General features: G+C 62.2%; 48 protein-coding genes and 2 pseudogenes (1 of these 50 running past the window's edge). 16 read left to right on the forward strand and 34 right to left on the reverse strand.

Annotation, left to right across the window (positions count from 1 at the left end; all coding sequences use genetic code 11):
• A protein-coding gene (locus NDJ82_RS01355; protein ID WP_250924805.1) for an ABC transporter permease crosses the window boundary here: on the reverse strand, window positions 1-448 show its 5' end (the start). The gene continues 2,015 nt to the left of window position 1, outside the view; only the first 448 of its 2,463 coding nucleotides appear in the window; it begins with the start codon at window positions 446-448; its stop codon lies off the left edge, out of view.
• Window position 449: 1 nt separating this feature from the next.
• A complete protein-coding gene (locus tag NDJ82_RS01360) occupies window positions 450-1,118 on the reverse strand; it encodes an ABC transporter ATP-binding protein (protein ID WP_099586589.1) in 669 nt (222 codons plus the stop codon).
• Window positions 1,119-1,387: 269 nt separating this feature from the next.
• On the opposite strand from NDJ82_RS01360, the gene pmrG reads away from it, so the two are divergent.
• Window positions 1,388-2,068: a lipopolysaccharide core heptose(II)-phosphate phosphatase PmrG gene (gene pmrG / locus NDJ82_RS01365; protein WP_158878906.1), complete on the forward strand. Its 681-nt coding sequence runs from the start codon at window positions 1,388-1,390 to the stop codon at window positions 2,066-2,068.
• A gap of 172 nt (window positions 2,069-2,240) precedes the next feature.
• Window positions 2,241-3,923 (forward strand): lipid IV(A) 4-amino-4-deoxy-L-arabinosyltransferase, encoded by a 1,683-nt coding sequence (gene arnT, locus NDJ82_RS01370; protein WP_250924806.1) that lies wholly within the window; start codon window positions 2,241-2,243, stop codon window positions 3,921-3,923.
• Here the strand turns inward: arnT and NDJ82_RS01375 are convergent.
• The 3 genes from NDJ82_RS01375 to NDJ82_RS01385 all read right to left on the reverse strand — a co-directional run bounded on the left by NDJ82_RS01375 (window position 3,895) and on the right by NDJ82_RS01385 (window position 12,220).
• Window positions 3,895-4,605, reverse strand: coding sequence for an AAA family ATPase (locus NDJ82_RS01375; RefSeq protein ID WP_250924807.1), 711 nt, complete (start codon window positions 4,603-4,605; stop codon window positions 3,895-3,897). The two genes, arnT and NDJ82_RS01375, sit on opposite strands and share 29 nt — an antisense overlap.
• Window positions 4,605-5,348: an ABC transporter permease gene (locus NDJ82_RS01380; RefSeq protein WP_250924808.1), complete on the reverse strand. Its 744-nt coding sequence runs from the start codon at window positions 5,346-5,348 to the stop codon at window positions 4,605-4,607. The genes NDJ82_RS01375 and NDJ82_RS01380 overlap by 1 nt, the downstream gene beginning before the upstream one ends.
• 608 nt (window positions 5,349-5,956) lie before the next feature.
• Window positions 5,957-12,220, reverse strand: a complete 6,264-nt coding sequence (locus tag NDJ82_RS01385) for a non-ribosomal peptide synthetase (protein ID WP_250924809.1) — start codon at window positions 12,218-12,220, stop codon at window positions 5,957-5,959.
• A 488-nt stretch (window positions 12,221-12,708) separates the two neighbouring features.
• On the opposite strand from NDJ82_RS01385, the gene NDJ82_RS01390 reads away from it, so the two are divergent.
• Window positions 12,709-13,503, forward strand: a complete 795-nt coding sequence (locus NDJ82_RS01390; RefSeq protein WP_099586583.1) for a helix-turn-helix transcriptional regulator — start codon at window positions 12,709-12,711, stop codon at window positions 13,501-13,503.
• Entirely contained in the window at window positions 13,503-14,921 is a 1,419-nt protein-coding gene (locus NDJ82_RS01395; protein ID WP_250924810.1) for an efflux transporter outer membrane subunit, read from the forward strand. The genes NDJ82_RS01390 and NDJ82_RS01395 overlap by 1 nt, the downstream gene beginning before the upstream one ends.
• 421 nt (window positions 14,922-15,342) lie before the next feature.
• On the opposite strand, the gene NDJ82_RS01400 is transcribed toward NDJ82_RS01395, so the two are convergent.
• From NDJ82_RS01400 to NDJ82_RS01425, 6 genes are all read right to left on the reverse strand, one after another.
• Window positions 15,343-16,275 carry a pyridoxamine 5'-phosphate oxidase family protein gene (locus NDJ82_RS01400; protein ID WP_250924811.1) on the reverse strand — a complete coding sequence of 311 codons (933 nt, stop codon included), beginning with the start codon at window positions 16,273-16,275 and terminating at the stop codon, window positions 15,343-15,345.
• Window positions 16,276-16,354: 79 nt separating this feature from the next.
• Window positions 16,355-17,239: a LysR substrate-binding domain-containing protein gene (locus tag NDJ82_RS01405; RefSeq protein ID WP_250924812.1), complete on the reverse strand. Its 885-nt coding sequence runs from the start codon at window positions 17,237-17,239 to the stop codon at window positions 16,355-16,357.
• The gene (locus NDJ82_RS01410) at window positions 17,239-18,150 is read right to left on the reverse strand and encodes a LysR family transcriptional regulator (RefSeq protein WP_191946424.1); all 912 of its coding nucleotides are present in this window, start codon (window positions 18,148-18,150) and stop codon (window positions 17,239-17,241) included. The genes NDJ82_RS01405 and NDJ82_RS01410 overlap by 1 nt, the downstream gene beginning before the upstream one ends.
• A gap of 159 nt (window positions 18,151-18,309) precedes the next feature.
• On the reverse strand, window positions 18,310-18,942 hold the full coding sequence (locus NDJ82_RS01415; RefSeq protein ID WP_112196053.1) for a glutathione S-transferase family protein: 633 nt from the start codon (window positions 18,940-18,942) through the stop codon (window positions 18,310-18,312).
• 105 nt (window positions 18,943-19,047) lie between these two features.
• The gene (locus tag NDJ82_RS01420) at window positions 19,048-19,842 is read right to left on the reverse strand and encodes an ABC transporter permease (RefSeq protein WP_099586577.1); all 795 of its coding nucleotides are present in this window, start codon (window positions 19,840-19,842) and stop codon (window positions 19,048-19,050) included.
• Entirely contained in the window at window positions 19,839-20,522 is a 684-nt protein-coding gene (locus NDJ82_RS01425) for an ABC transporter ATP-binding protein (RefSeq protein WP_158878915.1), read from the reverse strand. The genes NDJ82_RS01420 and NDJ82_RS01425 overlap by 4 nt, the downstream gene beginning before the upstream one ends.
• Window positions 20,523-20,697: 175 nt before the next feature.
• On the opposite strand from NDJ82_RS01425, the gene NDJ82_RS01430 reads away from it, so the two are divergent.
• Window positions 20,698-21,909, forward strand: a complete 1,212-nt coding sequence (locus NDJ82_RS01430) for a DUF1835 domain-containing protein (RefSeq protein WP_250924813.1) — start codon at window positions 20,698-20,700, stop codon at window positions 21,907-21,909.
• A gap of 118 nt (window positions 21,910-22,027) precedes the next feature.
• Here NDJ82_RS01430 and NDJ82_RS01435 read toward each other — a convergent pair whose 3' ends face one another.
• The 3 genes from NDJ82_RS01435 to gabT are packed head-to-tail and all read right to left on the reverse strand — an operon-like array spanning window position 22,028 to window position 24,546.
• Window positions 22,028-22,516: an Lrp/AsnC family transcriptional regulator gene (locus tag NDJ82_RS01435; RefSeq protein WP_010449292.1), complete on the reverse strand. Its 489-nt coding sequence runs from the start codon at window positions 22,514-22,516 to the stop codon at window positions 22,028-22,030.
• A 44-nt stretch (window positions 22,517-22,560) separates the two neighbouring features.
• On the reverse strand, window positions 22,561-23,205 hold the full coding sequence (locus NDJ82_RS01440; RefSeq protein WP_250924814.1) for an HAD family hydrolase: 645 nt from the start codon (window positions 23,203-23,205) through the stop codon (window positions 22,561-22,563).
• Window positions 23,206-23,253: 48 nt separating this feature from the next.
• Window positions 23,254-24,546 carry a 4-aminobutyrate--2-oxoglutarate transaminase gene (gene gabT, locus NDJ82_RS01445; protein ID WP_112196055.1) on the reverse strand — a complete coding sequence of 431 codons (1,293 nt, stop codon included), beginning with the start codon at window positions 24,544-24,546 and terminating at the stop codon, window positions 23,254-23,256.
• Window positions 24,547-24,740: 194 nt separating this feature from the next.
• On the opposite strand from gabT, the gene NDJ82_RS01450 reads away from it, so the two are divergent.
• The gene (locus tag NDJ82_RS01450) at window positions 24,741-25,667 is read left to right on the forward strand and encodes a 2-hydroxyacid dehydrogenase (protein ID WP_112196056.1); all 927 of its coding nucleotides are present in this window, start codon (window positions 24,741-24,743) and stop codon (window positions 25,665-25,667) included.
• Window positions 25,668-25,725: 58 nt separating this feature from the next.
• Here the strand turns inward: NDJ82_RS01450 and NDJ82_RS01455 are convergent, their stop codons facing one another.
• The 12 genes from NDJ82_RS01455 to NDJ82_RS01510 all read right to left on the reverse strand — a co-directional run bounded on the left by NDJ82_RS01455 (window position 25,726) and on the right by NDJ82_RS01510 (window position 39,756).
• Entirely contained in the window at window positions 25,726-26,811 is a 1,086-nt protein-coding gene (locus tag NDJ82_RS01455) for a tartrate dehydrogenase (RefSeq protein WP_099586571.1), read from the reverse strand.
• Window positions 26,812-26,825: 14 nt separating this feature from the next.
• The gene (locus NDJ82_RS01460; RefSeq protein WP_250924815.1) at window positions 26,826-28,286 is read right to left on the reverse strand and encodes an NAD-dependent succinate-semialdehyde dehydrogenase; all 1,461 of its coding nucleotides are present in this window, start codon (window positions 28,284-28,286) and stop codon (window positions 26,826-26,828) included.
• Between the two features lie 118 nt (window positions 28,287-28,404).
• Window positions 28,405-29,562 carry an acetylornithine deacetylase gene (gene argE, locus NDJ82_RS01465; RefSeq protein ID WP_158878086.1) on the reverse strand — a complete coding sequence of 386 codons (1,158 nt, stop codon included), beginning with the start codon at window positions 29,560-29,562 and terminating at the stop codon, window positions 28,405-28,407.
• Entirely contained in the window at window positions 29,559-30,713 is a 1,155-nt protein-coding gene (locus NDJ82_RS01470; RefSeq protein WP_112196059.1) for an NAD(P)/FAD-dependent oxidoreductase, read from the reverse strand. Before NDJ82_RS01470 ends, argE begins: the two co-directional genes overlap by 4 nt.
• Window positions 30,710-32,089, reverse strand: coding sequence for an FAD/NAD(P)-dependent oxidoreductase (locus NDJ82_RS01475; RefSeq protein ID WP_250924816.1), 1,380 nt, complete (start codon window positions 32,087-32,089; stop codon window positions 30,710-30,712). The genes NDJ82_RS01470 and NDJ82_RS01475 overlap by 4 nt, the downstream gene beginning before the upstream one ends.
• Window positions 32,071-32,379 (reverse strand): (2Fe-2S)-binding protein, encoded by a 309-nt coding sequence (locus NDJ82_RS01480; RefSeq protein WP_158878088.1) that lies wholly within the window; start codon window positions 32,377-32,379, stop codon window positions 32,071-32,073. The genes NDJ82_RS01475 and NDJ82_RS01480 overlap by 19 nt, the downstream gene beginning before the upstream one ends.
• Complete coding sequence (locus tag NDJ82_RS01485; protein WP_099586565.1) at window positions 32,376-34,217, reverse strand: ABC transporter ATP-binding protein; 1,842 nt, start codon at window positions 34,215-34,217, stop codon at window positions 32,376-32,378. The genes NDJ82_RS01480 and NDJ82_RS01485 overlap by 4 nt, the downstream gene beginning before the upstream one ends.
• Window position 34,218: 1 nt before the next feature.
• Window positions 34,219-35,094, reverse strand: a complete 876-nt coding sequence (locus NDJ82_RS01490; protein WP_191960302.1) for an ABC transporter permease — start codon at window positions 35,092-35,094, stop codon at window positions 34,219-34,221.
• Window positions 35,091-36,047 carry an ABC transporter permease gene (locus NDJ82_RS01495; RefSeq protein ID WP_099586563.1) on the reverse strand — a complete coding sequence of 319 codons (957 nt, stop codon included), beginning with the start codon at window positions 36,045-36,047 and terminating at the stop codon, window positions 35,091-35,093. The genes NDJ82_RS01490 and NDJ82_RS01495 overlap by 4 nt, the downstream gene beginning before the upstream one ends.
• A gap of 13 nt (window positions 36,048-36,060) precedes the next feature.
• Window positions 36,061-37,698, reverse strand: a complete 1,638-nt coding sequence (locus NDJ82_RS01500; RefSeq protein WP_191960303.1) for an ABC transporter substrate-binding protein — start codon at window positions 37,696-37,698, stop codon at window positions 36,061-36,063.
• 95 nt (window positions 37,699-37,793) lie between these two features.
• Entirely contained in the window at window positions 37,794-39,068 is a 1,275-nt protein-coding gene (locus tag NDJ82_RS01505) for an NAD(P)/FAD-dependent oxidoreductase (protein ID WP_112196063.1), read from the reverse strand.
• 19 nt (window positions 39,069-39,087) lie between these two features.
• Window positions 39,088-39,756 (reverse strand): haloacid dehalogenase type II, encoded by a 669-nt coding sequence (locus NDJ82_RS01510; protein ID WP_099586560.1) that lies wholly within the window; start codon window positions 39,754-39,756, stop codon window positions 39,088-39,090.
• Between the two features lie 966 nt (window positions 39,757-40,722).
• On the opposite strand from NDJ82_RS01510, the gene NDJ82_RS01515 reads away from it, so the two are divergent.
• Window positions 40,723-41,574 carry a GNAT family N-acetyltransferase gene (locus tag NDJ82_RS01515; RefSeq protein ID WP_250924817.1) on the forward strand — a complete coding sequence of 284 codons (852 nt, stop codon included), beginning with the start codon at window positions 40,723-40,725 and terminating at the stop codon, window positions 41,572-41,574.
• Window positions 41,575-41,596: 22 nt separating this feature from the next.
• Window positions 41,597-42,310: a cupin domain-containing protein gene (locus NDJ82_RS01520; RefSeq protein ID WP_250924818.1), complete on the forward strand. Its 714-nt coding sequence runs from the start codon at window positions 41,597-41,599 to the stop codon at window positions 42,308-42,310.
• 8 nt (window positions 42,311-42,318) lie between these two features.
• Here NDJ82_RS01520 and NDJ82_RS01525 read toward each other — a convergent pair.
• Window positions 42,319-42,552: pseudogene (locus tag NDJ82_RS01525) on the reverse strand (LysR substrate-binding domain-containing protein); the annotation flags it as partial.
• On the opposite strand from NDJ82_RS01525, the pseudogene NDJ82_RS01530 reads away from it, so the two are divergent.
• The 4 genes and pseudogenes from NDJ82_RS01530 to NDJ82_RS01545 all read left to right on the forward strand — a co-directional run.
• Window positions 42,532-42,702 (forward strand): annotated as a pseudogene (locus NDJ82_RS01530) (sarcosine oxidase subunit beta); the annotation flags it as partial. The pseudogenes NDJ82_RS01525 and NDJ82_RS01530 sit on opposite strands and share 21 nt — an antisense overlap.
• A gap of 188 nt (window positions 42,703-42,890) precedes the next feature.
• Window positions 42,891-44,354 (forward strand): aldehyde dehydrogenase family protein, encoded by a 1,464-nt coding sequence (locus tag NDJ82_RS01535; RefSeq protein ID WP_250924819.1) that lies wholly within the window; start codon window positions 42,891-42,893, stop codon window positions 44,352-44,354.
• 157 nt (window positions 44,355-44,511) lie between these two features.
• The gene (gene ssp4 / locus NDJ82_RS01540) at window positions 44,512-45,426 is read left to right on the forward strand and encodes an Ssp4 family T6SS effector (protein WP_250924820.1); all 915 of its coding nucleotides are present in this window, start codon (window positions 44,512-44,514) and stop codon (window positions 45,424-45,426) included.
• On the forward strand, window positions 45,423-45,929 hold the full coding sequence (locus NDJ82_RS01545; protein WP_250924821.1) for a hypothetical protein: 507 nt from the start codon (window positions 45,423-45,425) through the stop codon (window positions 45,927-45,929). Before ssp4 (NDJ82_RS01540) ends, NDJ82_RS01545 begins: the two co-directional genes overlap by 4 nt.
• Window positions 45,930-45,996: 67 nt before the next feature.
• Here NDJ82_RS01545 and NDJ82_RS01550 read toward each other — a convergent pair whose 3' ends face one another.
• Entirely contained in the window at window positions 45,997-46,485 is a 489-nt protein-coding gene (locus NDJ82_RS01550) for an Hcp family type VI secretion system effector (protein WP_250924822.1), read from the reverse strand.
• Window positions 46,486-46,668: 183 nt separating this feature from the next.
• Between NDJ82_RS01550 and ssp4 (NDJ82_RS01555) the strand changes: the two genes are divergently transcribed.
• Together ssp4 (NDJ82_RS01555) and NDJ82_RS01560 are read left to right on the forward strand one after the other, a co-directional pair.
• Window positions 46,669-47,583: an Ssp4 family T6SS effector gene (gene ssp4 / locus NDJ82_RS01555; RefSeq protein WP_250924823.1), complete on the forward strand. Its 915-nt coding sequence runs from the start codon at window positions 46,669-46,671 to the stop codon at window positions 47,581-47,583.
• A complete protein-coding gene (locus NDJ82_RS01560) occupies window positions 47,580-48,152 on the forward strand; it encodes a hypothetical protein (protein WP_250924824.1) in 573 nt (190 codons plus the stop codon). The genes ssp4 (NDJ82_RS01555) and NDJ82_RS01560 overlap by 4 nt, the downstream gene beginning before the upstream one ends.
• A 128-nt stretch (window positions 48,153-48,280) precedes the next feature.
• Here the strand turns inward: NDJ82_RS01560 and NDJ82_RS01565 are convergent, their stop codons facing one another.
• From NDJ82_RS01565 to NDJ82_RS01590, 6 genes are read right to left on the reverse strand one after another with little or no spacing between them, the layout of a single operon-like run.
• Window positions 48,281-48,706, reverse strand: coding sequence for a RidA family protein (locus NDJ82_RS01565; RefSeq protein ID WP_112196072.1), 426 nt, complete (start codon window positions 48,704-48,706; stop codon window positions 48,281-48,283).
• Window positions 48,707-48,717: 11 nt separating this feature from the next.
• Complete coding sequence (locus NDJ82_RS01570) at window positions 48,718-50,301, reverse strand: flavin monoamine oxidase family protein (protein WP_250924825.1); 1,584 nt, start codon at window positions 50,299-50,301, stop codon at window positions 48,718-48,720.
• A 12-nt stretch (window positions 50,302-50,313) separates the two neighbouring features.
• Window positions 50,314-51,237 carry an ABC transporter substrate-binding protein gene (locus tag NDJ82_RS01575; protein WP_191946444.1) on the reverse strand — a complete coding sequence of 308 codons (924 nt, stop codon included), beginning with the start codon at window positions 51,235-51,237 and terminating at the stop codon, window positions 50,314-50,316.
• 18 nt (window positions 51,238-51,255) lie between these two features.
• Window positions 51,256-52,029, reverse strand: coding sequence for an amino acid ABC transporter ATP-binding protein (locus NDJ82_RS01580; RefSeq protein ID WP_191946445.1), 774 nt, complete (start codon window positions 52,027-52,029; stop codon window positions 51,256-51,258).
• Window positions 52,022-52,987, reverse strand: a complete 966-nt coding sequence (locus NDJ82_RS01585) for an amino acid ABC transporter permease (RefSeq protein ID WP_250924826.1) — start codon at window positions 52,985-52,987, stop codon at window positions 52,022-52,024. Before NDJ82_RS01585 ends, NDJ82_RS01580 begins: the two co-directional genes overlap by 8 nt.
• A gap of 16 nt (window positions 52,988-53,003) precedes the next feature.
• Window positions 53,004-55,397, reverse strand: a complete 2,394-nt coding sequence (locus NDJ82_RS01590; protein WP_191946447.1) for a TonB-dependent receptor plug domain-containing protein — start codon at window positions 55,395-55,397, stop codon at window positions 53,004-53,006.
• A 582-nt stretch (window positions 55,398-55,979) separates the two neighbouring features.
• Between NDJ82_RS01590 and NDJ82_RS01595 the strand changes: the two genes are divergently transcribed.
• Together NDJ82_RS01595 and NDJ82_RS01600 are read left to right on the forward strand one after the other, a co-directional pair.
• On the forward strand, window positions 55,980-56,264 hold the full coding sequence (locus NDJ82_RS01595; RefSeq protein ID WP_099586545.1) for a type II toxin-antitoxin system TacA family antitoxin: 285 nt from the start codon (window positions 55,980-55,982) through the stop codon (window positions 56,262-56,264).
• Entirely contained in the window at window positions 56,222-56,743 is a 522-nt protein-coding gene (locus tag NDJ82_RS01600; protein WP_250924827.1) for a GNAT family N-acetyltransferase, read from the forward strand. The genes NDJ82_RS01595 and NDJ82_RS01600 overlap by 43 nt, the downstream gene beginning before the upstream one ends.
• Window positions 56,744-56,880: the final 137 nt, after the last annotated feature.

Raw genomic sequence — 56,880 nt, forward strand, 5'->3', positions numbered from 1 at the left:
GCAAGGTTTGCGGCGCGATCCAGGTCCGCCCCGGCGGTTCAAAGAAGGCAAGCATCTGCGCCTGGCTCAAGCGCTGCCCCGCTACCGCACCGCTGCCGGGCAACGACAGCGGATCAATGCCCATCAATTGCAGGCGCATGTCCTCATGCCCCTTGAGCTGCAAACGCCCCTGCACCACCGGCGACACCGGCCAACCGGCGCGGCGCAATTGGGCGAACAGCGCTTGCGGAAAACTGGCCGCGTCCGGCGCACTGAGGCTGGCCTGGGGTTCGCCGCCGATCAACTGGCTGGCGCGGGCATAACTGTCGCGCGCCTGAGTATTGAGAGCCTGCACGCCGGTCAGGAGTGCAGTGGCCAGCCACAAGCCGGTAAGCACGCTGAAGAACTGCACCGGATGGCGCCGCCAATGGCTGAGCAACGCGCGCAGTGTCCAATAAAACACCGCCATGTCAGCGCGCATCCGCCGGCAGGACGCGGCCGTGATGCAACACCACCTGCTGGTCCAGCCGCGCCGCAATGCGTGGGCTGTGCGTGACCATCAACAGGCTGGTGGGGCTGTCACGCAACAGGTCCAGCAGCAGTTGCAGCACCTCGTCGCTGGTGGCTTCGTCGAGGTTGCCGGTGGGTTCGTCAGCCAGCAGCAAACCCGGCCGTGACGCCAAGGCCCGACCTACCGCGACCCGCTGTTGCTGGCCGCCCGAGAGCTGTTCCGGATAGCGCTTGAGCAAGTCGCCCAGGCCCAGGCGTTCGACCAACTGCGCCTGCCAGCGCGGATCAAAGCGCCCCGCCAGGCGGGCCTGGAACGCCAGGTTGTCGTCAACGCGCAAACTGCCGATGAGGTTGAACTGCTGGAACACCAGGCCGATTTCAGTGCGCCGCCAGTGGGCCAGTTGCGGCTCGCTCATCTGGTCGAGACGCTGCTCACCCACCTGGATACTGCCGCGATCCAACCGATCAAGCCCCGCCACCAGGTGCAACAAGGTGCTCTTGCCGCTGCCCGACTCGCCCATCAACGCCAGGCTGCTGCGTGGGGCCAGGTGCAAATCCACACCGGCCAGCACCGCCAATGGGCCTTGAGGGGTCGTGTAGCTTTTGAAGACACCTTGCACCTGCAACATGGGAGCACTCGATTGATGGGCGGCCATCGAGAATAACGGCTGCGCCATTGGGCCACGCAAATTTTTCACATGGATTTCACCGGTTGCCCACTCGCAGCCCTCTAAATTGCCGGTTATGCGTCACGCGTCGGCCACTTGATCAGTGGCCACGCCTGACAGTTTTTAACCGCCGCATGTTCAGCGAAAAGACAGCAGCCCTGTGACAGCCTCCTGCTTCACTGCGGCTATTCGCCAACAAGTTGCGCCTAATTAATACAACATTGCCAACAGTGTCCAAGGTGAATGAAGTGGTAGACATTACCCTGACCAAACCGCGCTCGCCCCGGGCTTTTTTCAAGCGCCTGCAACGTCTGTGGCTTGGCATTGCCGTGATCACTGCGCTGCTCGCTTGCAGCCTGCTCTGGCCGGCTTCGCCACGGGATCTCGGCGTGGGCAACCGCCTGCTGACCTCCCAGGTCATGCCGCTGTGGCGCGACGGCGACGTGATCGTGCTGGTGCGTCATGAAGAGCGCTGCGACCGCTCGACCAACCCGTGCCTGGGGCCGGTCGAAGGCCTGACAATCAACGGCAGCCAACAGGCGGAAAAACTCGGCAGCGCCTTTAAATGGTTGGGCATGGACGGCAGTGACGTGCTCGCCAGCCCGGCCATTCGTACCGCCCAGACCTTGCGCTTCATGTTCGGTAAAAACGAGCTGACCTCCGGACAGCAAGCCGTCTGCGGCGCAGCCATGGGTGAGGAATTGCTCAGCCACAAGCAGCCGGGGCGCAACCTGGTATTTGTGACGCACAGCGGCTGCATCGCCGACTTCGAAAAATCCCAGGGCTTCCCCCGTGCGGCATTTCCCGAGTACGGCAGCGCTCTGTTCGTGCAAGTGTTGCCGAACGGTAAATTCAAGACCTTGGGCCTCATGAACAATCCGGACTGGCCGGCTGCGCTCAACCATCTCTGAAGTGATTGCCTGTGTTCAGCAACAAGACAGCCCTGTTCTGGCATGTTTAGTTGCGCCTTTGAATTAAGCCCCCCATGACTCTCTCCTGTTACTTAGTGACCGCTGTGACCGTTTGCACCATGACCTCATTACTCAAAACCCCTGGCTTTAAACGTCAAGGAGCGACGTTTTCATGACCCGTTCAAATCCCCTGTATCTGCTGTTGCTTGCCTTCGCCGCGTTCTATCTGTTGCCCTTGGGCCTGCACGGCCTGTGGACCCCGGATGAAACCCGCTACGCCCAGATCAGCCAGGAAATGCTGCAGTCCGGTAACTGGGTGGCGCCGCACTTCATGGGCGTGCGCTATTTCGAAAAACCCGCCGCCGGGTATTGGCTGATTGCCCTTGGTCAAGCGGTGTTCGGCCAGAATCTGTTCGGCGTACGCATCGCCTCAGCCCTGGCCAGCGGCTTGAGCGTGATGCTGGCCTACCTGATCGCTCGCCGCCTGTGGAACGACCCGCGTAAAAGCGTCGCCTGTGCCCTGCTTTACCTGAGTTTTGGCTTGGTGGCGGGGCAAGCGGGATATTCCAATCTGGATCCGCAATTCACCCTCTGGGTCAACCTGAGCCTGGTTGCGCTGTGGTTTGCCCTCGACAGCAGCAACCTGCGTGGACGCCTGACGGCCTGGGCGGTGTTGGGATTTGCCTGTGCCATGGGCTTCATGACCAAGGGTTTCCTGGCGTGGGCGCTGCCCGTATTGATTGCCGTGCCCTATATGCTCTGGCAACGGCGCCTTGGTGAGCTGCTGCGTTATGGCCCGCTGGCGGTGGGCGTGGCGGTGCTGGTGTGCCTACCCTGGGTCCTGGCAATCCATAGCCAGGAACCGGACTTCTGGCGCTTCTTTTTCTGGAATGAACACATTCGCCGCTTCAGCGCCGACAACGCGCAACACGTGCGGCCCTGGTGGTTCTTCCTGCCGATCATCGCCGTGTCGTGCCTGCCCTGGGCCGGGCTGCTTCCCAATACCCTGCGCCAGGCGTGGCAGCAAATACGCCAGCCGGCTATCGGTTTCCTGGCCTTGTGGCTGCTGCTGCCCCTGGGCTTTTTCAGCCTGAGCAACGGCAAGCTGCCGACCTACATCATGCCGTGCCTGTTGCCCCTGGCATTGCTGATGGGACACACCTTGAGCGACCTGCTGCGCAACGGCCACCCACGCGCGCTCAGGCTCAATGGTCTGCTCAACCTGGTGATCGGCATGGCGGCCATGCTCGGCCTGCTCTACCTGCAAATCGCCCGGCCGCTGTACGGCAACAGCCTCGCCGAGATGTTCAGCCTGTCCCTGGCCTTCATCGTGTTACTGGTGTGGATCCTCACCAACCTGCTGCAAGCCGTGCGCCCGCTCACGCTATGGGCGCTGCCGGCCGTGGGCATCGGCGTGCTGGTGATCCTGCTGCCAGCGAGCATGCCGGCGCAGATCGCCGATAACGAAATGCCCGACCAGTTCGTGCTGGAACACCTGGACGCGTTGCAACACACCCACGCCCTGCTGAGCAACGAACTGGGCAGCGCCAGCGCCCTGGCCTGGCGCCTGCAACGCACCGACGTGGCGCTGTATGGCACCGAAGGCGAACTGCGCTACGGCTTGCAGTTCGCCGATGCAGGCCAACGTAAAGTCGATCTGGATCAAGTACAGGCCTGGCTCGCCGAGGCGCGCCAGCACGGCTCGGTGGGCGTGCTGATGCGGGTCGACAGCACCAGCGAAATGCGCGAGGCCGGGCAGTTGCCGCTTGGGGGTAAGCGTTATTCCAAGGGGTATTTGCAGCTGATTCTGTATCCGCAGTTGCCTGCTACAGACGTAGACTCGCTGCATAAATAAAAGCCTCGTCCAGACTATTAGCGCCGTACGCCCGCATAAAACCTTGGGCATCAGTGAAACGATTGAACCGCCGCTGACTGACCATGTAGAAATCATCGCAGTGAGCAACGATCTCATCGACATTATGCGACGAGACCAGTACGGCGACTCCTTCCTCGGCGGCGCCCTCCAGACACTTCCAAATATGATGACGAAACTCAGGATCAACACCCGCGGTAGGCTCATCCAAGATAACCAGATCAGCGTTGGCGCTAAGAAGAGACAACGTAAAAAACCAGCGTTTTTCCCCATAACTGCACAGAGATGATTTTTTTGTCCATATTTCGCAATACCGATCTGCTATCCCAGGACTCCACTTCTCAATTTTCTCCAGCGCATGTTGTTTATCAAGCTTACTGTCAGAGCAAAAAAGCATTGTCATCCTGAAAACATCAAACATACGAAACACAGGTGGCGTACTAATCACTTGTGACAAGTAAAGTAACTTCGAAAAAGACCGAACGATTTCACCCGCTTCGATTCTTTTCAAGCCACACACCACATCAAAGAACGTTGTCTTACCAGACCCGTTAGCACCTAACAACCCGCATATTGACCCAGCCTCAACGGTCAGCGTGGCATCTTCAAACAAAGTTTTCCGCGCACACCTGACCTCAAGCGAATTCACAACAAGCCGCTTCATCAATAACGACTCCATACAGGGTTAATAGTTAAAAACCGAAACACAATCCAAAGCGTAACAAAAAACGAAACACCAATAACCAACGCTATGAACCAGCACTCAGCGACACCTACCAACATAATATGGTTAGCCCACCACATAGGATTAATAAAGCTTACTCTTTCGAGAACAGGGCTGGACGTCCCAATGCTGACGATTCCAAGCGCTAACATTGTAAGCGACGCCATGGAAAAAACAGTGCTTGAATTTTGAAAACCCAAGGGAACAAGAGTCAATAAGAGAGCCGGTATCGAAAACAATAAAAAACAAATATAGAACCGCCCAAGGATGCCAAGAAGCTCTTCTACCTCGACCGCACCATTATAGCTGCGGGTCAGCAAATAAAAAACACAACAATATACGAGCGATATTATAGAATAGGCTAAATAATGCCCAAAAAGAAAAATAACTTTATTATCATCCGTATAGACAAAAGACCTCAAAAACCCACTTTCCCTGCGACCAACGATATAAAACGCCAATCCAAACAAGGCAACACTTGAAGCGACGAAGGAATAGAACCACGAGGCACTGGACAAATAGTCATTGGGCGCGTCGTTATTCGCCCCTCTCGAATAAGTTATTAAATAGTAAGTAACCACCGGAGACAACACCGACCAAAACAGCGCAACGGGCTCTTTTAATTGTTCTTTAACGAATAGTGACGCCAGCAACACAGGCTTAACGAATGAGTAGCGATTCATTACACACCTCAGGGAAACGGGACCATTCTATCCATCCGGGAGACCAGCATCGACAATCACACATATACCAATGCGACGTAGACTCCTCAAAATTTTGCCATCACTTCATCTCTCCTTTCACACAAGTTGTTCTCAGCCACTTCCCGAAAAGTGACAAAAACAATCTAGTACACGCATGGAGAAAAGCCCAAAAGATAAAAATTCCTCGTAGGAAAATTAACTACCGAATTTAGGAAGTTTCCCTCACTAATTTCAGAAGTTAAATACTTGCGAGCAACGTCGGCCTCCAACCAACCAAGGATGGGAAGATGTGAACACTTATAGAATTAACAACTTACGAACCGCAGATTCGCACTAAAAATCTTTCCTACCCCCGAGGGGGGTTTAAAGATTCAGAGCTGTACCGAGGGAACCAACAAAAATATCCGACAAACGGCCTATATATTCTTATCAGTCGTCCATACCAGTCCCTAACGCCTGGCTCGCTCGTGCTTTATCGTCGAAAAAGGTACTCGAAGGATGATTTACAACCCCGTAGCGAATAAATCAGGAGTGGATTAGAAGCGGGCGATCATTGCGGGAGTTTGCAAACCCACATTGATTGCCTTTCATATCCGCCGCCGCCGATCAAGCTGCGGAATCGCCGTCTGCGCCACCTCCACCCGCTGCACCTGCGCCACGGTCCTGGCGGCCAGTTGCGCCAGCGTCGGCTGACTGAACAGGCTGCGCGCATCCACCTCCAGCCCGGCCTTGCGCAGGCGCGCGACCAGGTTCACCGCCAGCAGCGAGTGCCCGCCCAGTTCGAAGAAGTGGTCGTGGCGCCCTACCCGTTCCAGCTTGAGCACCTGCGCCCAGATGCCGGCCATCAGGGTTTCCACTTCGCCCTGGGGCGCTTCATAGGCGCGGCTGAGCACCGCTTCCAAACCCGGTTCTGGCAACGCCTTGCGGTCGAGTTTGCCGGCGGGGTTGAGGGGGAGTTCTTCAAGCGCCACGAAGGCCGCCGGTACCATGTATTCCGGTAACTGCTGCAGTACATGAACGCGCAAGTCTTCCAGGCTCGGCGCCGGTCCGCGCAGGGTGAAGTAAGCGACCAGTCGCTCATCGCGAATCAGCACCGCCACCTCACGCAACGCTGGATGCGCCAGCAGGCACGATTCGATTTCGCCCAGTTCCAGACGCACGCCGCGCAGCTTGACCTGAAAGTCGTTACGCCCAAGGAATTCCAGGTTGCCGTCCGGCTGGTAACGCACGAGGTCGCCGGTGCGGTACAGCCGATCCCCCGGCACAAACGGGCTGTCGATAAAGCGTTCGGCCGTCATCTGCTCCAACCCCAGATACCCACGGGCCACGCCGACGCCGCCGATATGCAACTGGCCGCTGAGGCCCATGGGCACCGGCGCGTCGTGTTCGTCCAGCACATACAGGCGCGTATTGTTGATCGCCCGGCCGATGGGCAATTGCAGCGCCGGGACCGGTGCGCCGGGGTCCAGGGTCCAGGCGCTGCTGTCCACCGTGGCTTCGGTGGGGCCGTAGACGTTATGCAGGCGCACCTTGGGCAAACGCGCCTGCACGCCACGGGCCAGGGCTTCGGTGAGTTCGCCGCCGCCGCACAGCACATCGGTGAGGCTGGTGCACAGCGCGGACTCTTCCAGTTCAAGGAACTGCTGCAACATTGCCGGTACGAATTTGATCACGGTGATCTGTTGCTCACGAATCACCTGCGCCAGGTAAGCCGGCTCGCGATGACCATCGGGCCGCGCCAGAAACAGGCGCATGCCATTGGCCAGCGGCCAGAACAACTCCCAGACCGAGCCGTCAAAGCTGAACGGCGCCCGTTGCAACAGCGCGCCGCCCTCGGCATTGGGGCACAACTGCGAGCCCCAGTGCATCAGGTTGCCCAGGCCACGATGTTCGATCATCACGCCCTTGGGCGTGCCGGTGGAGCCGGAGGTGTACATCACGTAGGCCAGGTTCGCGACGCTCAGCCCTGGCACCGAGGGGTTGCCGTCCGGCGCGTGGCTCCAGGCGCAGTGGTCAAAATCGATCACCGGGATGGCGACTTCACCGGGCAAGTCGCGGGTGGCCGCGTGCACCAGCAGCGCCACCGGTTGACTGTCCTGAAGCATGTAGGCCAGGCGTTCGCGGGGGTAGCCGGGGTCCAGCGGCACATAGGCGCCGCCAGCCTTGAGGATCGCGAGCAACCCCACCACCAGGTCCAGGCCACGCTCGACGCACAGCGCCACGCGCGAATCTGGCTGCACGCCACGCTCGCGCAGGTGGAAGGCCAGGCGGTTGGCGCGCTCGTTGAGTTCGCGATAAGTCAGTTGCAGCTCACCGGCCTGCACCGCCACCGCGTGGGGAATGTGCCGCGCGTGGGCTTCGAACAGCGCCTGGACGGTGAGGGTTTCAGGGTAGTCGGTGGCGGTGGCGTTGAAGTCCAGCAGCAGTGTCTGCACTTCGCGGGCGGGCAGCACCTGCACGTCACGTAAAGGCGCTTGCGGCGTGCGCTCCAGTGCCTCGGCCAGGTTGATCAGCGTGGTTTCCAGGTAGTCCAGGGTACGTTCGGCGCCCACCGTGCGCGGGGCCTTGGCCTTGAGGTTAAAACCGCCGGCGGTATCGTCCACGCTGAGCATCAGCGGGTAGCTGAGAATGTCTTCGGCACTGACCAGAGCAATGCCCGGCACCAGCACGAGGTCGCGCTCGGTATCGGTATGACGGTAATTGAGCAGGCTGTTGAACAGCGGCGCCGCGCCGCTGCAACGCTGGGCCAAGGCCAGCGACGCTTGCTCGTGGGCGAGCAAGGCGCTGAGTTGGTGATGGGTGTCACGCAACGCATCCGCGACGTTTTGCCCGGCCAGGTGCAGGCGTAACGGCAAGGTATTGATGAACATACCCAAGGCGCGATCGGCGCCCTCGCCCGCCTGCAAACGGCCGAGCAACACGGTGCCGAACACCCCGTCATCACGGCCCGCCACGCGGCTGAGCACCTGGGCCCAGGCCAAGTGGAACAGGCTGGCGGCGCTGACGCCCACACCACGGGCCTGGGCACGCAAGCGCCGGTTGAGGTCGTCACTCAGTGCACGCTGCGCTTCTTCGGTATCCGCCCGATTGGCCTGGCGCTCCTGCACGCCGAAGGCAAACGTGGGCTCATCCACATCGCCCAGTTGCGCACGAAAAAACGCCTCATGGGCCGCCTGGCGCACCGGTGAACGGGACTGCGCCACCACATTGCGATACGGCACCGGCGCCGGCAATTGCGCCTGTTGGCCGAGCAGGTGGGCGCGGATTTCCTGCATCAGAATCGTGGTGGACGTCGCATCGTTGACCAGGTGATGAAAGCGCAGCCGGGCCACCCAACCCGTGGGCGCTTCGGCATAGTCCAGCGCCATCAACGGTGCCTGGCGCAAGTCCAACGGGCTGTCACCGTCACGCCAAGGTTCCACACGCAGGCGGGCCGCACGCCACACCACTTGCATCGGCTGCTCCAGGGCATCCCAGGCCAGGCTGGTGCGCAGGATGTCGTGGCGGTCGATTACCTGTTGCAGGGCCAGGGCAAAGGCGTCCAGTTGGTCGCGCCGCGCAAAGCTGAACTGTGCCTGTTGCTGGTACGGGTCATGCTCGTCGGTGAGGTGGTGGTAGAGCAAACCTTCCTGTAACGGCGCCAGGGGGTAGATTTCCTGGACGTTGGCCGCACCGCCGGGAATACCGGCATTGATACGATCAATGCTGGCTTGATCGAGCTCGGCCAGCGCCAGCAACTCCGGGGTGATATGGCGACAGTCAGCGGGGACGCGATTGGCCGGCACCTCCACGTCGCTGCCTTCACTCACCGCCGCCAGCGCCGCCAACGTCGGCTGGCCGAACAGCACCTGCACATCGGCGCGCAACCCGGCCTGGCGCATGCGCTGCACCAATTGCACGGCAAGCAACGAGTGCCCGCCCAGTTCAAAGAAATGGTCGTGACGGCCCACTTGCTGCACCTGCAACAGCTCGGCCCAGAGTTGGGCGAGGACGGTTTCCACACCGGCTCGCGGCGCTTCGAACCGGCGAGTGACGAACGCCACCTGGGTCGGCGCCGGCAATACCTTGCGGTCGAGTTTGCCGTTGGCGGTCAGGGGCCACGCCTCCAGCGGCATGTAGGCCGCCGGCAGCATGTAGTCCGGCAATGAGGCGTGCAGGTGGGCGCGCAGGGTTTCGATGTCCACGGGCTGGCGTGGGATAAACCAGGCGAGCAATTGCCCGTCGCGAGATTGCACCACGGCTTCCTGGACATCCGCATGGGTGGCCAGGGCCGATTCGATTTCCCCCAGCTCGATGCGCATGCCACGGATTTTCACCTGGTCGTCATTGCGGCCCAGGTATTCAAGGTTGCCGTCAGGCAACCAGCGCGCGAGGTCGCCGGTGCGGTACATCCGGCCCGGCGCAAACGGGTTGTCGAGAAAACGTTCGGCGCTCAGTTCCGGGCGACTCAGGTAGCCGCGCGCCACGCCTTTACCGCCGACGTACACCTCCCCCGCCACGCCGATGGGAACAGCGCGCTGCCGCTCATCCAGCAGATAGATCGCCGCGTTGGCGACGGGCGCACCGATATGCAACGGCTGGCCTGCCTCGACGCGGCCGAAGGTGGCAACCACGGTGGCCTCGGTGGGACCGTAGTTGTTGATCACATCGAAAGTCTGCGCACGCGAGAAGCTGCGCAGACGGTCACCGCCGATCAGCAAGGTGCGCAAGGTCGGGTGCTCCAGCCGCTGGCTGAAGGCGTATTCAGCCACCGGTGTCGGCAGGAAGCACACATCCAGCGGCTGCGCACGCCACCAACCGAGCAGCGCGTCGATGTCCTCCGCGCCGTCATGGGCCGGTGGCAGGTGCAAGGTGGCGCCCACGCACAACGCCGGCCAGACTTCCCAGGCCATCGCGTCAAAACCAAAGCCTGCAACGCTGGCGGTGTGGCTGCCCGCGTGCAGGTTGAAGGCCTGGCAGTGCCAGTCCACCAGGTTGCAGACGCTGTGGTGTTCGACCATCACGCCTTTGGGCAAACCGGTGGAGCCCGAGGTGTAGATCACATAGGCGAGGTTCGACGGCTTGACCGCCACGTGCGGGTTGGCACCGAACTGGCACGTGAGTCGGTCCAGCTCGATCACCGGCGCCGCCTGGGCAGGCAAGCGCTGCAGCAAATCATGCTGGGTCAGCACCACCACCGGCGCGCTGTCTTGCAGCAGATAGCTCAAGCGTTCGGCGGGATGGGCCGGGTCGACCGGCACGTAGCAGGCGCCAGCTTTGAGAATCCCCAGCAGGCCCACCAGCGTGTCCAGACCGCGCCGCGCCAGGACGGCCACACGGTCATCGGGTTGCACACCCAGCTCGATCAGTTGATGGGCCAAGCCATTGGCTTTTTGATTGAGTTGGGCGTAGGTCAACGGGTGGCCCTGGTAAATCGCGGCCACAGCGTCCGGCGTGCGCACGGCCTGGGCTTCGATGCGGGCGTGCAGGGTGTGTGGCTGCGCGTGCGCTTGTTCAGTGGCGTTCCACTGCCGCAGTCGGGCCTGTTCGGCGGGCGTGACCATGCAGAACGCGCCGACTGGCAACTCGGTGTTATCCAGCCCCTGCTCCAGCAACCAGGTAAAGCGCTGGGTCAGGGCGAACACCTCGTCGTGCTGGAAGTACGCTTCGTTGTAGACGCAATGCAGACTTGCGGTGTCCTGGTGGCGGTTGCTGCGCAGGTGGAAGGCGATCGGCAGCGCTTCATGGTGGTTGGACACCTTGATCGCCCGGGCCTGGGTGGCGCCGTAGCGCAGTTCATGGGCGTCCTGCTCGAAGGACACCGACAGGTCGAACAGTTGGGCGCGATCGGCACGGTGCAGGCCCAGCTCGCGGTTCATCTCGCTCAACGGGAAACGCTGGTGACGGAAATCCTGCTTGAGCTGGTCGCGCACGCCGCGCACCAAGGCACCGAACGGCAGGTGTTCATCGAACTGCAAACGCACTGCGCTGACCTGGGCAAACAAGCCCACGGTGGCGCGAAAACGCGCGTTGGAACGGTTCAGGATCGGCAGCCCCACCACCCAATCGGGGCGCTGGGCGGTGCGGGTGAAATACACATACATCGCCGCCAGCAGCACATGGAACGCCGAGGCCTGGTAACGGCTGGCCAGCTGTTCCATGCGCTTGAGCAGGGCGATGGGAAAGGGTTGCGCCAGGGTGTTGCTGGGGGTGTTGGCGACGTACTTCGACGGGAACAAAGGCTCCGGCAGTACCTGGTATTTATCCAGCCAGTAGGCGCGATCGCGGGCGAAGCGTGTTGAGTCGCGGTAGCGCTGGTCGGCGTCGATAAAGTCGATATAGGACGGCGCCGGTGGCTCGGGCGGGTAGCCCTGTTCAAGAGCGGTATACAGGTGCGCCAACGATTGCAGCATCTGTCCAAAACCCCAGCCGTCGAGGATCACATGATGGGCCTGGGTGCCGAGCCGGTAGTGGTTGTCGGCAAGCTTGACCAGGAAAAAATGGAACAGCGGCGCGCCCTCCCGCGGATACGGCCGTGCCATGTGCGCCTGCATCAAGGCCTGGCTCGCTGCATGCGGGTCGCGCAGTGCGCAGAAATCGTGCTGTGCCACTTCGGTCACCAACGCAGGGGCGAAGGTTTGTCGAGGCAGGCCGTGGTCATCACTGTGCAGTTGAGTGCGTAGCGCGTCGTGCCGGGCCACCAACTGCTCGACGGCGCGCTGGATCAATTCAGGCGCTACCGCACCTTCGAAGTCGACATAACCGCCGATGTTGTAGAGCGGTGAGTCGCCCATCCGCAGTTGATCGAGCCAGATGTCCTGTTGGGCCGAGGTGAGGGGGAAGCTGGCCGGCAGGTTGGGAAATTGCTGCATAAGATCCTTCTCATGGGTGTCAGGCGCTGGCCGCGCAGGGAGCCCCATGACGGCGAAATTGCCGGATTTGAGCATGGGGGTCGGGGGCTGTCTGTCACCCGAAACCCGGACATTCAAATGGATGGATCCGGGTTGGCTGAAGGTTCACTGCTGAAACGATTAAAGAGTTGTAGGACATCGACTACATCTGGTCGCTGCTGGTTTTTTACAACGGCCCTTTAAAATAACTATTTTCTATACAAATCATAAAGTTATGAAATTATCAGATTTGCGCTGCGTTTTTCTTGGCAGGAAACAGCTTTCAGAAACGTCGAATTAATGACGTGGTTTTTATGGCAGCTTGTGTCCCTCGTTTCCGCTACATACGTAGGACAAATCCCCTGGCTAAATAAAATCTCGAGTGCCGACTCTCGTTCATGAGGAACGGATCGCCCCCCAGAGGCCCAGGGAGTTCGTTGACGGTTTTCGACATCAAGGATGAGATGGCTATGAGTTTGAAGCGCAGCATGGGTAACACACAGAGCCCGAATTTCTACGCTGAAATGGGTGAATTGATTGCACACAGCGGCCATGAGGCGTTTGCCGACCATATGCTGCATCTGGTCAGCAAATGGATACCGATCCACTTGGTGGACCTCAGTGAATGGACCCTCGACGAGCTGCGCGACCGCGTGCTCGATATCAAGCTCCTTGGCAGCGCTGGCCAGAAGCAGGACTTGCCTGCGCCTCTGGCCGTACGCCCGTTGGACGACCACCCGCTGCTGCAGCAAATGCTCAGCATGCAGGACCCATTGCTGATCCAGATGAGCGCCAAACCCAACAGTGCCCACCCTCGCGGCACCTCGCACCAGTGCAACCTGGTGTCGCGCCAGGGCAACCGGCGCTGTGTGATTTCGTTCTACCGGCCGCCGAGCGAGCGCGGGTTTTCCTTGGCCCAATTGTCGTTTCTCAAGTGCCTGTCCGACACCCTGCTGCCACTGATCGAACGCCACGCCAACGTGCTCCGCCAGGCGCCGCAGGCCCAGGCGGAGCCGAGCTATACGCTGCTTGAGCAATCGCAATTGCAACGCGAGTTCTACAAGCGTCTGTCCCTTGGAGACATCACCCTGTCGGCCCGTGAGCAGGAAGTGTGCCTCGGCCTGTTGACCGGCGGCACCGTGCCGCAGATGGCGGAAAAGCTCAGCGTGAAAAACAGCTCCATCGAGACCTACCTCAAGCGCGCCGCCGCCAAGCTGGGTGTGAGTGGCCGACATGGGTTGGCGAAGTGGATGGTGGGCGCTTGATGAAAACACTCTCTCTCGCCGGCATGGTCTTCGTGCTCGCTGGCTGCTCGCTGATCCCTGAGTACCAGCGGCCCGTGGCGCCGACGCCTGAACAGTATCCGCAGGCCGGCGTGTATGCGCTGGCGCAGGCCGGCACGCTGGCGCCCTCCTCGGACTGGCAGCAACTGTTCCATGACCCGGCGCTGCAACAGCTGGTCCGCGAAGCATTGGTCAACAACCGTGATCTGCGGGTGGCCGCGTTGAACGTCGAGGCCTTCCAGGCGCAGTACCGTATCCAGCGTGCCGACCTGTTCCCGGCGGTGTCCGCCACCGGTGCCGGCACCCGCCAGCGTGTGCCTGGGGAGGTGAATGGCACCGGTAAGTCGGCGATCACCTCCACCTATTCCGCCACCCTTGGCATCAGCGCCTATGAGCTGGATTTTTTCGGCCGCGTGCGCAGCCTCAGCGAGCAGGCAATGCTCACGTACCTGGGCACCGAAGAGGCGCGGCGCAGCGCGCAATTGAGCCTGGTGGCCAACGTCGCCAATGCCTACCTGACCTGGCGCGCCGACCAGGAACTGCTGGCCCTGGCCCGGCAAACCCTGACGGCCAACGACCACAGCCTGCACCTGACCAGCCGGAGTAAAACCGCGGGTAAAGCGTCAGCCCTGGACGTGGTGCAAGCGCGCACCAGCGTCGAAAGCACCCGCGCCAGCGTGGCCCGGTATGAGCGCCAGGTGGCGCAAGACCTCAACAACCTGGCGCTGTTGGTGGGTGGCCCGGTGGATCAAGCGTTGCCATCCCGTCCACTGGCGGATGACCTGGTGGCCAGCGTGCCCGCCGGGTTGCCCTCGGATCTGCTGCAACGCCGCCCGGACATCCTCCAGGCCGAGTACCAACTGCGCGCCGCCAATGCCAATATCGGCGCCGCCCGCGCCGCGTTCTTCCCGTCGGTGAGCCTTACCGCCAACGCCGGCAGCACCAGCACCGAACTGTCGGGGCTGTTCAAGGGCGGCTCTGGCAGCTGGACGTTCCAGCCGCAAATCAACCTGCCGATCTTCAACGCCGGCAGCCTGCGCGCCAGCCTCGACTACGCCAAACTGCAAAAGGACATCACGGTGGCGCAGTACGAAAAATCCATCCAGACCGCCTTCCAGGAAGTCGCCGACGGCCTGGCGGCCCGGCAGACCTATACCGACCAGCTCAATGCACAACGGGATTTCGTCGCCGCCAACCAGGCGTATTACGATTTGGCCCAACACCGCTATCGCAGCGGCGTGGACAGCAACCTGACCTTCCTCGACGCCCAGCGCTCGCTGTTCAGCGCGCAACAGGCACTGATCGTGGATCGGCTGGCACAGTTGGTGGCGCAGGTGAACCTGTATACCGCGCTGGGTGGGGCGTGGGGGGATGGGGCAGTGCTGACGACGCAGCGCTAGAGCAATGCCCATGAGCAACATCCTTGTAGTGAGCAGGCTTGCCCTGCGCCGGGCTGCGCAGCGGCCCCATTACTCAACAATCCCGCGCACCCGAGACTTTGTGGCGAATGATGTTGGGGCCGCTGCGCAGCCCAGCGCGGGGCAAGCCCGCTCACCACATAGAGCAAGCTCACTATGACTTCCCAGACGCGAGCAACTTCCTTGTAGTGAGCAGGCTTGCCCTGCGTCGGGCTGCGCAGCGGCCCCATTACTCAACAAACCCGCGCACCCGAAGCCTTGTGGCGAATGGTGTTGGGGCTGCTGCGCAGCCCAGCGCGGGGCAAGCCCGCTCACCACATAGAGCAAGCTCGCTATGCGCAGAGCAAGATCATTGAAATGACCAACCAGCTGTTCCCTGAAGTGGCCTACGGCACCACCCGGCCTACTCTTTCCCCACAGCCAGACTGAATGGCGAAAATCCGGCAAATTCCCAACGCAACGCCAATGCTGCCGGCCGCCGTACCACGTGCTCCACGGTCACCGTCCACAACCGCTGCGCACCTTCAAACGCCGCCACTTCGGGGCCATCGAGTATCAGCGTGGTATGCCCGGCAACCTGCAGTACATCACCCGACTCAAAGTCGATGAACAGCAGCCCTGCCACCGGGTTGGCTGCCAGATTGCCCAGGGTGTTGAAGAACAGGTTGCCGGCAAAGTCCGGGATGGTCAGGACATTGCCATCGACGTGCACAAAGCCGGTGTTGCCGCCGCGATGGGACACGTCCACCGAGCGTTCGCCATCCGCGTCCACATAGCTGGCGACGAAGAAGGTGTCGGCTTGGCGAATCATCGTTTGTGCGTCAAGGTCCAGGATGGCAGTGCGTTCGGCCACGGTACCGGGTTTGCGTGCGACGCCCTCCACAGGCCGCAATTGGATGTACTTGGGGCAGTTGCCGAAGGTGTGCACCACGTCTACCGAAAACCCCGCGTGATCCAGGGCGCCGATGCGGCCGTTCATGCGGTTGCGGCGGCGGGTGTTGAGGTCGATGCCCAGCACACCCACCGCAGCGCCGAGGCGCAAGGCCGTGCGGGCGGGATCACTGGCAGACGGCAGGCTGTCGATCTGCAAGTTGTGCGGGTCGGGCGAGTGGGCGAACCCCGGCGCGCCTTCCACCAGCGTCGCCCAAGGAAGGCCCTGCTCATCCACTACGCCGAGCAGCAGGTACGGCAACCAGGGATAAAAGTCCCGATGCTGCTCCGGCAAATGATCGCGAATCACTTTGGGGCCAACCACGGCCATGCGTTCGGCCACGCCGGCGCTTTCCTGCATCTGCCGTTCACCGGCATGCCAGGGGGACTGTTCGATAGGGTTCATGGCGAGCACCTCCAATGGGATGTGTCGATGCTGCGCGCTGCACGGCGGCGAGAGAATACCCACGCCAGGCAATCCACTGTTACGCCAGCTGAAATGCCGGATGACCGCGCAACGCCGCCACACAATGGTCGACAAAACTGCGCACGCGCATCGGCGCATTGCGGCCCTCGCGATACACCACGTTGACCGGCAGCGGCGGCCCTTCAAAGGCCGGCAGGATCCGGCGCAATTGCCCGCTGTGCAGCGGCTCGTGCAGCGGATAGCTCTGGCAACGCACCACACCGGCACCCTGCACGGCTGCGTTGATCGCGCCTTGCACCGTGGAGCAACCCAACCGCGCACGGGCCTTGAGCAAATAGCCGGGAAACTCCCACCGCACCTGATCGGCACTGGCGATCAACTGATGCTGCTTGAGCTCGCTCGGGTGCCGGGGTTCGCCGTGGGCGGAGAGGTAATCGGGGCTGGCGCAGAGGATTTGCCGCACGTGCCCGAGCGGCCGCGCAATCAGCGCAGAACTGGGCAGCGCGCCCACCAGGATCGCCACGTCCAGGCCATCTTCGTGCAGGTTGGGGTCGTAGTCGTGATAACGCGCCACTATGCGCACGCTGGGGTAACGCTCCAGGTAGTCGGCCAATACCGGTGCCATCAGGTAACGGCTGAACAATAACGGCAAAAACACCCGCAGAGTGCCCTGGGCCTGCACGTGCACCCCCTTGGCCGAGGCTTCGGCGGCGTCCACACTGGCCAGCAGGCGCTGGCAGTCGGCCAGGTAGGCGCTGCCGGCGTCGGTCAGGCTCACGCCTTGGGTGCTGCGTTGCAGCAACGTCACGTGCAGTCGCGTTTCCAAGCGGGCGATTGCGCGCACCAGGGTCGGGCCGGAGACACACGCACGGCGCGCCGCCGAGGCCAGGCTCGGTTGACCGGCCAAGGCCGCGAACAGCTGCATATCGCGATAACGCTCCATCAGCCGCGCCGCTGGAGCGCCGCGTCCTGGCCCAGGCGCTGGCTGAGAAAATCCACAAAGGTGCTGACCTTGGCCGGGACACGGCCGCTGTTCTGGAACACCAACTGGATCGGCAGCGGTGCCGGTTCATAGGCCTCCAGCACAATCTCCAATTCACCGGCCGCCACTGCCGCCGCGACTTGGTACGACAGCACACGAGTCATGCCCCAACCCAGGCGCGCCAGGCTGATCGCCGCGTTGTTCGCCGAGACGACCAGGCGCGGTTCGATGGGCACCGTCAGCGTCTGGTCGCCCTGGACAAACGCCCACTCGCTTACCGATTGGCCGCCAGAGGATAAGGAAATGATCCTGGCCCCACGCAATTGGTCGGGGTGTTCGGGCCGACCGTACTCGTCGAGATAGCCGGGCGACGCGCACACCACACGGCGCACCTCGCCCACCCGGATCGCCTGCTGCGCCGGCTCATGCAGATGGCCGATGCGCACGGCCACGTCGACGCCCTCGTCCGTCATGTTCACCACGCGGTCCACCAATAAGGCATTGATGTTCACATGGGGAAAGCGGTCGAGATAGTCACCCAGCGCCGGCGCCACATACAGCTCGCCAAACAGCACCGGTGCGGTCACTGTCAGCTGACCGCAGGGAATGGAATAACTGCCCGCCGCCGCTTCCTCGGCTTCGTCCAGCTCGGCGAGGATGCGCCGACAGTCTTCCAGGTAGCGCTGGCCGGCTTCGGTCAGGTGCAGGCTGCGCGTGGTGCGCGCCAGCAATTGGGTGCCGATGCGTTGCTCCATGGCCGCGATCGCACGGGTTACGCTGGGTGGCGAGGTATTGAGGCGGCGAGCGGCGGCGGCGAAGCCCTCCTCCTCGGCCACGGCCAGGAACACCTGCATTTCGTGAAATCGGTCCATCGGGGGCTCCTGTAGTTTTTTGTGGCGGGGGCTTGCTCTCGTTGTTGGGTTGCGCAGCGGAACTGAAAAGCCGGGAGCGCTTCGCACTCCAGCGCGAGCAAGCTCGCTCACCACAGTAGCTCGCTCACCACAGAAGCTCGCTCGCCACAGGGGTTCATATCATGCCGCTTGCAACCCCACCGCCGTACGCGGCATGCCGACAAAACCCGCAAGTGCCTCAATGCGCGCGAGCCAGCCACGCACTTCAGGGTAGTCGGCCAGCGACACATTACCTTCCGGCGCGTGGGCGACGTAGGTATAGAACGCAATATCGGCAATGCTCGGTTGCTCGCCGGCCAGGAAGCGCGTTTCGCTCAGTTGCTGTTCCAGCAATACCAACAAGGCATGGGCACGGCTGATGGCCGCCGCCGCATCCACATCAGCGCCAAACACCGTGGCCAACCGCGCTGTCGCGGGCCCGGCATGCAGTTGCCCGGCAGCTGCCGACAGCCAACGCTGGACCCGCGCCTGCCCCACCGGATCACTCGGCAGCCATTGACCGTTGCCGTATTTCGTGGCGAGGTAGACCAGAATCGCATTGGAATCGGCGAGCACGGTGCCGTTGTCGTCAATCGCCGGCACCTGGCCGAAGCGGTTGATCGTCGTAGTGAACTCGGCGGATTTGTGCGCGCCTTGCTTGAGGTCAACCAGGATAAATTCCGTAGGCAGGCCCAACAGGGAGAGCATCAGCTCAGCCCGGTGGGAGTGGCCGGACAGCGGGAAACCATAGAGTTTGATCGCGGACGGGGACATGAACGGCTCCAAAAGTGAGGGTATTGACGCCAGGCATGGTCCATCGCGGCGCCGATTGTTGGAATCACCAGGATTTACAATCCAGCATTTCACCTGTCGAAACAATCACGCACGCTCTTCAAGCCGATCGCGCAAAAACCGATGACTCACCGAAAACAACCGTCGATAGGTGAGCAACACGGCACCTACCGTGCCCAACGCCGAGGACGCGGCGATCAAAAACATGATCACGATCTGATACCGCACCGCGTCCACCGGACTTTCCCCCGCCAGTACCTGGCCGGTCATCATGCCGGGCAGGCTGACGATGCCGACCACGGTCATCTGGTTCAGCGTCGGGATCATGCCGGCGCGCACAGCTTGGCGGATGGCTTCCTGGGCGGCTTCCCAGCGTGAGCCGCCGAGGGCCAGAATCATTTCGATGGTGTTGCGGCCCGAGGTGAGTTCCTGGGTCATGCGTTCGATGCCCAGGGACACGCCTGTCAGGGTGTTGCCGAGGATCATGCCCAGGATCGGGATCGCGTATTGCGGCTCGTACCAGGGGTGAATGCGGATCACCGCAAACAGGCCCACCGCCGTCACCAGCCACGAACTGCCCCACACCGACAGGATGCTGTCGACCTTTTGCCCACGGTAAGTCCTGCGCCCACGCCCCGCCGCCGACAACCCCGCGATCAAGGTCATCGCACACATCAAGGGCAGCACCACGTACCAATAGGCGAACTCGAACACCCAGCCCAGCAGATAACCGATGGCCAGCAATTGCACCACGGTGCGCACGGCCGCCCACAACAGTTGGCGCCCAAGGCCCAGGCGCAGCAGCAACGACAACGCGCCGTTGATCAGGATCAGCGACGCGGCGATGCCCATGTCCAGCGCGGTAAGGTTTTGATAGTTCATGGCTGGGCCGCTCCGCTGAGGACACCGGCACTCATGTGCAGGTGGATGTCGCTCATGCGCCGGGCCTGTTCCAGATCGTGGGACACCCAGATATAGGCACGGGCCTTGTCGCCGGCGAACCAGGCATCGATCAACGCTTCCACATCGCGCGATGACGCAGGGTCGAGGGCGGCGGTGGGTTCGTCGAGCAACAGCACTTCAGGATTGAGTTGCAGGGTGCGGATCAGCGAGACCACTTGGGACTCACCGCCCGACAGGTCCAACGCGTTCTTGCTCAAAAAATCCGCCGCCTTGCCGGCATGCCCCAGCAAGGTCGTCACCGCATTCCGGTCGAACTGGCGTTGGCGCAGGGTCTTAAGGCTGAACGGGAAACGCAGGTTGTCCTCCACCGTGCCTTCAAGCAGCGCAGGGCGCTGGGACAGATAGCTGATATGGCTGCGGTAATGGGGGATCTGCGCGTTGGCGATCGGCTGGTTGTTCCACAGCACTTGCCCGGAACTCGGCGTATCGAGCAAGGCCAGCGCACGCAGGAACACGCTTTTTCCAGAACCGGATGAACCGGTGATAGACACGCGGTCGGCGCGCTTGAGGATGAAATCCGTGGGCTGCAGCAACGCCACCTGGCGGCGCTCGTCCATGCGCGTCAGGGCGCGGGTCTGTATCAAAGGGGTGTCAGTCATGCACTCTTTACTCGGTTGAACGGCTTGCAATCCACTGCCTCGCTGCCTATATTCCGTGCCTGGCGCTGTCTACGCCACCTTCCGCGGAAAGGGCTGCGCCCAGGATCCTTGACTGAATATCACACTTCTACGACTCCCAGCCTGAAAGCGGAAAAGGTTTGTGCAAGGAGATCGTATGCCGCAACGCCCCTTATCTTCCAACACCGATGGCCGTCTCAACCTTGAGCAGCAGCGCAAGCGCGCCAAGGAGCTGTTGGCGCGCCTCAAAGCCCAGGACCCGACTGCGACTTTGTCCAAGGCTCAATGGCAGATCGCCAAACAGCTCGGCTTCAGCAGTTGGCCCAAGCTCAAGGCCCATATCGACGCCCTCGACTTCGCCGCCCGTCACCCTGGTTTCGACGCCAGCGATGAAGCCCGCACCACCCACTGGCGCTGCGGCAATGACATCGCTCATAGCCTGCAAGTGGCGGGGTTCAAGGGCCGGTTCCAGATGCTCAGCGACCCACTGTGCATGGGCCCGGTGCGTGACCTGCCGAGCCACGCATTCCGTGCCATGCGCAGTACGTTTATCAGCGAGTCGTTCAGCATCGACCCCGCCGATGCAGCGCGCCGCGTCGACGATGAGTACAACCACCTCGACACCCTGGCCAGCGCCGAACACAGCGTGTTGTGGTGCGAGGCGGATGCGTATGACCAACTGTTCCTGATCCGCGCACTGGCCGGCCTTGAGCGGGCGCCGCGCAAGCTGGAGTTGATCGAGGTGGACCGCATCCCCGGCGTCGAGCGCTTTATCGGCATCGGCCAACTGGCGCCTGATGTGCTCGCCTGGCTTTGGCCACAGCGCAAGCCAATCGCAGACGATGCAGTGCACTTGGCCAAACAGGCCTGGTCGGCCTATTGCGACAGCTCGCCAATAGCATGGGCCGAGTTGGCCCACGGCAAGCACACCGCCCTGCCCTTGCTGGCCCCGGCGCTGTTGCGCCAGCTGCAGGAATTGCCGGGAACACACGACGGTCTATCACTGACCGAGCGCCTGGCCCTCACCTACCTCGCCGAAGCCGGACCCACGCCGTTTGGCCGGGTGTTCGCCGAGTTGATGGCCAAGCGCGAGCCGCTGCCGTTCCTGGGGGACATGATGTTTCATGCGTTGATGCGGCCGCTGATTGATACAGAGCACCCGTTGCTGACCGAGACCGACCCACAAAAACCCTGGCCGCAGCGCCTGTTGGCGCTGACCGCATTGGGCCAGGACGTGCTCCATGGCCAAGCGTATTGGCCCGACCACGCCACGCAGGAGCGCTGGGTCGGCGGCGTGCGTATCACCCCCGGCCAGCCGCACTGGATGATTGATGAACATGCGCATCCGCACTGGCGCAGCGCTACCTGATTCCTGCTGCACCCAACCCAACCCAACCCAACCCAACCTACGGGATGATGAACAGTTGCCCTTCGAACGCAAACGCCAGCTCAAGCAACAGGCGTTGGATTTGCAGGAGTAACCGGACTCAGTGCCGCAGCAACTTGCGCAGCGGCACGCCATCCTTGAGCACCGGCGACTTGATCACGATGTAGCTGAAGTACTTGGAGATGCCGATGTTCTTGTCCAACAGGCTTTCCACCACTTCCTGATAGTGCTGGATGCTGCGGGTCATAAAGCGCACCAGGTAGTCGTAGCCGCCGCTGATCAAATGGCATTCGAGCACTTCGTCCACCAGGCGGATATTGGATTCGAACTTGGCGAAGTCTTCGCGTTTGTGGTCGCTGAGGGTGATCTCGGTGAACACCGTGACCGAGTCGGTGATTTTGGCCAGGTTCAAGTGCGCCTTGTAGCTGGAAATATACCCCGCCGACTCCAGCCGCTTGACCCGTTGCAGGCACGGGCTGGCCGACAGGCCCACGGCGTCGGCGAGGCTGACGTTGGTCATCCGGCCGTCCTTTTGCAGTTCGACCAAAATACTGATGTCGATACGGTCCAGCTTGACTTGCCCTTCCATTGCCTACCTCTTGACTGCCGTTTGTAAGCAATCTTCTAGCAAAATCAGCGCCGTAAAGACAGCTGATGCTGCGCCACCAGATCCGCCATGCTGTTGATGCAATACTCCGTCGCGCACGGCGAAGGCTGCCGGGCCCGCTGGCGGCCGATCAAACAGCGGTCCAGCGCACCCTCTGCGCCGACCGACGGGCCCGTCACATGCAGCACCGGTTGCATCTCTGCTGCCTGTTCGTTGAGCCATTGCGGGTCATCAGCCAGGGAAATGAAATCTTCCGGTGCAATGCCCAGCCGCTCGCACAACACGCCACGATCCTCGGCATCGCGGTCGCCACGCACCCGCAAGCGGTAGAACTTGCGCAAGTAGAGCATAGCCCCTGGCGCGTCCTCGAACAGTGACCAATTGCCCGCCGAACGGGCGAAGGTCATGCCCTCCTCCCAACTGGCGTGCACACCCCAGCGTTCGGCGAGTTGACGGTGGGCAAAACACAGCACGCCACTGAAGCCCAACTCCGCGAAGCGCGGGTACAAGGCTGCGACCACCGCGCCATACTCGGTCAGCACCTGCTCCCTGGACGACTGCCCGCCACGGCTGTCGAGCAGCGGTTGCAGCGCCGCCCACACCCCCGAATCGCGGTCCACCAGCACTTCATCGCAATCGATCAGCAACGCTCGATAATCTGTCAGTCCCATGTGGGGTCAAGCCTCCAATGATGCAGTTCACCCTGAACAGGCACAGGCTCAGTTCAAGACCCGTGCCAACGCGCCGTCGAGGATTTCCAGGGCTTCGTCGACCTGGGCCTCGGTGGCCACCAACGGCGCGAGGAAGCGCAGTACGTTGCGGTACACACCGCATTTGATCACCAGCAAACCACCGGCGCGGGCTTCATCGATCACGCGCTGGTTGAGGTCGGCATCCGGGGTGCGCGCCGGGTCATCCTTGATCAACTCCATTGCCAGCATAAAACCGGTGCCGCGTACGTCGCCGATGCGCGGGTAGCGCGCCTGCAAACCAAGCAGGCCCTGGCGCAGGCGTTCACCCAACACTTGGCTGCGGGCCAGTAATTGCTCGTGCTCGAAGGCATCGATCACCGCCAATGCCGCCGCACAGGCCAGGGCGTTGCCGCCGTATGTGCCGCCCAGCCCGCCGGGCAGCGGTGCGTCCATGATCTGCGCCTTGCCGACCACGCCGGACAACGGCAAGCCACCGGCCAGGCTCTTGGCCACGGTGACCAGGTCCGGCTGGATACCGGCGTGCTGGAAACCGAACCAACTGCCGGTGCGGCCGAAACCGGTCTGGATCTCATCCAGGATCAGCACAATGCCGTGCTTGTCGGCCAGTGCGCGCAAGGCCTGGAGAAACTCGGGCGGCGCGGTGAGGAAGCCGCCATCGCCCTGCACCGGTTCGATAATGATCGCCGCGACGCGCTCCGGCGCCACCTGGGTCGCGAGCAACTCGTGCAGGGCGTTGAGCGCCAGCTCGCTGGTCACGCCGCGATAGGCATTCGGGTACGGCGTGTGGAACACCTCCGGCGCGAACGGCCCGAAGTTCTGCTTGTAAGGTTGGCTCATGCCGGTGAGCGTAGTGCCCAGCAACGTGCGGCCGTGGAAACCACCCCGAAAGGCAATCACCGCCGAGCGGTTGGTATGGGCGCGGGCGATCTTCACCGCGTTTTCCACCGCTTCGGCGCCGGAGGTGAAAAACGCCGCCTTATAGGCCTCCTGCCCACCGATCATTTCGCACAGGCGCTGGGCCAGGTCGAGATAAGGCTTGTACGCCACCACCTGAAAACAGGCGTGGGAGACTTTCTGCAACTGCGCCTGCACCGCCTCCACTACCTTGGGGTGGTTATGCCCGATGTTGAGCACACCGATGCCACCGACGAAATCCAGATAGCGCTTGCCATCCACGTCCCACAACTCGGCGCCCTGGGCGCGGTCGATCACCAGCGGGTGCGCGGTAACCAGCCCACGGGGCACGAATTGCTCGCGCTGACGGAGCAAATGAGGGGTTTCGTCGACTTTGCTGTTCATGGTTTTTCCCATCGTGAGTGCGGCAACCGGAAGGTGATTGCGATGCTGTTCAGAGTACGGCGTGCGGGCAACCAACTACGCCGAACTTGACCCGTGAGAAATGCGGATCCACTGTTTTGCCCTGGCCTTTCAACAGATCCTGCGCCGGGCTTTGGGCGATCATGAGCGCCTCCTTTATCCAGCAGGAACTCCCCATGGCCTTGCTCTACAAAGCCGACCCGGTGCGCGGCAAACACTGGCAGGCACTGTTCGCCGAACACGCCCCCGACATCGAGTGGCGCGCCTGGCCCGACATCGGCAACCCCGCAGACATCGAATACCTCGCCGCCTGGCAAGCGCCGGACGATGTGGCGCAATTGCTGCCCAACCTGAAGGTGTTGTTTGCGTTGTCGGCCGGGGTCGATCAACTGGACCTGTCCCGCCTGCCGCCGGAACTCCCGGTGGTGCGCCTGCTGGATCCAGGCATCACCCGTGGCATGTGCGAATACGCCAGCTGGGCGGTGCTCAGTGTGCACCGGGACATGCTGCGTTACCGTCAGCAGCAGGTTGCGCGTTGCTGGCAGGGGCACCTGTTGCAGCCGGCGGCGAACCGGCGCGTGGGGGTGATGGGGCTGGGGGCGCAGGCGCAGCAGATTCTGGCGACGTTGGCGCCACTGGGATTTGCGCTGTCGGGGTGGGCGCGCAGCGTTCATCAACTGGCGGGTGTGGAATGTTACGCGGGCGAGGCGCAGTTGCCGGCGTTTCTGGGCCAGTGCGATATTTTGTTGTGTGTGCTGCCATTGACGGAGCAGACCCGAGGGATTCTGGATCGCCGCCTGTTTGAGCAACTCCCCCGAGGTGCGGCGCTGATCAACATGGGCCGTGGAGGGCATCTGGTCGAAGCGGATTTGCTGGAGGCGCTGGGGAGTGGGCAATTGAGTGGTGCGGTGCTGGATGTGCTGCAAGAGGAACCGGCGCCGGCGGAGCATCCGTTCTGGGATCATCCGCAGATTGTGCTGACGCCGCATATTGCGGCAATGACCCAGCCGGCGAGTGCGTTTTGGGGGTTGCTGGAGGATATTCGGCGTCATCAACGGGGGCAGGATATGCTGGGTGAGGTGGATCGGGTACGGGGGTATTGATCCGTTATTTAGGTAGCGGCCAGCGTGTTTGACGGGGCGCCAAACAACGGATATGTATTCATTCAACCAGCCCCCCGGCAATCGCAACCCCAACCTCCCGAGTCGAGCCAACGCCCCCCAGATCCGGCGTAACCACCCCGGAAGCAATCACCTCTTCGATCGCCCGCAAAATCCCATCATGCGCCGCCCGATACCGCGCATCGCCATTCCCCAGAAAATCCAGCATCAACGCCCCCGACCAGATCATCGCAATCGGATTCGCAATGCCCTGCCCATAGATATCCGGCGCCGAACCATGCACCGGCTCGAACAACGACGGAAACCGGCGCTCCGGATCCAGGTTCGCCGACGGCGCGATGCCAATCGTCCCCGCACACGCGGGGCCCAAATCGGACAGGATGTCGCCAAACAGATTCGACGCCACCACCACATCAAACCGGTCCGGCTGCAGCACAAACCGCGCACACAGAATATCGATGTGCTGCTTGTCCCAGCTCACCTCGGGATAGTTCGCCGCCATCAACGCCGTGCGTTCGTCCCAATACGGCATGCTGATGGAAATCCCGTTGGACTTGGTCGCCGCCGTCAGTTTTTTACGCGGGCGGGTCTGGGCCAGGTCGAAGGCGAACTTGAGGATGCGGTCCACACCGCGCCGGGTGAACACCGATTCCTGCAGTACGAACTCATGGTCGGTGCCTTCAAACATCTTGCCGCCCACCGACGAATACTCGCCCTCGGTGTTCTCACGGATCACCACGAAGTCGATGTCCCCCGGTTCACGCCCGGCCAGCGGGCACGGCACGCCGGGGAACAGCCGCACCGGGCGGATGTTGACGTACTGGTCGAAGTCGCGGCGAAACTTGAGCAGCGAGCCCCATAGCGAGATGTGGTCCGGGACTTTATCCGGCCAGCCCACCGCGCCGAAGTAGATCGCATCGAAGCCCTTGAGCTGTTCGAACCAGTCATCGGGCATCATCTGCCCGTGTTCCAGGTAGTAATCACAGTGGGCCCAGTCGAGCACGTCGATGCTCAGGTTCAAGTCCCAGATTCTGGCGGCTTGCTCCAATACCCGCAGCCCTTCGGGCAACACTTCCTTGCCAATCCCGTCGCCGGCAATCGCGGCGATTCTGAATGCTTTAGTCATGCTGCATGCCCCTTTCAGTTCAACCCGCCAATGTGGAAAGCCTTGACCTCAAGGTACTCATCCAGCCCGTATTTGCTGCCTTCACGCCCCAGCCCCGACTGTTTGATGCCACCGAACGGCGCAACTTCCATGGAAATGATCCCGGTGTTGAGCCCGACCATGCCGAACTCCAGTGCCTCACCGAACCGCCACGAGCGCTGCATGTCCTGGGTGAAATAGTAGGCGCCGAGGCCATAGGGCGTGGCATTCGCCAGGGCCAGCGCCTCGGCCTCGTCGGTAAAGCGCATCAGCGGCGCCACCGGGCCGAAGGTTTCTTCATTGGCCAGCAGCATCTCGGCGTGGCAGTTGCCGAGTACCGTGGGTTGCACGAACTGGCTGTCGCCCGTGGGGATCGCGCCGCACAGCAGGGTCGCGCCCTGGCTCAGGGCATCGTCGATATGCCGCGCCACCTTGCTCACCGCCGCCGGGTTGATCAACGGGCCGATAGTCACGCCTTCTTCGAGGCCATTGCCGACTTTGAGCTTGCCCACCTCTTCCACCAGACGCGCGGCGAAACGCGCGTAGATACCGTCCTGCACCAGGATGCGGTTGGCACACACGCAGGTTTGCCCGGCGTTGCGGAATTTGCTGATCATCACCCCGGCAACCGCCTGTTCCAGGTCGGCGTCATCGAACACCACAAAGGGGGCGTTGCCGCCCAGTTCCAGGCTCAGGCGCTTGATGTGCTCGGCGCTCTGGCGCATCAGCAAGCGGCCGACGGCGGTGGAGCCGGTGAAGGAAATCTTGCGCACCACCGGGCTGCCGGTCAGAGCCTCGCCGATGCCGGCGGGCAGCCCGGTGATCACATTGAAGACGCCAGCGGGGATGCCCACGCGCTCGGCCAGTACCGCCAGGGCCAGCGCCGAAAGCGGTGTGAGGTCCGAGGGTTTGACGATGATCGGGCACCCGGCGGCCAACGCCGGGGCGCACTTGCGGGTGATCATCGCGTTGGGGAAATTCCACGGGGTGATGGCGGCGCACACGCCCACCGGTTGCTTCAACGTCAGCAGACGGCGATCGCCGCCGGGCGCCGGCATGGTTTCGCCGTAGACCCGGCGCGCTTCCTCGGCGAACCATTTGACGAACCCGGCGCCGTAGCGCACTTCGCCCTTGGCTTCGTTGAGCGGCTTGCCCTGTTCCCAGGTCATGATCAGCGCAAGGTCGTCGAGGTTGTCGAGCATCGCCTGGTACCAGCGCTCCAGCAGCGCCGCCCGTTCGGCGGCCGGGCGTGCGCGCCAGGCGGGCCAGGCCCGTTCGGCGGCGGCGATGGCGCGGTGGGTGTCCACCGCGTCCATGGCGGGCACCCGTGCCAGCAGGTGGCCGGTGGCGGGGTCGTGGATGTCCAGGGTGGCACCGCTGTCGGCGGCGATCCACTGGCCGTCCACATAGGCGAGTTCAGCCAACAGGCTGGGGTCTTGCAAGCGGGTGGTGAGCATGGTCGAGATCCTGATCCGAGACACGCTCCAGTCTAGGGAGGTGCCACGGGCGAGGATGCCGAAAGCGCGGATACAGCAGCGTGCCGTGCTGAAATTACGCCCAGGACGGCAGGCTCTGCTAGGCCTTCAACGAGCCGAGCAAACCTTGCAAAAAGCGCTCGCCGGCGTCCATCTGGCTGATCTCGATAAACTCGTCGGGCTTGTGCGCCTGCTCGATGGAACCCGGCCCGCAGACCACCACCGGCACGTCCAGGCGCTGCTTGAACAGGCCACCCTCGGTGCCGAACGAGACCTTGGACGTGCCGGTGTCCGGCGCGGCGAATTGCTTGAGAAAACGCACCGCTTCGACACTCGGATGGGTATCCAGGCCTGGGTAGACGTTGACGGTTTCAATCTCGATGGCCGCCACGCTGGACAGCTTCTGCGCCTCCCGCACGATGACTTCGGCGCGCTCGCGCATCTGCTCCAGAAACTGATCCAGGTCATCGGCGGGCAAGTTGCGCACTTCGAAATCCAGGGTGCACAGGTTAGGCACGATATTCAGCGCTTTACCGCCGACGATCTGTCCCACGTGCACGGTGCTGTAGGGCACGTCGTAGTCCGTATCCTGGGCGCCATGGCGTTGCAGTTGCTGCTGGCTGTCACGCAGGGCGGCGATAAAGTCGCAGGCCACATGGATGGCATTGACCGAACGCGGCGCCAGCGACGAATGCGCCTCCAGGCCACGGCAGTAGGTGCGGTAGGAACCCTTGCCCTTGTGCCCGAGCACGAACTGCATATTGGTCGGCTCGCCGATCACACACAGAAACGGTCGCACCGGCGCCAGATGCAGCACATCGAGCAAGCGCCGCACGCCGACGCAGCCGATCTCCTCGTCATGGGACAAGGCCAGTTGCAGCGGGCGGTTCAAGGGATGCTCGGCAGCATCGAGCATGGCGTCGATGGCCAGCGCGATAAAACCCTTCATGTCACAACTGCCGCGCCCGTAGATGCGCCCGTCCTGCACGGTGGCGGCGAACGCGGGAAAGGTCCACGCCTGCCCCGCCGCCGGCACCACGTCGGTGTGCCCGGAGAGCAACACGCCAGGCTGGTTCTTGGGCCCGGTGCTGGCAAACAGGTTGGCCTTCTTGCCGCTCTCGTCCTTGACGATCAGCGACTCGATGCCTTTGGTCAGCAGCAGGTCGCGCACATACTCGATGAGGGCCATGTTCGACTCGGACGACACCGTGTCGAAGGCCATGAGTGTTTTCAGGATGTCCAGTACGCGGGGTTTCATGAGGCCTGGCTCCGTTGTTCGGCAGGTAAGGCAAAACGGCTGATGGAAAACGGCGCAATCGGCGTGCTGGTACTGCCGGTGGCGAGCAGTTCGGCCATCACATCACCGACGCCGGGGCCGAGCTGAAAGCCATGGCCGCAAAAGCCAAAGGCATAGAACAGCCCGTCGACGGTGCCGCTGGGGCCCATCACCGGCAGCGAGTCCGGCAGGTAGCCTTCGATGCCGCTCCACACGCGGATGATATTCAGGTTGCCAACGCCCGGCAGCAAGCGGCGCATCTGGCTGATCTGGTTGAGGATACTGCGCGGCTCCACATAGGCGCGGCGGTTTTGCATGTCCGGTTTGCTGCGATAACCACCGCCGATGACGATATTGCCGCGTGGAATCTGGCGGAAGTAGATCACTTCCTCGGGGATCTTGGTGTACACGCCGATCACTGTGGGCAAGGCGTAGGGCACCGGTTCGGTCACCGCCATCTGCGGGCCGTGGGTGTCCAGGGGCACCGGTTCGCCGAACTGCGCCGAGAGTTTCTGGCCCCAGGCGCCGGCCGTGATCAGCAGTTGCGCGGCCTGGAACTGGCGGCCGTCGGTGGTGGTGATATGGAAATCTGCGCCGAGTTTTTGCACCTCGGCGACTTCGGTGCGCTCTTCAATCCGGGCGCCCAGGCGAATGGCGGCGCGGGCAAAGGCCGGTGCCGCCAGGCGCGGGTTGGCATGGCCGTCGTGAGGCGCGTAGGAGCCGCCCTTCACGTCCGGGCCCAGGAAACCGAAGCGCTGACGCAACTCGGCGCCGCGATAGATCTTCAGGTCCAGTTGTTCAGCTTCCGGCGCGGCGGCATAGGCTTGCAGCTCGGCGATTTCGTCTTCGCGATAACACACGCGCATATGCCCGCTGGGGATGAATTCCAGGTCATCGTCGATCAGTTCCGGCAGGCGTTTCCACAGCGCCCAGGAGCGGTTGGCCAAGGCCAGTTGCCCGAGGAAACGCCCTTGGCGGCGCACGTTGCCGAAGTTGACGCCGCTGGCGTACTGGCCGATCTGGTCGCGCTCCAGCAGGATCACCGACTGCCCGCGACGGCGCAGGAAAAACGCGGTCGCCGAGCCCATCAGGCCGCCGCCGACAATCACCACATCGGCTTTTTGCACACTCATAGCGACACCTCCTCGGTGATCAGCATCGACAGCGGTTTGACCGGCGCCTGGCCGCGCTGGCGGCCGACGTCCTGCACCTGCACGCCTGCCGCTGCCGCGATCACTTCGGCGCCCGCCTGGGAGCAATAACGGCCCTGGCAGCGGCCCATGCCGACCCGGCTGAATGCCTTGGCACGGTTGACTTCGCAGGCGCCCTTTTCGTTCACGGTGCGACGCAGCTCTCCTGCGCTGATCATCTCGCAGCGGCACACAATGGCGCTGTCCGGCAGTGCCTTGGCCTGTTCGCTGGGCCACGGGAACGCCTGGGCCAGGCCGAGACGGAATTGGTCCATCACCGCCAGGGCCTGCTGTTGTTGCTCACGCAGCACCTTATCCACCGGTTGCTGTAAATCCTCCAACAGCGCCAACGCCACCAGGCGTCCGGCGTGCTCGGCGGCGTCAGCGCCACGGATTTTCGAGCCGTCGCCGGCCGCATACAAGCCTTTCACCGAGGTGCGCCCGGCGGCGTCGGTGGCCAGCCACCACTGGCTCGACGCCTGATCAAAAGCCATGGCGCAGCCGGCCAGGTCGCCCAACTGGGTTTCCGGGCGCAGGTGATACCCCAGCGCCACGGCATCGGCCTGCACGGTTTCGGTCCGCCCGTTGCCGGTGCTGAAGCGCACGCCCATCACGCCATTGGCGGCATCGCCCAGCACCTGCAGCGGCTTGATTCCCACGTGCACCGCGACCTTGGCCCGATACAGTTGCGCCAACAATATGATCCCGGTGAACAGCAATCCCGGCCGCGCCAGCAGCTTGGGCAAGGCCTTGATCCGCAGGCTTATCGGCGCGGTATCCAGCACCGCCGCCACCGTAGCACCGGCTTTCACGTACTGGCTGGCCACCAGATACAGCAGCGGCCCGCTGCCCATGAACACCACGCGGTGACCGATGGACACGGCCTGGTTTTTCAGCGCGATCTGCGCGCCGCCGAGGCTGTAGGTGCCCGCCAGTTGCCAGCCGTCGATAGGCATCAAGCGGTCGGTGGCGCCGGTGCAGAGGATCAGCGCGTCGTAGTCCACGGTGCTGTGGCGGCCCTGGCTGACGCAGCACAATTGCCCCGGCGTGAGGTTCCACACCAGGGTGTCGGGGCGGTAGTCGATGGCGTCGCGCAGGCGGTCGAAACTCTGGTGCAGGTCCTGCGCCTTGGCCGCTTCGCTGCCGTACAAGGTGGCGTAGTCGCGGGTGAAGCTCTGGGGCTGGCGACGGTAGATCTGCCCGCCGTCGCGGCGGTTTTCATCAATGACAATCGGGCGGATACCGGCGGCCAGCAGGGTTTCGGCGCAACGCACGCCGGCAGGTCCGGCACCCACAATAACTACCCGTGCAGTGGCCATGTCGCCTCCGGTTGTGTGGTGACAATGTCCAGCCCGTCACGGACTTCATTGGAACAGGCACGCAGGCGTTCGCCCGAGCGGGTCCACACCCAGCAGTCCTGGCAGGCGCCCATCAGGCAGAAACCGGCGCGGCGGCCGCTGTCGAATTCGGACTGGCGCAAGGCCGTGCCCTGGGTCAGCAGCGCGACCATCAGAGTATCGCCCTGCAACGCTTCGATGGGTGCACCATCCACGGTCAGGCTGACCGTCGGCCGGCCCTGTTCGGCCAGCCTCACAAAACGCCCGTTCATGCATAAGCTCCCAAGGTCATGGTCGTGACGCCCTGCTGGGTGTTCAGCAAGTGGGCGCTGTCGTGGTGGCAGAGGATTTCACTGCCGTTGTCCAGGTGGCGACGGTTCGGCGCGGTGCGGTTGCACAGGCCGTCGATCCGCACCGGGCAGCGGTTGAGGAAGGTACACAGTTCCGGCACATTGGCCCGCGCGCCGATCGGCGGCAGCTCGCTGCACGTCGTGCCACAGTTTTCCAGCCAACCCTGGCGCAACTCGGGCACCGAGTGGATCAACAGGTCGGTGTAGGGATGGAACGGTGCCTCGGCAAACGACTGGCGGCTGCCGGCCTGCACTTTGTGGCCGCTGTACATCACCACAATGTCGTCGCACAGCGCCCGCACGGTGGAGATGTCATGGCTGATAAACAGGTAGGACACGCCCAGTTGCTGGCGCAGGTCGCGCAGCAGTTCGAGGATCGCCGCGCCGACCACGGTGTCGAGGGCCGAGGTGACTTCATCGCACAGGATCAGATCCGGTTTGGCCGCCAGCGCCCGGGCCAGGTTGACCCGCTGTTTTTGCCCGCCGGACAGTTCGTTGGGGCGCCGCTCGGCCAGGTCACGCGGCAGGCGCACCAGGTCGAGCAGTTCGCCGATGCGCGCCTGCAACGCGGCGCCTTTGAGGCCGAAGTACATCTTCAGCGGTCGGCTGAGGATGGTTGCCACACTGTGCATCGGGTTGAGCGCGGTGTCGGCGTTCTGGAACACCATCTGGATCCGCCGAAATTGCTCTGGGGTGCGTGCGGACAGGCTGGCGCCCAAGGGTTGTCCGTCAAAGGTCAGACCGCCGAGGGCCGGGGTCAACAGCCCGGCGACCACCCGCGCCAGGGTCGACTTGCCCGAGCCCGACTCGCCGATCACACCGATGGCCTGGCCACGGCGCACGGTGAGGTCGATGTCTTCGAGCACGCGGATCGCCGGCATGCCGTGCAGGTTCTTGTTGCCGTAGCCAGCGGTGAGGCCGCTGATGGTCAGCAAAGGCGCGTCTTCAGCCACCCCGCAAGGCGGACGAATCGTCGTGTCGGGCCGCGCCGCCGCCAGCAGGCTGCGTGTGTAGGCGTGGGCCGGGGCCTGGAGCAGCGGCGCGGTGGCGCTCTGTTCGAGGATCTGGCCGCCGTTGAGCACCACGATCTGGTCGGCCATCTGCGCCACCACCGCCAGGTCGTGGGACACATACACCGCCGTGGCGCCGCGCTCGCGCACCACGCGCTTGAAGGCGCGCAGCACGTCGATCTGGGTGGTCACGTCCAGCGCCGTGGTCGGCTCGTCGAGCACCACCAGCAGCGGATCGCTGATCAGCGCCATCGCGGCCATCACCCGTTGCAGTTGCCCGCCGGAGACCTGGTGCGGGTAGCGCTGGCCGATGTGTTCGGGATCCGGCAGCGCAAGGTCGTGGAACAGGCCGATGGCCTTGGCCTGCAAGTCGGCGCGGGTGCCGAGGCCGTGGATCAGGGCGCCCTCCACCACTTGGTCGATGAGCTTTTTCGCTGGGTTAAAGGCCGCTGCCGCGCTTTGCGCGATATAGGACACGCGATTGCCGCGCAGGCCTTGCAGCTGTTTTTCGCTGAGGGCGAGCATGTCGTGTTCACCGACCTGCACCACTCCGCCGGACAACCGGCAGCCACGCCGCGCATACCCCAGCAACGCCAGGGCGATGGTGGTCTTGCCCGAGCCGGACTCGCCAATCAGCGCCAGCACTTCACCTTTTTGCAGGGCAAAGCTCACGCCCTTGACGATTTCCACCTCGCCGCGCTCGCCACAGGCGACCACGCGCAGGTCTTCGACGCGAATCAATTCGGTCATTTCAATGGCCTCCCGAGCGTCGACTATGTCGGGACGACAGATAGTCGATCAGCAGATTCACGCCGATGGTCAGCGTGCCGATGGCCAGCGCCGGAATGATGATGGCCAGCGCGCCCTGGCTGAGGCCGCCGATGTTTTCCCGCACCAGGGAGCCGAGGTCGGCATCGGGCGGTTGCACGCCCAGGCCGAGGAAACTCATGCCGCTGAGCAACAGCACGATGTAGCCGAAACGCAGGCCCAGGTCAGTCAATACCGGGTTGAGCATATTCGGCAGGATCTCCATGCACGCCACATACAACCGGCTCTCGCCACGGGTACGCGCAACCTGCACATACTCCAGGGCCTCGATGTTGACCGCCATGCTGCGGGCGACGCGGAACGAGCCGGGGATATAACTGATCACGGCCGTACAGATCAGCAGCGTTACCGATGAACCAAAGGCCGAGACCATGATCAGCGCCAGCATTTTGCTGGGGATCGAGATAAAGGCGTCCATGATGCGGCTGATGATTTCGTCCAGCCACTTGGGCGAGACCACTGACAACAGCGCACACCCGGTGCCCAAGGTGCTGGCCAGCAATGCCGCCACCAGTGCCAGCCCGACGGTGAACCGCGCGCCCACCATCACCCGGCTGAGCATGTCGCGGCCCAGGTAATCGGTGCCGAACGGGTGCGCCAGGCTGAAGCCTTCAAAGATGTTATCGGACACCACCTCACCCACCGGATGGGGGGCAAGCCACGGACCCAGCAGTGCCACCAGCAGCCAGGTGACGCACACCACGCCGCCCACCAGCCCCAGCCACGACGGGCCACTGGAGACCTTGGCGAGCGCCAGGGCAGAGGAAAGGGGCTTGGACTTCGCAATGAGCGGATTCATTGGTTTCTCAGCCTCGGATTGGACAGGATCGCGCACAGGTCGGCGAGCAGCACCAGGCCCAGGTAGGCCGCGCAAAACAACATGGTGCACGCCTGCACCAGCGCCATGTCGCGGTTGGTTACAGCATCGACCATCAAGCTGGCGATGCCGGGGTAGTTAAAGATGGTTTCGACGATCACCACACCGCCCAACAGGTAAGACAGGCTCAGGGCGATGGCATTGGCAATCGGCCCGATGGCATTGGGCAAGGCATGGCGCAGCACGATACGTATCGGACTGACGCCTTTGAGGCGGGCCATTTCCACGTAGGGGCTGTCGAGTTGGTCGATCACCGCAGCGCGGGTCATGCGCGCCATTTGCGCGATGATCACGCAGCACAGCGTCATCACCGGCAAGGCATAGGTGCGCATGAATTGCAGCGGTGAGCTGATATCACTGGCATACGAGAGTGCCGACAGCCAACCGAGGTTGACCGCGAAAATCAGGACCGCCAGGGTTGCCACCAGAAATTCAGGCACCGCTACCATCGCCAGGGTGACGAAGCTCAGGCAACTGTCGATGCGCCCGCCCCGGCCCATCGCCGAACCGATGCCGAGTATCAGTGCCACCGGCACCGAGACCAGCGCCGTGGCGCCCGCCAGCATCAAGGTGTTGGGCACCCGGCCCGCCATCAGTTCACCCACCGGCATGGCGTTGGAAACCGACACGCCCATGTCGCCGGTGAGCAGGCTCATCAACCAGTGCAGGTAACGCAACACACCGGGCTGGTCCAACCCCAGTTGCAGGCGCAGCGCCGCCACCTGTTCCGGGGTGGCGAACTGGCCCAGGGCTTGTTGCGCCGCGTCCCCTGGCAGTACCGCCGTGATCGCGAACACGACCATGGACACGATCAACAAGGTCACGACCCCGGCGCCCAGGCGCCGGCCGATCAACCACAGTGTATTGCTGTTCATCGCACCGCCCTCCTCAAGCGTCCAACCACACCTGCTCGGCGAACATGTAGCCCATGAAGCCGCCCAGCGGATTGCTGTCGTAGCCCTTGATGCGCTGGTCCACGCCGTCGATGTTGCTGATGAACACCGGGATGCCGATACCCGCGTGGTCATGCACCAGGGTCTGCATGTCGGCGTACATCCTGGCGCGCTTGGCGTCGTCGGTTTCGCCGCGTGCCAGCATCAGCAATTGGTCGAACTGATCGTTCTGCCAGCCGGACTCGTTCCACGGCGCCTTGGACTGGAAGAACTGCGAGAACATCACGTCGGCGTTGGGCCGTGGGTTGATGTTGCCGAAGCTCAACGGGTGCTTCATCCAGTGGTTGGACCAGTAGCCATCGCTGGGCAGGCGGTTCACGTCGAGCTTGAGCCCGGCCTGTTTCGCCGATTGCTGCAACAACACGGCGATGTCCACCGAACCGGTCGCGGCGGGCGACGCCATCAGCGGCATGGTGATGCTTTCCATACCGGCTTTTTTCAGCAGGAACTTGGCTTTTTCCGGGTCGTAGACCGTCTGCGGCAGGTCGGTGTTGAAGTAACGCGAACCCGGCGCAATCGGCTGGTCATTACCCACCACCGCAAAGCCACGGAACACTGCGGACTTGACCTGTTCACGGTCCAGCAGCAGTTTCATGGCCTGGGTGAATTCCGGGCTTTTGCCGGGCATCTGGTCCTGGCGGATGATCAAGTCAGTGTAGTTGCCCGACGGCGCATCGACGACGCGGTGTTTGGCACTGGCCTTGATGCGCGTGGTGGAGCGCGGGTTGACCTCGTTGATCATGTGCACGTCGCCGGACAGCAGCGCGTTGACCCGCGACGGCTCGTCGCCGATGGCGATGAATTCGATCTCGTCGAGGTACGGCAGCCCCGGTTTCCAGTAGTTCTTGTTGCGCACCGCAATCGAACGCACGCCCGGCTTGAACTCGCCGACCGTGAACGGCCCGGTGCCGATGCCTTTGTTGAAGTCGGTGGTGCCTTCGGGAACGATCAGCAGGTGCGACACGGCGAGGATCGACGGCAACTCGGCGTTGGGTGCACTGAGGCGGATCTGCACTTCGTTGGGCCCGCTGGCCTTGATCTCGGTGAACTGCTCCAGCAGGGCCATGACTTTGGAACCGGTGATCGGGTCTTTCTGGCGGCTCAGGGAGAACACCACGTCGGCGGCGGTGAGTGGCTTGCCGTTGTGGAAGGTCACATCCTTGCGCAGGGTGATGGTCCACTGGGTGGCGTCGACATTGTCGATGCGCTCGGCCAGCTCCAGTTGCGGCACCAGGTGTTTATCGAAGCGGGTCAGGCCGTTGTAGAACATGAAATGGCGCACGTAGTCGGTGGACAGCGCGCCCTTGGCCGGGTCGAGGGTGTCGGCGGTGGAACTGGACATACCCGCCACGCGGATCTTGCCGCCCGGCTTGCCCTTGCCGTCCACCGCGCCTTCATCGGCAAACAGCTTGCCGGCGGCACCGAACAGGCTACCCGCCCCGGCGGCGGCCACACCGGCCACGCCGAGCATCTGCAGGGCGTTGCGGCGCGACATGCCACGATTGAGACCTTCGAAAATCCGCAGGCTGTCCTGGCCGGAAATGAGGTCGGGGGTGTTTTTGTTGTCAGTCATAGCAAGGCTACCTGTCGATAATCGGAAGAATCGAGTGCTCACGGATGTCCGGAGCGTCCTGGAAACGCAAACGACGGTGACGCAACAACGGCAACTCAGTGCAAATAGTCCTGGAAGCGGTAGTAGGCGCCCACAAAGGGCAAAAACCAGGGCTTGCCGAAATGCCCGGGAATCGCCGGCCATTCCAGTTCGCGCCACGGGTTGGCGGCGGCATTGCCGGCCATGACCTCGGCCATCACCTGGCCCATGTGCACCGACATCTGCACGCCATGGCCGCTGTAGCCCATGGAATGGAACACGCCGCCATGCTGGCCGGCACGGGGCAGGCGGTCGGACGTCATGTCCACCAGGCCACCCCAGCAGTAGTCGATCTTCACGTGCGCCAACTGCGGGAACATGTTCAACATCGCCGCTTGCAGCACCTTGCCGCTCTTGGCGTCGGAGACGCTGTCGGACATCGCAAACCGCGCACGCCCGCCAAACAGCAGGCGGTTGTCCGGGGTCAGGCGAAAGTAGTTGCCGATCATGCGGCTGGTCACATACGCCCGGTGTTGCGGCAGCAACTGGTCGATGAGCGTCTGGGGCAAGACTTCGGTAGCGATGACAAAACTGCCTACCGGCACGATGCGCCGGCGGTACCAACCCAGGTCGCCGTGCTGGCAGGCGCCGGTCGCCAGCAGGACTTGCCCGGCGTGCAGCGAGCCCTTGGCGGTGTTGACCTGATAACCGCCGGCCTGGGCTTTCCAGTCCCTGACTTCGGTGTGCTCGTGGATCATCGCCCCACGCCGCGCCGCCGCTTCGGCCAAGCCGACACCGAAGCGACCGACGTGCATCTGCACGCCGTTGCGTTGCAGCAAGCCGCCATGGAACTGCGTCGACCTGACTTCAGCACGGGTCTGTTCAGCATTGAGCAACTCGACCTCGGCATCCACCTCGCGGCGGATCAGCTCACAGGTGCGGGCCAGGCCTTCGTAATGCATAGGCTTGGCCGCCAGCTTGAGCTTGCCGTTGCGCACCAGGTCGCAGGCGATTCCTTCCTGCTCGACCAGCGATACCACGCTCTGCACCGCACTTTCGTAGGCCTGGTAATAGGCTCGCGCCTTGGCCGCACCGAGGCTGGCGTGCAGCCCGGCATAATCCTGGGCCACGCCGGTGTTGCACTGCCCACCGTTGCGCCCCGAGGCCTCGCCGATCACCCGTCCGGCGTCCAGCACCACCACGCTGGCGCCCTTGAGCGCCAACGCCCGCGCTGCCGCAAGGCCGGTGAAGCCGCCGCCGACCACAGCCACATCGACCTGCTTGGGTAAGTCACCCAACTGGGCGCCGGTAAACGCCGGTGCGGTGTCGAGCCAATAGGATTCGCTGCCCATGTCTTGCCCCTTGTGTGCGTTACAGGCCGACCAGCGCCGGCAGCCCACCGATATCGGTGATCTGCTGATAGCCGTAGAACGCGTTGCCCGGCACTTCATGGCCCCGGGCAACAAACGCTTTGTTCTTGATCTTCATGTCATGGGCCGGCATCAGGTCATAACGGAAGCTCGAAGACACATGCAAGATGTCTTCCGGACCGCAGTTGAGGTTATCGAGCATGAACTCGAAAGCCGCCAGGCGTGGCTTGTAGGCCTGGGCCTGTTCGGCGGTGAACACCTTGTGAAACGGCGCGCCGAGCTTGTCGACGTTGGACATGATCTGACTGTCGCTGGCATTGGAGAAAATCACCAGGGGGATCTTGTCGGCAATCTTCGACAGACCGGCCGGCACATCGGCGTGAGGGCCCCAGGTGGGTACGGCGTCGTAATACAGCTGGCCTTCTTCGCGGTAGTCGATGCCCCAGCGCTTGCAGGTACGGGCCAGGGCGGTCTTGAGGATTTCGTCATAGGGGCGCCAGTCGCCCATGACCTGGTCGAGGCGGTAGGCGGAGAAGTCCTTGACGAATTGGTCCATCTGCTCGGGTTTGATGCGGTCGGCGAACAGCTCGCGGGTCATGGTGCCCATATGGAAGTTGGTCAGCGTGCCGTAGCAGTCGAACGTAATGAATTTGGGACGAAGAAAGCTCATGGAGTGCGGTCCTGAAGTTCGTTGAGTGTGACAAGGGTTCACTGCCCTGGCGGCGCGTCGGCCTCGTTGCAGCACAGGTTCATTACACCACTGTGAAATCAGCATATGCCGTCTAAAACAGGCTGTGCTCAATACAAACCACCGTTTTGGGGGTTGGGCTCAGCAGAGTTTGCGGTGTGTGCCAGGCTTGGGCGGGGCCTGTGTTTGTGCGCTTTTAGGGGGCTTTGCGGGGTGCGGGGCTTTGGGATGGGGGTTGGGGGCGGCAGAAAGTGTGGTCCACGAATTCAAGCCTGCGTGCGGCCAGCGTGTTTAACGGGCGCCTGAGATCAAGATCACAATCAAAAGCGCAGATCAAAGCAGGCTATGAACTATCTGCCTGATGTATGGAGATCAAAATGTGGGAGGGGGCTTAGGCTCGGTGTGCCCGAACACAGGCTTGAATCCGTGGGCCGCCGCCATGCGCCATCCCTGGCGCAGGGCGGCTAACCCGGCGTCCTGCCGGGTTACCCACGGATTCAAGCCTGCGTTCGGCCAGCGTGTTTGACGGGGCGCCTGAGATCAAGATCAAAAGCCAGAGCAACAGCAACAGCAACAGCGTAAGAGCAAGCAGTTGTGTAGATACCTATGCCCCGATGAGGGAGTGTCAGTTGATGCATCTGTAACTGAACCACTGCTATCGGGGGCAAGCCCCCTCCCACATTTGGACCGAGTTCGACTTAAAAACCCGGTCGGCTCTAAAGCTGCCGCGCTCTTGCTTTTGATCTCGAATCGCCCCGTCAACCACGATGACCGGAACCCCATGGCATTTACTACCGCCACCCCACAAGAATTAAGTACGACCTGTGGCCCAACCCCCTCCCCGCCCAAGGAATCTACCGAATATCTCCAGCCCCCTTGCCAGCCTCCAACCCAGGTGGGATACAAGCAACCTGACACCGCACACACACTGCTCTATGGAGGCTCGCCATGTCCGCCCTGCCACACCCCGCTTATGTCTACCGCCCGATGACCGTGGCCGACCTGCCAGCCGCCCACGCCCTGTCGGTGCAACTCAAATGGCCCCACCGCCTGGAAGACTGGGCGATGTTGCAACGGGTCAGCGATGGCTTCGTGGTAATCGACGGCGAGCGGTTGATTGGCAGCGCGTTCACCTGCCCCCAGGGCGATTACGCCACCATTGGCCTGGTGATCGTCAGCAATGACTACCAGGGCCAGGGCATCGGTCGCCGGTTGATGGAACAGGCCATTGCCGCTTGCGGGGCACGCACGCCGGTGCTCAATGCGACCCTCGCGGGTGCGCCGCTGTATGCCAGCCAAGGCTTTGTCGAGTTCGGTCACGTGCAACAACACCAGGGCCAGGTGCAAGTGCCCGAGCGGCCAACGCTGACCGAGGGCGAAAGCTGTCGTGCACTGAATGCTGATGACCACACCGCCCTGCTCGCGCTCGCCAAGGCCGCCAGCGGGATGGACCGGCGTGACGTGCTGCGCGACCTGCAGGTAGAACACGCCGTGGGTATCGAGCGCGACGGTCAGTTGCGCGGCTTCGCCCTGCTGCGACCGTTTGGGCGCGGACGCTGCATCGGCCCGGTGGTCGCCGAAACCATCGATCAGGCCAAGCACCTGATCGCCACCCTGCTCGCCCAGGTACCGGACGCCTTTGTACGCATCGACATTCCCGTCGTCTGCGGCCTCAGCGACTGGCTCGAACAGGCCGGCCTGAAGAACATCGACACCGTCGCGCAGATGGCCAAAGGCACGCCGCCCCAGGCCAGCCAGGGCGCATACCCCTTTGCCCTGATCACCCAGGCCATCGGCTGACTTTTCTACCGGAGCACTCCTCATGTCATCTCCCCAGATCCTGCTGTTGGCGCGCGCCGACGGTAGCCGCGTTGCCACGTCCTTCAACACGGGTGCCCTGAGCGCGCCGGACCCGTTCGGCGACCTCCGCCAGCTCGCCTGGCGAGGCGACGACGGCGTGTCCGCAGGCCTGGTGCCATTTAGCGGCGAAGCCGTGATTGAAGACTTCCCCCACAGCGAAACCCTGGTGGTGCACGCCGGGCATATGGTGCTCAGCAGCGCTGACCAGACACTGGAACTGGACGTCGGCACCAGCGCGGTGATCGGCCGTGGCACACGCTTGACCGTGCGGGCGAGCGCCGGCAGCGTTTGGGCGTTCTGCGCGGTCGACCGGGCCGATGCCCCCGCGTGTCCGGGCCTGACCCTGCTCGACCGGTACACCCTGCTCAACCCTTCTGCGGCACCGGAACCGCAGATCCTGATCGGCCCTACCCCACAGTGCCGCGCCCTCAATCTGTTCGACGATGCCGTGACCGAGTTGCGCATCGGCATCTGGGACTCGACCCCCTACGCCCGCCATGGCCGCCCGCACAAACTGCATGAATTGATGCACCTGCTCGAAGGCAGCGTCACGCTGCAGGACAGCGAAGGTGGCGAGGTCACGGTCAATACCGGCGATACCGTATTCGTGGCCAAGGGCGCGCCGTGCGCCTGGACCAGCACGGTGTATGTGCGCAAGGTCTACGCCGTCCAATAAGGCCCGGATCAGGCCTTCAGCGCGTCCTCAAGAAACGCCACCAATGCCTGTACGCGCGGGCTGCGAAGCTTGCGCGACGGCACCAGCAGAAGGATCGGTGCGCTGTCAAAGCTCCAGTCCGCCAACACGCGCACCAGGCTGCCGCTGGCCACGGCATCACCGACGTCCCATTGCGAACGCAGCACCAACCCCAAGCCCTGCTCGGCCCAACGCCGGGCGACGCTGCCATCGTTGCTCAACAAGCCCAGCGCCTCGGGGCGCGAATCGAGGAAAAAACCGAAGTCGCCGACGGGCAATTGTTTGTCGCAGAGCAACTGTTGATTACCGCCGGCGCCTGGGCCACCCGCTTATCCGAACGTTTCGGCGAGCCGGTGCCGCTGGAGCCCAGCGGCGACATCAGCCAATTTGCACGGGTCACGCAAGCAATCGGTCAGGTCGCACAGCCAGCTTGCGAGATTCAGCAGATTATCCCTTGCAGCGTTGAATAACGGCATCTTAGGGCAGGTGCCTTTTGTTAGCTTATCCAGACACAGGGCCGTGCTGTTCGCAGTGCCTATTACCGCTCCAGGGAGCCAGTTGGATGACCACACACCCTTCGAACAGCTACAGCATTGACCCGCACACGTCCCGGCAGTTTTACATCGACGGGCGCTGGGTTCCCCCTGCCATTGCGGCCAGCCTGCCGGTGGTCAACCCGGCCACCGAGGAGGTGGTTGCCCATGTCGCGCGCGGGTCGGCCGAGGATGTCGACCGCGCCGTCGCCGCTGCACGCGCTGCGTTTGCCGGGTGGTCCACGACCCCGCCTGAAACAAGAGCGCAGGTGCTGGGGAACATCCACGCGCTGATCCTTGAACGCCAAGAGCAACTGGCCCAGGCGCTGTCCCTGGAAATGGGCGCTGCCATTGGTTTTGCCCGGGCGATGCAAGTGCCGCTGGCGGCCGAGCACGTGCGGGTCGCCCGTGACCTGCTGTCCAGCTATCGCTTCCAGACGGTTGAAGGCGGCACCGCCATCGAGCGCGAACCCATCGGCGTGTGCGGCCTGATCACACCGTGGAACTGGCCGCTGTATCAGATCACCGCAAAAGTCGCCCCCGCCCTCGCCGCCGGCTGCACCGTGGTGTTGAAACCCAGCGAACTGTCGCCCCTCAGCGCCCTGCTGTTTGCGCAATTGGTGCATGACGCAGGCCTGCCGCCGGGCGTGTTCAACCTGGTCAACGGCAGCGGTGCCGAGGTGGGCGCTGCCATGGCGGCCCATGCGGATATCGACATGATTTCAATCACCGGCTCCAACCGCGCCGGCGCGCTGGTGGCACAGGCGGCGGCGCCTACGGTCAAGCGCGTCACCCAGGAGCTGGGCGGCAAGTCCCCGAACGTGCTGCTACCCGACGCCGACTTCGCCAAGGCCGTGCCGCTGGGGGTGCTGTCGGCGTTTCGCAACGTCGGCCAATCGTGCAGCGCGCCGACGCGCATGATCGTGCCAAGAAACCGCCTGGCCGAAGTCGAAGCCCTGGCGGCGGCCACCGCCAATGCACTGATCGTGGGCGACCCGAATTCGCAAGATACGCAACTGGGCCCGATTGCCAACGAAGCCCAGTTCAATCGCGTCCAGACCCTGATCCACGCCGGCCTCGACGAGGGCGCCAAACTGGTGTGCGGCGGGCCTGGTCGGGTGGCGGGGTTCAACAAGGGTTTCTACACCCGGCCGACGGTTTTCTCCGAAGTGGACAGCGCCATGCGCATCGCCCAGGAAGAAATATTCGGCCCGGTGCTGTGCATCATCGCCTATGAAACGCTGGATGAAGCCGTCGCCATCGCCAACGACACGGTCTACGGACTGGGCGCTCACGTCCAGGCCCAGGACCTGACACAGGCACGTGCCGTGGCATCGCGCATTCGCGCCGGGCAAGTGCACCTGAACTACCCCGCGTGGAACCCGATGGCGCCGTTTGGTGGCTACAAGCGCTCGGGCAATGGTCGGGAATACGGCGTCCATGGGTTTGAGGAATACCTGGAAACCAAGGCCATTGTCGGGTTTGGTGAGTAAACCACCGAGGGAGCGTCGCAACGGCGCTCCCTTTACCTGGCGGTAAGCCGTCAGACCGGTTCGAGAAGTGGCCGTCTCGAAAAGGCGAAACGTCCGACATTAATTTTCTCCACGACATCATTACCCTCTCGACTCCCGCACACTCCGGAGTTAAGGAATGACCCTCGCCCTGTTCAAGGATGGATTCCCGTCAGCCCACCGCACCACACGCCAACACATTGAAAGCAGCCTCGACCTGCGGCGATTGTTCTTCGCCATAGACGCCGACCCGGCCTTGATCGGCGCGGGGGTGGTGTATATCGATGGGGATTTCAACGTGGTGGTATTGCGTGAGTTCCAGGCGATTTGCCGGGTGCAGCCGATCAAGGTGGTGCTGCGGGAAGCGCCGAGGTATGTGGGGCCGATGGAGTTCAAGCGAATGTTGGAGCATGAACCTCGGGAGTCGAGGTTGGCGGCGGAAGCTATCAATACGGCAATTGCGTGCACCGGAGTAGTGTTGAGTTGGATGGTCATCGCGAGTGGGGCTGCGCTGATGCCTTTTACAGCTGGTGCTAGCTCGATAATTTCGTTTATCGGTAAAGCTGCTGCCGTTGCAAGTACAGTTCAATGCATCGGTGGCGCTCTACGGACAGCATCAGAGTTAGCCTTTGCGGAGGTTAATGACTACTTGGATAACGAGACGTGGTATGAGGCCGCAACAGCGGTGTTGGACGGTATTGCTTTGATGGGCGTTGCCAGCTCGGCATTAGTCACCGTGAAAGTCGTCACAACGACCACAAAAGCAACCGGAAAAACAGCTAGGCAAGTGCTTAGAGGCCTGACACGGCAAGAGCGGGCAAAATTGAACAATGAGCTGCTTAAAATCCGAGATCCAAGACTAACGACCAAGTTACTCAAGCTGGAAAAAACCTCCGGCAATGTGGCCAAACGTATCAGCGCTATTCAAATGCAGCGTGCAACTGCCGCACACAAAATGGACATAGCTGCGGCCTTGCTCGGTTTTACCAGCAGCACAGTCTCTGGGAACGTAAGAACTCTGGCGTTGGGCATCTACGAGGAAGTTAACCTATGAGCCAACAACGCAAGATAAAAGGTCAATATTACTCATCACTCTTTATTGAGGATCCTTGGCAACTCCTCAAACGGTTCATGCCCGTGATTGGAGGTGATGCATTGGCAGGGTGTTTCTCGATCGCGTTGACGACGATCCTGGTGATGCTTACGTATTTGCCTAATCACCCCGTAGAGTTTGTCGCCAAAACATGCTTTTTCGGCGCCGCGAGCTTGGGCGCAGTATTCGCCCTGGCCAAATACGAAGTGCTCTACGGCCGTATCCACTGGGTCTGGATAAACGTTGCGATCTACCTACTTTGCCTGCTGATATCCCTACCCGCCATATTGTGGCGCCCCAACACCTATCTGTACGCACTGGCCCTGCTCTGCCCACTTGTCGGCCTGCTCGTTCTCAACAGCAACCGCTGCCGCGAACTACGACACAAATCTCTCGAACTGCGCCACAAACGCCAAACCATCATCGCAACTATGAAACAACAGGGTCGCTGGAAATGGTGGTGATCTTTCTACCGCACCCATTGAAACAGCGCTGTCGACAACAACAGCGCTCTCCCTGAGGCTCACCTACTCAAGCTTTGACGTTCTGCCGAATATTCCAGCCAAACTTCACAGCCCCGCCGTCCTTGGTGCCGTCCGCCTTCTGCGGCTGATAGCTAACGTCGACGGTGGCGAAGTTCAACGCGATGCTGTCGTACAACACATCATCGGCGGTTTCAGCACGGGTGCTGTAGGACACCACCATGACTTCCTTCAAGGTGATCACCAAGTACTCCACCGGGCTGGCTCCACCGGCCTTGCGCACCACCAGCTTGGCTTCGGGGTAATGCTTGCCGGTGGCGCAGGCCATCATCAGGTTGGGGCTGGATTTATCCAGGGGTTTGGTCAGGTTCAGGTTGGCAAAGTCGGCCTTGCCCGAGCCGCCTCCCGTACCGGAATGCATCGAGCCGGTTTGCGACAAACCCCAGCCCCAGTTGGTGATGTCGATCTCGTCACGATGGGTCTGGTCCCGCGATTCGCCCTTGATATCGCCCAGTTTCAAAAACATATCGACTGCCATGTTGGCTCCTTGTCCTGTGGTACGTCGCAAGTGACGTGGGGCGCACTTTTCCTCAATCGGGAGCGGGCTTACAAGACGTCAAAACCGCTTCAGGAAGTGCCCGACTGCAAATGGCGAAGCTTCCGACATTCATCTCAGTTGCAGCGTCTTTACTCTCTCAGCTCCCAAAAAAGGAGTTACGGAATGACCGCCGCCCTGTTCAAGGATGGATTCCCGTCTGCCCACCGCACCACACGCCAACACATTGAAAACAGCCTCGACCTGCGGCGATTGTTCTTCGCAATAGACGCCGACCCGGCGTTGATCGGTGCGGGGGTGGTGTATATCGATGGGGATTTCAACGTGGTGGTATTGCGTGAGTTCCAGGCGATTTGCAGGGTGCAGCCCATCAAGCTGGTGCTGCGGGAAGCGCCGAGGTATGTGGGGCCGGTGGAGTTCAAGCGGATGTTGGAGCATGAGCCTCGGGAGTCGAGGTTGGTGAGTGAAGCGTTGAATACGGCGGTGACGTGTGCGGGGGCGATACTGAGTTGGCTAGTGGTCTGGAGCGGAGTTGCGTTTATGCCATTCACTGCGGGGGCAAGTGTGGTGATTTCCTTCGTCGGCAAAGCAGCTGCTGTGGCCAGCTCTGCGCAATGTCTTATCGGATTAGGCAGAACCAGTGTTGAAGCATTCAGCCCGCAGACTATTGATCGTCTCAACAGCGAGGATTGGTATCAAGCCGCAGTCGCTGTACTGGACGGCATCGCATTGCTGGGAGTCGCTACATCTGCCTTAACGACAGTAAAAACTATCAATCTAAGTACGAAAGTAACGGGAAAACCCATTCAGCAAGTGTTGAGAGGACTTACCCGGCAAGAAAGAGTAAAGCTGAATGATGCACTGCTCAGAATCCAGGACCCGCGACTGACAACGAAACTGCTTAAACTAAAACAAGCCGCAGGAACCACCAGCAAACGCATCAGTGCGGCACAAATAAAACAAGCCACCATCAATCACATAAGAGATTCATTGGCTGCGACCTCAGGGTTCATGAGCAGCGCGATGTCAGGCAATGTTCGTACGCTCACTGTCGGTCTCTACGAGGAGTTCGATCAATGAAAAAGCAAAGAGCGCTAAAGGCCCTGGAGAAGTTGGGCCATGACACCAGCGTTAGCTTGCCTGACTGGAAAACGATGAGTGGAAAGGATCTTTTCTACTCTATTTTTTATATAGAAGATCCACGACCGTGGCGCAAACGTTACATGCCAGTCATCGGAGGGTGGATGCTTGCCGGGTGTTTTAGCATTGCCCTGACTGGCGTTCTGATAATGGTTACCTATCTTTCAGGAGCCCCAGAAGCTTCTACGTTGCGTAATTGGTTTTTTGGTGGAGTAGCGATAAGCGCGGTGTTTTCCATTGCGCAAATTGAAGTGCTCTACGGCCGTATCCACTGGGTCTGGATAAACGTCGCGATCTACATCCTCTGCCTGCTGGTCTCCCTACCTGCCATCTTCTGGCGCCCCAACACCTATCTGTACGCACTGGCCCTGCTCTGCCCACTTGTCGGCCTGCTCGTTCTCAACAGCAACCGCTGCCGCGAACTGCGGCAAAAGTCGGTGGAGTTGCGCCACAAACGCCTAGCCATCATCGCGACCCTGAAACAACAGGGCCGCTGGAAATGGTGGTAATCCTCAAGCCGCCACACTTCGTGCCGCCGTATGCCGCTTCACCGGCACCGGCAGCCCCAGGTGCCCGCTCACCACAAAGTGATGATTCAGCCTTTGATGTTTGTGTAGATATCCATGTCCCACAGTTTTTAATCGGCTGTACGGGCCGCGATGGCTTCGACTTCCACCAGCGCACCAGGCAAGGGCAACGCGACGACTTGCAACGCCGTACGCGCCGGTTTGTTCGGCTGCTCCGGCGTACCGAAGAACTGCGTATACCCGCGCTGCAACCCGGCGAAATCCAGCTTGCCGTCGGTCTCTTCGGCGCCGACCAGAAACACCCGCAACTGCACGATGTCGCCCAGGTCCAGGTCTTGCTGGCGCAGGATCTGGCGCAGCTTGTTGAACACCGAAACCGTCTGCGCTTCGGTGTTGCCAAACACCCCTGGAACCGTTGGATCAGCCAGGTCCGGCAAGGTCCCGCTGACGAAAACCAGGCTGGCGGACGCCGGTACGGTGACGGTCTGCGAGATCGGGAAATCGCCGACGCTGGTGCGTTGAATGCTGTCGCTCATGGTGTGTCTCCTTAAGAGGCGGCGAGTGCCGCGACCTGTCGTTGTTGGGTAACGCGTTCGGCCAGTTGCGCGATCACATGCCGCGCCGAGTTGGCCGCCGATTCCTGCCAGATGCCCACCCCGCTTTGCACCAGGCCATCACCGGCGAAATACACGCGGCCGTAGCCGGCTTCGAGCAGGCTGCTGGCGTCGGCCGGGAAGTGTTCGCGTTGCAGCCATGGGCCCTCGCTGAAGGGGATCTGTTCCCAGGTCACCGCCAGGGGGTGGCGCAGGTGTTTGGAGTAGCCGGGGTGCAGCAGCTCCACGGCTTCCTTGGACGCGGCGTACTGCTCGGCGAAGGGTTTGGCACCAAATACATCGGCGCCCTCGCCCGTCACGTAGCCCGCCACCAGCAGGCCCTCGCGGGTGTTGAGGTCGTTACTCGGGTACCACAGCAGGCGCGCCGGATGCTCGATCCACGACAGGCCGCCGTAGGTGCGGTAGTCGGTTTCCCAGAAGCGCGGGGATTGCCACGCCACCTTTGTCGCCTGGTCGCTGCGGGTGCTGCGCAGCGCGGCTTTGATCGGGTCGCTGAAGTCAGTGTCGAGTTTGGCCAGCAGCGGCAACGGCAGGGTCGAGATCAGATAATCGGCACGCACCACCTGTTCGCGGCCGCTGTGCCGGTCGTGATAGGTCACCGCTACGCCGTCTTCCAATTGACGGATCTGGCGGACCACGGCACCTGGCTGCACATGGTCACGCACGCGTTGGTAGAATGCGTCGGTGATGCGGTCCATGCCGCCGACCGGTTGGAACATGGTCGCCGAAAACTCCGGAAACTCGGTGTGCAGCAACGCGCCCCACAGCTCCGGGTGCAGCAGTTGATCCAGCGACAACGGGCTGCGACTGGCGGGCAAAGCGCCCGGATGTGCGGGAGACTCAAGGTGCCCCGAACGGATCGTGCCCTCGAAGGCCAATTCCTGGGACAAGTCGCCATACACCCGCAAAAACGCCAGCAAACGCGTGCGTTCCTCAGCACTCAGCACATCATCGAGGGCATCACGCTGCACCGCTTTGGCCAGCAAACCGGACAAGTGCCCGCGCGCATCGTTGATCGCCTGGCCGACGCTGAACGCCGGCTGTTGCACATCGGGCCGCACTTGCGCGCCATGGCTGCTGTTGACCAGCACTTCCAGGGGTACGCCCAGTTCGCTGCAATAGTCGAGGATCGTACGGTGCTGGCTGGGGATACGTGCAGGACCTGCGTTGAAGTAATGCCCCTGGTCGAACGCCGCCGTTTGCGTACGACCATCCTTGTAGTCCACGCGGTCGCCATGGCGCAGGGTCCAGGTGCGCCCGCCGACCCGCTCGCGGGCCTCCAGTACCTGCACGTCAAACCCGGCGCGGCTCAGCTCCAGGGCACTGACCAGCCCGGCGATCCCGGCGCCCAGCACCAGCACACGGGTGCCCTGCCCCAGGCCTTCCTTCAACTTCAACGGTTGCGGACGGCGGTGCGATGACGGCCCCAATCCCAATACCGCCAGTGCATCCTTGACGGCTGTTTCGCCGCCTACCGCCGCAATGCTCGACAGCGCTTCACGTCGTGTCAGTCCCATGTCGATTGCTCCTTAATCCGGCAGGCCCGGTGGGTTGATCAGCGACTTGTCGACGCGCTCCACGTCCAGGCCCCAGCGTTGCAGCACCTGCTCGTATTGGCCGCCGGCAATCGCGCCTTCCAGGGCGGTGTGGATCGGTTTGACCAGGCCGTTGTCCTTGCGCGTGGTCACGGCAATATCGGCCTGCAACGGCCAGCCACCGTTGACCGTGCCGACACGCTTGATGCCACCGGTGATTGCCGCCGAATAGGCGTAGACCGAGTTAGGCCCGAACAGCGCGTCGCTGCGTCCGGACTGCACCGCCAATTGCGCGGCAGCCTGGTCGTCGAAGTACTGCAACAGCGCGGGCTTGAGGCCGGCCTTTTCGTTTGCTTCGTTCCAGGCCAGCAGGACTTTTTCCTGATTGGTGCCGGAGCCGACGATGATCTTCAGCCCGGCGATATCCGCAGCCTGCTTGATCTCGGTGATCTTGCTGGTGGCCTTGACGTAGAAGCCGAGCACATCCTGGCGATAGGTGGCGAAGTCGAAACGCTTCTTGCGCGCCTCGGTCACGGTGACGTTACTGATCACCGCGTCGTACTTGCCCGAGCTGACGCCCAGCGGCCAATCCTCCCAACTGGTCTGCACCACGTTGAGTTGCAGGCCGAGGCTGTCAGCCACCAGTTGCGCGGTGTCGGCTTCGCTGCCGATGGTGGTCTTGTCATCGCTGGCCAGCAGCGCCAGGGGCGGCCCGGCCACGCCGGACACGGCCACGGTGAACTTGCCCGGCTGGGCGAACTTGAAGCCCGGCGGGATCTGCGCAATAGCCGCCTCGTTGCGTGGCACATGGATGCGCACGCGGTCGGGGCTGAGGTCGACCTGTTGCACGGCAAACGCGCTTTGCGCGGTACTGACGGCAAGCGCCAATAAGGCCACGCGAGCAGTGGTGATAAACATGGGCAGTCACTCCTTGAACTAAAGCACCTTGCCGAGAAAGGCCTGGGTGCGGGGATGTCGGGGTTGGCGGAAGATCTGTTCGGGCGGGCCCTCTTCGATCAATTGGCCGTCGCAGAGAAACACCACGTGGTCGGCCACTTCGCGGGCAAAGCCGATCTCGTGGGTGACGATCACCAGGGTCACGCCCAGTTGGGTCAGGCCCTTGATCACGTCGAGGACTTCACCCACCAGCTCGGGGTCGAGGGCCGACGTGGGCTCGTCGAACAGCAGCACCTTCGGGTCCAGCGCCAGGGCGCGGGCGATGGCGACGCGCTGTTGCTGGCCGCCGGAAAGCTGGCGCGGATAGGCATCGGCCTTGTCCGCCAGGCCGACCTTGGCCAATAGCTCAGCCGCCTTGGACGGCGCCTCGGCCTTGCTCCAGCGTTTGTGGGCCAAAGGCGCTTCGGCAACGTTTTCCCAGGCGGTGAGGTGCGGGAACAGGTTGAAGTTCTGGAACACAAAACCCACGTCGATGCGACGCTTGAGAATCTCGCGTTCCTTGAGCTCGTACAGCAGGTCGCCCTTGCGCCGATAGCCGACGTATTCACCGTCGATGGTGATGTGGCCGCTGTCGATTTTCTCCAGGTGGTTGATGGTGCGCAGCAAGGTGGACTTGCCCGAGCCGGACGGCCCGAGAATCACCGTGACCTTGCCCGGGTCGATGGTCAGGTCGATGCCCTTGAGCACCTGCTGGCTGCCAAAGCGCTTGCCCACACCCTGGATCTGGATACGTCCTGCGCGCGCTTCACTCATGGGATTTCTCCTTGAGCCAGCCGCGCAGGCGCTGCAACGGCGTGGGCGGCAACACCCGTGCCGTGCCCCGTGCGAAATGCCGCTCGACGTAATACTGGGCGCTGGTGAGCACGGTGGTGATGATCAGGTACCACACGGTAGCCACGATCAGCAGCGGGATCACCGCCTGGGTCCGGTTGTAGATGACCTGCACGGTGTAGAACAGCTCCGGCAAGGCCAGCACGTAGACGATGGACGTGCCCTTGACCAGGCCGATGATTTCGTTGAACCCCGACGGCAGGATCGAACGCAGCGCCTGGGGCAGGATGACCCGGAAGATGCGTCGTGATGCGGGCAAGCCCAAGGCTGCCGCCGCTTCATGCTGGCCGGCGTCGACACCGATCAGGCCGCCGCGAATGATCTCCGCCGCGTAGGCTGCCTGCATCAGGCTCAAACCGAGGACCGCCGTGGTGAACTGGCTGAGCACGTCCACCGTCGACCACTCGGCAAACACCACGCCCGTGAACGGCACGCCGAGCACGATGTGGTCATACAGGTAGGCAAAGTTGTACAGGATGATCAGCACCAGCAACGCCGGCATCGAACGGAAAAACCAGATGTAGCCCCAGGCCAGTGCCGCCAGCAGCGGCGAGCCCGACAGCCGCGCCAGGGCCAGCGCCGTGCCGAGGATCACGCTGAACACCGTGCTCAGCAGCGTCAGCAACAACGTCTGCCCCAGCCCGCGCAGCACCGACGGCGAGAAGAACCACTGGCCAAACACGCCCCACTCCCAACGCGGGTTGGTGGCCAGGGAATGCGCAATGGCGAGCAGCACCAGCGCAGCAAAGATCGACCCGGCCCAACGCCACGGATGGCGGGCGGGCACCACTTGCAGGGCTTTGATCGGTGTGGAGACACGGGCCTGGCGAACCACGCGGGGTGGGTCAATCAGGTCATAGGGTTTGGCGACGATAGGCATGGTGTATTCCTCGGCCTCAGAAGGCATAGGTCAAGCGGGTGTAGTAGTACCCGCCGGTGAATCCGTAGGGCGAATAGGTGCCGTAGCTGCTGACCATGGTGCTGCTGGGCACGCCTTGTTTCTTGGGGTAGACGTCGAACAGGTTCTTGGCGCCGATGGCCACGTTGAGGTCTTTGGTGAGGTTGTAGCCAAGGTCGAGATCGGTGATCCATTTGGCTGCGTAGACCCGGTCGAGGCTGCGGTCGGCAGAGACGTTGACCTCTTTGTAGGCGCCGTAGCGGGTCAAGGCCAGGTTGAGGTTGAAGCGGCCGATGCTCCAGTCACCGCCCAGGATCAGCTTGGTGCTGGGCTGCACGCCGGTGATCAGGTTGCGTGCCTGGCGATCCATCAGGTCGTAGGACGTGCCCAGGATCGTGGTGGATTCCTTGTAGTTGAGGATTTTGGTCTGGTTCCAGTTGAACGCTGCGGTCCACTTCAGCGCGCCGTATTGGCCCAGGTCCTGGCTGTAGTTACCGACCAGATCGAGGCCTTTGGTGCGGGTGTCGGCGCCGTTGATAAAGTACTGGCCGCCGGAGGTGGAGGTGATGCCGTTGCCTTGCAGCACCTGGGTAATTTCCGGGCCGAGCAAGGTGCCGGTCAGGGTGATGCGGTCACGCAGGTTGATCACGTAGGCGTCGGCGGTGAAGCTCAGGCGGTCGGTGGGCGTGAGGGTGAAACCGAGGCTGAAGTTGGTCGAGCGCTCGGGCTTCAGATCCTGGGCGCCCAGGGCCTGGGCCGCCGCCGAACCGGTGGGCAGCACGCCGTAGTTGATTGACTGATACACCCCGTCCACCACGCCATAGGTGGTGGAACGCGCACTGAACAGGCTGTTGGCCAGGGACGGCGCACGGAAGCCATTGCTTACCGTGGCACGCACCGCGAATTGCGGTGTGAAATCGTAGCGGGTGGTCAACTTGCCGCTGCGGGTGGCGCCGACGCCCTGGTTGTAATGCTCGTAGCGAAACGCGGTGCCCACGTACCAGTCCGGCACTGGGTTGAAACCCACGTCGACGTAGCTGGCCAGGCTGTTGCGCGAGGCGCTGCTTTCTTCATCCGGTGAAATGCCGTTGGTGACCTGCGCCCCGCTTGAGGCGCAATTGCCCGGCGCCACGCAGTAGCCGCCGTTGGCGTAGGACTCGTAGTCACCGGCCTGCACTTCATAGGTATCGCGCCGATGCTCGAAGCCATAGCTCACATCCAGCGGCTTTTGCAGGCCGATATCGAAGCCGCGCTTGAAGTCGAGGTTGGTGGTCAGCTCGGTGCTGATCCAGGTACCGGAGGTAAAGCTGTTCGGCGTGGCCTCGCCCAACGACGGGTTCTGGTTATGGGTGGTGCCCTGCTCCGCTTCGTTGCGCCCGTAAGTGGTGGACAAATCCCAGTCCCACTCGCCGACGGTGCCTTTGCCGCCGAACGCGGCCTGGAAGTCGTCTTCGTCGATGTACCAGGTCGGCGTGTAGCCGCCGGGGTAGCCATTGGGCCCGGTGGTGATGGTGTTGGTGATGGTCGGCAGGCGGAAATTCTGCCCCTGCTCGGCCTTGCGCCGCGAATAGGTGGTGAACGAATACAGGCTCAAATCGTCGTCGATCGGCAGCTCGGCGTTGTAGCCCAGGGTCAGCAGATTGGTCTTCGGCGTGCCGTAGCCGCCATAGGTGGAACGCCCCGCCTGCTCATAGGCTTGGGCATAGGTGTAGCCGTTGGCGCTGGCCTTGTTGTCATCGTTCTGGCTGCGCGCATCCAGTGCCAGTTGCACGATGCCGCCGTTGCCGATTTCAAAGCCCTTGTTGAGGCTTTGTTGCACGGTCTGCTTTTTGCCGTCGTAGCCAAGGCCCGCGTTGGTCACCGACGTGCCGCTGGTATCGGCCTTGAGGATCACGTTGATCACCCCGGCAATGGCGTCGGAGCCGTACTGCGCGGCGGCGCCGTCGCGCAGCACTTCCACATGGTCGATGGCGCTGATGGGGATCAGGTCCAGGTCGGCCGGCGCGGCGCCAGTGTTGATGCCGTTGATGTTCAACGTGGCCGCGGTGTGGCGACGTTTGCCATTGACCAGCACCAGCACTTCGGCGGCACTCATGCCCCGCAGGTTGGGAGCGCGGGCAATGCCGCTGGCGTCCCAACCGGTTTTTTCCGGCAGGGTGAGCGATGGGATCACCGCGCTCAACGCCTCCATCAAACCGGGCTTGCCGGTGCTTTGCAGTTGCCTGGCGCTGACCACATCAATCGGCACCGGGCTGCTGGTGACCGTGCGCTGCTCGGCGCCACGGTTGCCGGTGACCACCACGGTGGACAGGGTGCTGTCGTCCTGGGCGTGGGCGGCGTTGGCCAGGACGGCCAGTGTCAGGAGGGTGGTGGGTTTCAGCGTTTGCTTCATGGGCGTGCCTGTCTTTCCAAATCGCGAAGTCGGGCACTCACGCGGCGGGGCGCGGTGCTCGGTTTTTTTGGGCGTGTTGCGGCAATTTGGGGTTAGGGCGAGTGCGGGGGTTGAATTGGCAACATACGTTGAACTCCCTTCCAACGATTCTGCTGCGGGGGATGATCACCCGGTTATGGCGCGCAGAATCTTGATTACGCTGGGTACCATCCGAGGTCAGGGGTAGGCTGTTGCGATCAAACATAACGGAATGGGTTGGGGAAATATAATGCTGTTTTGGTATAAGCTAATATTCTATAATTTTATTATTTTTTATATTTTTTATTCATTTAAATAATGTTTTTTTGGGATCCAGCATGACCAACAACGCATTGAAGGGAGAATTCCATCAGGAAAAGGCAATGAGTTTATGGAGAATTGCTGCGTTTTCGGCGGATTGAAAGCGCAGTTGAACGTCTATCTGACACGCAGAAACGTATATCCAACAGATATACTCGTATAGACATAAGATACACAGGCACTTTACTATCCACCCGAGGAGGCTAAGACCTGAAAACAACCCTTCCAAGGTGGGAACCCAGCATGGCTGCAATTATTGAAAAACCCAAACCCGTTCCGATCAACATGAGAGCGGACGAAAGAAAGCGCAACCTGATCGATCTGGCGGCGGCCCTGTCCGGTCGGGATCGGACCAGCTTCATTCTGGAGGCTGCTTGCCAAAAAGCAGAAGAAGTCATCCTGGATAAGCGTCTGTTCCTTCTTGACGACGTCGCATTTGACGCATTCGAACAGGCCATGGATGCCAACCCGATACGAGGTAACGAATGCCTGCATCAACTTCTCGAAAGACCCAAAAGGTGGAGCTGAGGGCCCCCGAAAAGCTGAACGGCGAACACACCCTGGATCAATTCGATTCAGGTGAACGGTCGATCGACGATTACCTGCAAAGGCTGGCGCGTAAGGCTCAGGCAGCCAAACAAGCTGTGGTTTACGTCGTCTGCCGCAAGGACACCTCGATTGTCATGGGGTATTACACGCTCTCGAGTGGTTCCATCGCCCGCGCGAATGTCGCCCCGAAGAACCATCAACGCAATTCGCCAAGCGTTCATCCTGTAACCCTGCTGGGGCGCATGGGTATTACTCAAGCGGCTCAAGGCCAGGGCTATGCCATCGATCTGCTGCAGGACGCCATTGAGCGCGCCATCAGCGCCTCGAATGCCATCGGGTCCAGCGCACTGATTGTTCATCCACTGAACGAGCGCCTTTCGAGCTTTTATACCAAGTACGCAGGGTTCATACCGTGCCCAGGGCTATCGCCGATTACGTTGATGTTGCCGCTTCGCTAGCCAATGACATTGCCATCGCAACATAGGTCTCTACGCTACTTCATCAGGATAATCCGTAGATAGCCGTTACCGCAGCAACGGATATGTACTCGGTCAGATCCAACATCCTGGTCGGCTGTCAGGCCGCGTGTGTGTGT

This window comes from Pseudomonas sp. SR18 (genome assembly GCF_023701505.1).
GTDB classification, from domain to species: Bacteria; Pseudomonadota; Gammaproteobacteria; order Pseudomonadales; family Pseudomonadaceae; genus Aquipseudomonas; species Aquipseudomonas cyclaminis.

Excerpts from the sequence above, each read along its gene's own strand:
- NDJ82_RS01360 (WP_099586589.1), bottom strand. The coding sequence starts at position 1,118 with ATGTTGCAGGTGCAAGGTGTCTTCAAAAGCTACACGACCCCTCAAGGC.
- arnT (WP_250924806.1), top strand. The coding sequence starts at position 2,241 with ATGACCCGTTCAAATCCCCTGTATCTGCTGTTGCTTGCCTTCGCCGCG.
- NDJ82_RS01375 (WP_250924807.1), bottom strand. The coding sequence starts at position 4,605 with ATGAAGCGGCTTGTTGTGAATTCGCTTGAGGTCAGGTGTGCGCGGAAA.
- NDJ82_RS01380 (WP_250924808.1), bottom strand. The coding sequence starts at position 5,348 with ATGAATCGCTACTCATTCGTTAAGCCTGTGTTGCTGGCGTCACTATTC.
- NDJ82_RS01385 (WP_250924809.1), bottom strand. The coding sequence starts at position 12,220 with ATGCAGCAATTTCCCAACCTGCCGGCCAGCTTCCCCCTCACCTCGGCC.
- NDJ82_RS01390 (WP_099586583.1), top strand. The coding sequence starts at position 12,709 with ATGAGTTTGAAGCGCAGCATGGGTAACACACAGAGCCCGAATTTCTAC.
- NDJ82_RS01395 (WP_250924810.1), top strand. The coding sequence starts at position 13,503 with ATGAAAACACTCTCTCTCGCCGGCATGGTCTTCGTGCTCGCTGGCTGC.
- NDJ82_RS01400 (WP_250924811.1), bottom strand. The coding sequence starts at position 16,275 with ATGAACCCTATCGAACAGTCCCCCTGGCATGCCGGTGAACGGCAGATG.
- NDJ82_RS01405 (WP_250924812.1), bottom strand. The coding sequence starts at position 17,239 with ATGGAGCGTTATCGCGATATGCAGCTGTTCGCGGCCTTGGCCGGTCAA.
- NDJ82_RS01410 (WP_191946424.1), bottom strand. The coding sequence starts at position 18,150 with ATGGACCGATTTCACGAAATGCAGGTGTTCCTGGCCGTGGCCGAGGAG.
- NDJ82_RS01415 (WP_112196053.1), bottom strand. The coding sequence starts at position 18,942 with ATGTCCCCGTCCGCGATCAAACTCTATGGTTTCCCGCTGTCCGGCCAC.
- NDJ82_RS01420 (WP_099586577.1), bottom strand. The coding sequence starts at position 19,842 with ATGAACTATCAAAACCTTACCGCGCTGGACATGGGCATCGCCGCGTCG.
- NDJ82_RS01425 (WP_158878915.1), bottom strand. The coding sequence starts at position 20,522 with ATGACTGACACCCCTTTGATACAGACCCGCGCCCTGACGCGCATGGAC.
- NDJ82_RS01430 (WP_250924813.1), top strand. The coding sequence starts at position 20,698 with ATGCCGCAACGCCCCTTATCTTCCAACACCGATGGCCGTCTCAACCTT.
- NDJ82_RS01435 (WP_010449292.1), bottom strand. The coding sequence starts at position 22,516 with ATGGAAGGGCAAGTCAAGCTGGACCGTATCGACATCAGTATTTTGGTC.
- NDJ82_RS01440 (WP_250924814.1), bottom strand. The coding sequence starts at position 23,205 with ATGGGACTGACAGATTATCGAGCGTTGCTGATCGATTGCGATGAAGTG.
- gabT (WP_112196055.1), bottom strand. The coding sequence starts at position 24,546 with ATGAACAGCAAAGTCGACGAAACCCCTCATTTGCTCCGTCAGCGCGAG.
- NDJ82_RS01450 (WP_112196056.1), top strand. The coding sequence starts at position 24,741 with ATGGCCTTGCTCTACAAAGCCGACCCGGTGCGCGGCAAACACTGGCAG.
- NDJ82_RS01455 (WP_099586571.1), bottom strand. The coding sequence starts at position 26,811 with ATGACTAAAGCATTCAGAATCGCCGCGATTGCCGGCGACGGGATTGGC.
- NDJ82_RS01460 (WP_250924815.1), bottom strand. The coding sequence starts at position 28,286 with ATGCTCACCACCCGCTTGCAAGACCCCAGCCTGTTGGCTGAACTCGCC.
- argE (WP_158878086.1), bottom strand. The coding sequence starts at position 29,562 with ATGAAACCCCGCGTACTGGACATCCTGAAAACACTCATGGCCTTCGAC.
- NDJ82_RS01470 (WP_112196059.1), bottom strand. The coding sequence starts at position 30,713 with ATGAGTGTGCAAAAAGCCGATGTGGTGATTGTCGGCGGCGGCCTGATG.
- NDJ82_RS01475 (WP_250924816.1), bottom strand. The coding sequence starts at position 32,089 with ATGGCCACTGCACGGGTAGTTATTGTGGGTGCCGGACCTGCCGGCGTG.
- NDJ82_RS01480 (WP_158878088.1), bottom strand. The coding sequence starts at position 32,379 with ATGAACGGGCGTTTTGTGAGGCTGGCCGAACAGGGCCGGCCGACGGTC.
- NDJ82_RS01485 (WP_099586565.1), bottom strand. The coding sequence starts at position 34,217 with ATGACCGAATTGATTCGCGTCGAAGACCTGCGCGTGGTCGCCTGTGGC.
- NDJ82_RS01490 (WP_191960302.1), bottom strand. The coding sequence starts at position 35,094 with ATGAATCCGCTCATTGCGAAGTCCAAGCCCCTTTCCTCTGCCCTGGCG.
- NDJ82_RS01495 (WP_099586563.1), bottom strand. The coding sequence starts at position 36,047 with ATGAACAGCAATACACTGTGGTTGATCGGCCGGCGCCTGGGCGCCGGG.
- NDJ82_RS01500 (WP_191960303.1), bottom strand. The coding sequence starts at position 37,698 with ATGACTGACAACAAAAACACCCCCGACCTCATTTCCGGCCAGGACAGC.
- NDJ82_RS01505 (WP_112196063.1), bottom strand. The coding sequence starts at position 39,068 with ATGGGCAGCGAATCCTATTGGCTCGACACCGCACCGGCGTTTACCGGC.
- NDJ82_RS01510 (WP_099586560.1), bottom strand. The coding sequence starts at position 39,756 with ATGAGCTTTCTTCGTCCCAAATTCATTACGTTCGACTGCTACGGCACG.
- NDJ82_RS01515 (WP_250924817.1), top strand. The coding sequence starts at position 40,723 with ATGTCCGCCCTGCCACACCCCGCTTATGTCTACCGCCCGATGACCGTG.
- NDJ82_RS01520 (WP_250924818.1), top strand. The coding sequence starts at position 41,597 with ATGTCATCTCCCCAGATCCTGCTGTTGGCGCGCGCCGACGGTAGCCGC.
- NDJ82_RS01535 (WP_250924819.1), top strand. The coding sequence starts at position 42,891 with ATGACCACACACCCTTCGAACAGCTACAGCATTGACCCGCACACGTCC.
- ssp4 (WP_250924820.1), top strand. The coding sequence starts at position 44,512 with ATGACCCTCGCCCTGTTCAAGGATGGATTCCCGTCAGCCCACCGCACC.
- NDJ82_RS01545 (WP_250924821.1), top strand. The coding sequence starts at position 45,423 with ATGAGCCAACAACGCAAGATAAAAGGTCAATATTACTCATCACTCTTT.
- NDJ82_RS01550 (WP_250924822.1), bottom strand. The coding sequence starts at position 46,485 with ATGGCAGTCGATATGTTTTTGAAACTGGGCGATATCAAGGGCGAATCG.
- ssp4 (WP_250924823.1), top strand. The coding sequence starts at position 46,669 with ATGACCGCCGCCCTGTTCAAGGATGGATTCCCGTCTGCCCACCGCACC.
- NDJ82_RS01560 (WP_250924824.1), top strand. The coding sequence starts at position 47,580 with ATGAAAAAGCAAAGAGCGCTAAAGGCCCTGGAGAAGTTGGGCCATGAC.
- NDJ82_RS01565 (WP_112196072.1), bottom strand. The coding sequence starts at position 48,706 with ATGAGCGACAGCATTCAACGCACCAGCGTCGGCGATTTCCCGATCTCG.
- NDJ82_RS01570 (WP_250924825.1), bottom strand. The coding sequence starts at position 50,301 with ATGGGACTGACACGACGTGAAGCGCTGTCGAGCATTGCGGCGGTAGGC.
- NDJ82_RS01575 (WP_191946444.1), bottom strand. The coding sequence starts at position 51,237 with ATGTTTATCACCACTGCTCGCGTGGCCTTATTGGCGCTTGCCGTCAGT.
- NDJ82_RS01580 (WP_191946445.1), bottom strand. The coding sequence starts at position 52,029 with ATGAGTGAAGCGCGCGCAGGACGTATCCAGATCCAGGGTGTGGGCAAG.
- NDJ82_RS01585 (WP_250924826.1), bottom strand. The coding sequence starts at position 52,987 with ATGCCTATCGTCGCCAAACCCTATGACCTGATTGACCCACCCCGCGTG.
- NDJ82_RS01590 (WP_191946447.1), bottom strand. The coding sequence starts at position 55,397 with ATGAAGCAAACGCTGAAACCCACCACCCTCCTGACACTGGCCGTCCTG.
- NDJ82_RS01595 (WP_099586545.1), top strand. The coding sequence starts at position 55,980 with ATGGCTGCAATTATTGAAAAACCCAAACCCGTTCCGATCAACATGAGA.
- NDJ82_RS01600 (WP_250924827.1), top strand. The coding sequence starts at position 56,222 with ATGCCTGCATCAACTTCTCGAAAGACCCAAAAGGTGGAGCTGAGGGCC.